The organism is Novosphingobium pentaromativorans US6-1 (genome assembly GCF_000767465.1).
GTDB classification, from domain to species: domain Bacteria; phylum Pseudomonadota; class Alphaproteobacteria; order Sphingomonadales; family Sphingomonadaceae; genus Novosphingobium; species Novosphingobium pentaromativorans.
On the sequence record NZ_CP009291.1, the window covers coordinates 1371971 to 1429641 of the forward strand.

Genomic DNA, 57671 nt, shown 5'->3' on the forward strand with positions numbered 1-57671 from the left:
AACGTGATCTACCTCTATCGCAAGGGAACGATGCAGCCCGATATCGGCTGGCGCCAGCTGCTGAAGAACATCTCGGCCAACCTGGTGCACAGCATCTCTCCCGAACCGCACATCGACCGGCGCGGCCGGTTGGCCGGCAACCTGCTGGCGATTGCCGATTTCCTGCGCGGAAAGCTGGATCCGCGCAAGATCGTCTCACTTTGAAGACTCGCGTGATCGCGGCGGGACCCGCACCACTTTCACGCCGGGCACGCGCAACCCGGCAGTCGGGATAGGACCATGAACCTCAGGCTCGGCATGATGCACGGGGTTATCTCGCTCGGCAGCGCGCGCCTGACCGGCAACCTGCTGGGCGCGGTCGCCCTTGTCGTGCTGGCGCATCTGCTGACGCCCGAAGACTTCGGCATCGTCGCCATCGCCAGCTCGGTGCTCAGCGTCGTCCAGTCATGCACCGAACTCTCCTTGTCGAATGCCCTGATCCGCAAGGACAAGATCGATGCGAGCCATGTCGACACGGCATGGACGATGGCGCTGCTGCGATCGCTTGCCCTTTGCGTCTTCTTCGTGCTGCTCGCCTGGCCGTTGTCGCTCGTCTATTCGGTTCCGGGCCTGATCCCGGTCCTGCTGGTCTCCGGACTGACCGGCGCCCTGATGGGCCTCCAGAACCCGATGGTGACCGTCGTCACCAAGGAAATGCGTTTCTGGCCCCTCGCCATTTCGCAGCTCAGTCTCAAGCTGATGAGCCTGGGCGTGGCCATTGTCCTCGCCATCCTGCTCCAGTCCTATTGGGCGATCATCGCGGGCAATGCTATCGGCGCCCTCGTCGCCACTGTCCTCACTTACGCGCTGGTGCCCTATCGCCCTCGATTCTCGCTGGTTCACCTTCGGGAGATCTGGTCCTTCTCGGGCTGGATGTTCTTCAAGCAGCTTTGCGAAACGCTCAACTGGCGGGTCGACCAGCTGATCATCGGCGCGCTGGTCCCGAGGGCGCAATTGGGCATCTATGCCATGGCGGACAGTCTTGCCGTCGTGCCCGCGCGCGAGATGGTCCAGCCGATCCGCATGGCGCTGTTTCCGGGCCTCGCCAACCTCAACGGAGACCTCAACCGGCTGCGCAATGCCTGCCTGCGCGCACAGTCCACCCTGGCCATGATCACCGCACCGCTCGGCATCGGCCTCGCACTCGTGGCGGAACCGGCAGTAAAAGTGGCACTGGGGCCGCAATGGATCGCGGCAGTACCGTTCGTGCAGATCAGTGCGGTCTTCTACACAATCAGCCTGTTCAGCACCGGTCTGCAGCCGGTGGCCATGGCGCTCGGCAGGACGAAGATCCTGTTCGTGCAGCAGGCCCTCGTCCTGGTGCTAAAGGTTCCCCTGGTGGTGATCGGCTTCCTGCTTGGCGGCATGATCGGCGCGGCGCTCGGCCGATGCGTGTGCGAGTTCATCTCGATGGTCTTCGAACTGATCGTCGCCCGGATGCTGACCGGCGTGACCGTCGCCGCGCAGGCCGCATCCCATTCGGTCACTCTCGTGGGGCTCGGGGCCATGGCTGTCGGCACATACTTCGTGCATGGCGCGCTTTCGCCGCTGCAGGCCAGCAACCTCGTCCAGCTGGCCATCGAGGTCTGCGCCGGCGGCGCAGTCTATGTCGTCGCGGTGGCAGCCAGCTGGCTGGTGATGGGCCGCCCGGACGGCCCCGTGCGCGAAATCGTTCAGCTCGTCCGGCGCCCGGGCGCGGCCGTCTGGCAGATGCCCACCGCGCAACCGAATTCCGGGCCGGTCGTCCCCTGAGGACGGGGACGCGCCGATGTACATGACGAATTCAGGTACGGTGCGCCAATGCGCGCGAACCGTGGATGATTGAGGCAACCTTGCGACGTCTGACCCGAGCCAACTATTTCTGCCTGCTGCTCGCTTCCTCGTTCGGCTTTCTGATCGCGGGCATGTTCACGCGCCTGCACCTGCGACACATCGAGAGCCGGTTGCAGATCGCCGCCTTCTGGATCATCGCCATCACCTTTCAGATCATCGTCCACAGGACGCTGAAAGTGCGCTCGGGCAAGTTCGCAATTCTTGTGAGCGGCGTTTCCGCAACCATTGGCATCGTCGCCATCAAGTGGCTGATCGAAGGCCCGCCCCCGCTGTCACGTTGGGCCGAGATTCTCCTCTAGGCGCGCTTGGCCGGATTACCGGGAATAAGCAGCACCGGAAGGCGATGGCGTATTGGGCCGTGCATGGAAGCCGTTCAGACCGATCGGCGAACCGCTGCCGTATCCATCGAGAACCGCTTCGGGCGGACGGATCTCTCCACGCTCGCCCCGCGCTTCGGCGACGAGAGCCATCGCCATGTCCTCAACGTCCTTGCTGTTGCGCGGCGCCCAGGGCAGTTCCTCTTCGTCGGTCCGCTGGCGCGGCACGTGCAGCGCATCGAGGACGAAAGGCGCATGGACCGCAAGGGCATCGCGGATCTTCGGATTGTAGCGGAACTTGAGAAAGTCGATCCGGGCATTGAGCCTGTCGACGCTCGACTGTTCGGGAATGAAATCGGCCCAGACCGTGTCCGCCAGCTCGCTGCGGTACCAGCGCGCCGCATCCTGCCAGCGCGCGGGCCGCCGCTTCGACCACGGCTTGGTCGAGGTGTAGTGTTCCAGATTGGGTGTCAGCGCACCGCCGAACTCCAGATAGGTCTCGTGCAGGTTCCAGCGCGGATCGAGGGGCAGCCACTGCCCCTCCAGCGCAAAGTTGAGCGCATCCTGGTCCGGGGCTTCCTGGCAGCTTTCCGGGTGATCGACGAGGAACTGGCGGGCCCGGTCAAGCACCCCTTCCGACAGCATGCGCGGCCAGTCGAAGACCATGACGCCGGACTGCAGGTAAGGCGCATCGTCGGCAAGGAACAGGTCCTTGCGCCGACGGCGAATATTGCCGGTCAGGTAATAGACGAAATCGTGCACAGCGCCGGCGATCCTGCCCTTGAGATCGAGCGACAGCAGCGGAGCGAGCGAAGTCATGATCCGCGTGTCCGCATCGAAATAGATCAGTCGTTCGATGTCCGAACCGAAGATCCGGTCGAAATACAGGCGCAAATAGGCGGCACGCGGCCAACGGGTATTGATCGGCCGGATCGCCTGCTCGACCTCTTTCGATGCGAAGATCCGCACCATCATCTGTCTCGCCGCGAAGAACTTGCGCGCGGCCTCGAGTTCCGCCTCGTCGACGTCGCAGCACACCAGATTGAGCTCGACGTCACACCCCGGCGGAAGATGGTCCACTACCGACTTCAATTGGCAACAAGCCGCGGGCAGATACCCGCGATCGGAGGCCGTTGTAATTGAAGTCTTCATAATGCCAATTTCCACGACTTGAACCTGAGACGCACGAACCGGCGCGCCGAATACGGATTTTCAGAGGAAAGTCACCTCGCACGATATGCCGAGGCTGCTGACGTAGTCCTCGATTTCGTCCTTGTAGATCCTGTTCATGATCACGATCAGGCCCGGCTTGATCTCGGCCAGTTCCTCCGGCGCGACGATCGGATGACCGGTGCCGGGCATGAAGTGACCGTGACGGTTGGGATTGATGTCCGTGACGCAGGTCACTTCCTCATCGAGATCGAGCGAGGTCAGGAACGACACCGCCTTGGAGCCCGACCCCCACAGCACCACCGACTTGCCTTCCGCCGCGGCGGCCTTGACCCTGTCGCGCCAGTGCGCCTTGTGGGCCGCCACCCGCTCGGGGAAGCTGGCGACAAGTTGCGCGAGGTCCGCCAGCGAGGATCCGTCATCGCCTTCCTGCTTGCCCGAAGCCGTGGCCTCGATCGTCAGGTACTGGTCGTCGTATTCGATGGCAGTACGCGAAACCGCGAAGTCGCAGTCCTCGAACAGGCGGCGCAGCGAAGTCTCGGTGAAGTACGAGCAATGCTCGTGATAAATGTCCTCGAACGCGCAATGCTCCAGGATGCGGTAGGTCTCGGGCACCTGGAAGAAGACGACGGTGCCCTTGTCCTCGGTCAGTCCGGCCCGGATCGTCGAAATGAAGCTCGCCGTGTCCGGGATGTGCTCCAGGGTCATCTTGCAGCACAGGAAGTCCGGCTCGCTGGCGCAGTGATCGGGTCGGAAGTATTCCGGGATCAAGGTCACCCGCTCGGCGCCCTCGACGCCTTCAAGCCGTTCCGGCAGCGCGCCGGGATCGACTCCGACGCCGGTATTTTCCCCCAGTTGCGAGAGCAGGACGAGGAATTCGCCCTTGCCGCAGCCGATCTCCATGACCTCGCGCCCACGCAAGCCGTGCCGCTCGATCAGTTCCGCCGCAAGATTGCGGTGGAAGCGCGAAAACGTCGGAGAGAACCCTTGCGTCTCCTCGTAGCGTCCCGAGTATTCGGTTAGGAACTGGTCGAAGCTCGCATTGAATATGAAGCCGCAGTCGCTGCAGAAATGCAGCGCAACTTCACCGCGCAGACACCCAAGCGCTTCCTCGCGCGTTGCGAACAGGATGCAGGAGTTCGTCGGGACGTTCTCCACCTTGTAAAACAGCTGCGTCTGAGCCGCTGCGCAACTGGGGCAGGCCACCGGCGTCCCTTCACGCGTGAGCGCGTCTTGGGTCCGCGCCGAAAGGGCTGGATCGACCAGGTTCATTCGACAATCCTCGGTTCGGGGACGGGGACAATGAAGCGGCCGCCGGCATTGCGGTATTCCTGCTGCTGGGCCAGGATCTCGTCCGCGAAATTCCAGGCCAGCATGAGCACGAAATCGGGCTTGCGGGCGACCAGTTCCTCGGGCGCCAGAATGGGCAGGTGCGCGCCGGGCATCAGCATGCCCTGCTTGTTCACGTTGCGGTCCACCACGAAATCGAGCTGACGGGTGTCGAGGCCGCAGTAATTGAGCATCGTCGCGCCCTTGGCCGCCGCGCCGTAGGCGGCGATCGAGCGGCCTTCACCTTTCAACTTGTAGACGAGGCCGAGCAGCTTTTCCTTGAGGGTATCCACCCGCGCCGAAAACTCGGCGAAAAAGTCCAGCGTATCGAGCCCGATGGCCTTTTCGTGGGCCATGAGCTTTTCGACGCTCTCGCCGGTAGCCTCGAAGGGTTCGACGAAGATGCGCAGCGAGCCGCCGTGGATCGCCAGTTCCTCGACCCGGTTGAGGAACAGCCCGTGCCGCCGGAACAGGTTGTCCAGCGCCGTGACCGAGAAATAGCACAAGTGTTCGTGATAGATCGTGTCGAATTCGACATGCTCGATCAGTCGCAGCAGATAGGGCATCTCGATCACGGCCACGCCATTGGGCTTGAGCAGGTTGCGGATGCCGGCGACAAAGCCGTTGGTATCCGCCACGTGGGCCAGCACGTTGTTGGCGTGGACGATGTCGGCCTTGCCGTGCTCGCCCACGAACTTGCTTGCGAATTCCTCGGTGAAGAAGTCGCAGAGCGTTGGAACGCCCACCTTGCGGGCGGCGGCGGCGGGACCGTCGGCCGGATCGATGCCGCAGACCGGCACGCCGTGCTCGACATAGTTCTTGAGCAGGTAGCCGTCATTGCTGGCCAGTTCCACGACCAGGCTCGATGGACCGAGTTCCCTCTCGTCCAGCCGCTGCAGGACGTTCGCGCGCGAGTGCTCGAGCAGCGCCGGCGAGAAGGACGAGTAGTAGGGATAGGCGTCTGCGAAAAGGATTTCGGGCGCGACCGTCTCCAGGATCTGGACCAGCGCACAATCGGGGCAGAACGCGACCACGAGCGGGAAGGTCAGCTCGGGCGTATCGCCATCCTCGGGCCGGATCAGCCGGTCGGCCAGCGGCGTGAAGCCGAGGTCGAGAAACGGATGGAGCGACTGGCCGCCGCAGCAGCGGCAGGCGGTTTCGGTCTGCGATGCAACGCCGGGTTGATGCAGGAGAATCTGGTTCATGTAGTCCCCCTCAGGCTACGGCAAACTGTTGGACCGGGAAGAGGTCTTCGTTGAGCGACCCTTCACGGATACGCTGCTGGATGTGCGCGATGCGCTTGAAGCGCGGCCCTTCGAACTGCTCGACGTTCAGCCCGCTGGACGTGAAGGCCGCGAACAGCTGCTCGACGCCGCGCCGGCAGGTCCATTGCGGCTTGAAGGCGTGGAGCCGGCGCGCGATGTAGTTACAGTCCACGCGGTAATTGCGCAGGTCCGGGCTGGCATCGTCGGCAAAGGCGATTTTCGATCCCGGCACGACATCGCGCACAATCTCGGCAATCTCGCGGATCTGGTAGTTCTCGCTCGTCTGCCCGACGTTGAACACCTCGCAGTGGACGTCTTCGCGCGGGGCTTCGACCGAGGCGATGTAGGCGAGAGCAATGTCCTCTACATGGACGATGGGCCGCCACGGCGATCCGTCGCTCTTGAGATGGACGTCGCCGGTCGTCGTCGCCCACGCCGTCAGGTTGTTGACCACGAGGTCGAAACGCAACCTGGGCGAGAGCCCATAGGCCGTCGAAGCGCGCAGGAAGGTGGGGCTGAAGGTTTCGTCGGCAAGAGCGAGGATCCCCTTCTCCGATTCCACCTTCGACACGCCATAGGGCGTTACCGGATTTAGCGCGCCGTCCTCGGTGATGAAATTGTCGTCCGAGGCCCCGTAATTGGAACAGGACGAGGCATAGACGAAGCGCGAAACTCCTGCCGCCTTGGCAAGGCGTGCGAGGTCCACCGAGGCCCCGGTATTGATTTCCTGCGTCAGTCCGGGGCGATAGTCGCCAAGCGGATCGTTCGACAATCCGGCCAGGTGAATGACCGCGTCGAAACCGCGCAGCCGGTCGATGGCATCGGGTTCGAGAACGAAGCTGCGAACGTCCTGACCGATCGAGGCGATGTTCGGAATCGCACCTGAAAAGGTGCACTCGGCGAAGAGATCGCTGTCGAGACCGACTACTTCATGCGCTCGCTCTAGCAAGCGGGGAGCCAGCACTGTCCCGATGTACCCCAGATGCCCAGTCAGCAGGACTTTCATGAACCGTATCCCTCCAGAGTTTCCAGGGCGCCTGGCCCGACATCCAGTAATCGTTGAGAATCTGCTTTTCACGCATGGTATCCATGCACTGCCAGAACGAGGTGTGGCGGTAGGCCATGAGCTGGCCGTCCTGCGCCAGACGGGAGAGCGGGTTCTGCTCGAACATCTCCTCCTCGCTGTCGATGTAATCCATCACGCCCGGCTCCAGCACGAAGAACGCGCCGTTGATCCAGCCTTCGCCAAGCTGCGGCTTCTCGGCAAAGCAGGTGATCCTGTCGCCGTCGAATTCGAGGTGGCCGTAGCGTGCCGGCGGGCGGACCGCGGTCAGCGTGGCGAGCTTGCCGTGCGACTTGTGGAACGCCAGCAGCTTGGGAATATCGATGTCCGCCACGCCGTCGCCCCAGGTGACCATCATCGTGTTGTCGCCCAGCCAGGGCGCCAGCTTCTTGATGCGTCCGCCGGTGCCGGCCTTCATGCCGGTTTCAACGAGGTCGACGTTCCAGTTGGGTGCGCAGTCGGGCGAATGGCGCACCAGTTCACCAGTCCGCGTGCTCAACGAGACCGATCCGGAGACCGAGAAATGCTCGTGGAACCAGCGCTTGATGAATTCGCCCTTGTAGCCCAGCGCAACGCTGAAGTCGTTGAAGCCATAGTGGCTGTAGATCATCATGATGTGCCAGAGCATCGGCATGCCGCCGATCTCGACCATCGGCTTGGGCCGGGTTTCGGTCTCTTCCGACAGTCGCGAACCCAAGCCGCCGGCCAGGATGCCTACTCTCACCTTGGAGAAATCATGCATAGTCATTTGAACACCACCTGTTTGAGCTGGCGGGGGCCGATCTGCCCGGCGAAATTGCGCTTGAGGAATGCGGCCATCTTCGGCGAGATCATGCCGGCCAGTTCCAGCGAATAACGGCCCAGTTCCACCGGCGTCAGGCTGCGGCGAATCAGGCCCGCCCAGAGCCGGTAGGGCGCCACGACATCGCCGTGCCGCGATGCGATCCGGAACAGATGGGACGCCAGCTGGATGTGCTCGGCCGCGGCGCTGCGGCTCTTGCGCCCTGTCTGCCAGAGACTGCGCTGCAGCTTGTCGTCGATGTTGATCGAGCGTTCTTCGTGTTCGCGGTTGTAGAACACCGCATCCTCGACCAGCAGGAACTTGCCCAGGATTGCCATTTCGGCCAGCAGCGCGCGGTCCGACCCGTAATAGGAGCGATGAAGCATCGAACGCTCCAGCAGCTCGGGCCGAAACACCCCGAAGATCGGGAAGCAGGTCTTCGACAGGGCTATCGTCTGCCTGAAACGCTGCGCCGGATCGTCATTGTCGATCGAGGGCGTCTCGTATTCCGGAATCTCGAAAATCTCGTCCTTGGGGCTGATCTGCAGGGTCCTGCCGTAAGCCAGACCTACGTCGGGGCGCGCTTCCAGTGCATCCACGCAGGCTTCGAGATAGTTGGGGCTGAGGCGATCGTCGTGCGCGCACCACTTGAAGTACTTCCCGGCCCGGTAGGTGAAACCCAAGTTGTAGTTCGCGGCAGCGCCGATGTTTTCCTTATTGCTCACCAGAACGACGCGGCTGTCCTTGCGGGCGTAGGACGAGACAATCTCCGGTGTGTCGTCGTGGGAGGCGTTGTCTGTAACGTACAACCTGAAATCGGTGAGCGTCTGACCGAGAATAGATTCTATAGCGTCGGCTATGTAATCTGAACCATTAAATACTGGCAGAGATAATGTTACTTTTTCAGCTCTATCAGTCATGCTTTCACCAAACCGGAATAAAATAAAACGGACACGACGCCCTCAAGCAAAGTTGAACTTCAGGACCGGAAATCGCATCCAATTCACGACTCATATTGGCATGTTCGGTCTGGGGCAGGAATCACGCACTGTGGTTAGACCGAAGGAGCAGAACCCTAGCCCAAAGGGGCAAAGGGATCGGAAAATCGTTGCGATTGCGTGATTTACCTGGAGACGTGCGGCAGCCCAGAAATCCAAGCGCAGCGCTTTGCAAGCTGCGGAAACGCCCCGCGAGGAGCGCCCTGCGGCAGATCGTACGATCACGCAAAGGATTGCCGCAGGGCCGGTTCGCGCACGCGCCCTGACTGTTGCAGCTTTTCCTCGAAGATATCGATGAACGCGCCGATCCAGCTGTCGGGCGTGTGACAGAGCGAATGGGCATCTGCAAAGCCCGCCCGGCTCATGCTTTCGACCAGTTCGTCGTCGGTCGCCAGCCCTCCCATCAGGTTCGCCAGCTTGTCGAAGCGATCGATGTTGAAGGTCCTGGCAAAGCCCAGCCGGACCGCATCGTCGGCAAGGTAGGCATGCGATGCCAGAATGACCGGAAGCCCGCTCATCGCCGCTTCGAGAATCACGAGCCCGAAAGGTTCGGTGACCCTGCTCGGTACGATGATCGCGCGGCATTGCCTGGCTATTTCGGCGATGCCTTCCCGGTCCTGCCAGCCGATGACGCGCGCGTACTTGCTCCTGCGCGCTTCTGTGGTCCCGAGTTGGCCGCTGCCGATCAGGGTGATCTTCTGTCCGGCAGCAACCGCCGCCTTGATCGCAAGGTCGGCGCCCTTGTCGTGGCCAAGCCGGCCGACGAAGAGAAAGCCCTCGTTGCGCTCCGCCGCCACCCGCTCCTCGGTCCAGGCCTGCGCGGGATTGGGGATCGCGATCCTGTTCGGGGCCCGAAATCCACTGCTGGCGAATTTCTCCAGCATCCGGTCATGCAGGAAAGTGAAGGTCGCGCGATTTTCGGCAAAACGCGCGACACTGTTCAAACGCATGTGCCGCAATGCGCGCCAATACTTGCGCGCGCTGCTGATCCGGTCGCACTGGCTCGCGAGGCATTGCGCCGAGAGCGAGCGGTGCTGGCATGGCGTTGCGCTCGGGAAATGCGTGAAACCGCCGTTGGGGCAGATGTTGAAGAAGTCGTGGCAGGTCACGATCAGCCGGTCTTCCACCCCGCGCAATGCACGGAAGATGGAAGGGGACAGGATCTGCGACCAGTTGTTCAGGTGATAGACCGTGCCATGGGTATCGTTGTCGCGGATCCAGTCGGCAACCATGCGCTCGGCAGCGGGATTGTGCAGTCCCTGCATCAGCGCATGGCGCGCCGGGAGGTCGAGCAATGCGTCCGATCCCAAGGTCACCTGCGCCACGCCCATGTCGCTCAGCCGCGATGTCGGCGCATCGCCGCAGATATAGGTTACCGGGTATCCCAGCCGGCGATAGAGCCTGACCGCCTCCAACGCGATAACGGTTGCGCCTCCGCGCGATGCAGAGGCAAAGTCGTTGATGACGACCACTTGATCGATCGAAGTCATCGAGTCATTCGCTCCCCCTGAGATATTGCGAGCGGGCCGACCGCATGCCGAGCGCCGCAGACACCTTGCCCTCGGCCGTGCCCACGCGCGGTACGGCGCCTGTCGCGGATCGTGAGTCCGGACGGCCGCGCGCAAGGCCAGCAAAGCCGCCGACGCGCCTGCGCACGTCCATCACTACCCGCCCGGCCCGCACGTCGAAGTGATGGCAGCCGGTTATGCCGGGCTCGAAATCCGGCTCGATCGCATAGGCGAGGCTTTCCCGGTAATTGTCGAGGGACAGGTCCTCTATTTCCATAAGCCGCACGCCATAGCCGTACGTGCCGTGCGAATTGTCCTGCGCGGGGCGATAGAGCCTGCCGTCCAGATCCAGGATACGCCCGGCATTGCGGGCCTCACGCGCGTCGACGACGACGGGATTGAGGGCGTGGGGTTCCAGCTTCGCAAGATCGGGCCCGTCGGCGCGGAAGATGTGCAACTGCGTGTTCATGTCGAGAAAAGCGTCGTCGGAGATATTGGTGAAAAGCCACCAGTTGCCGTCGATCAGGTTCAGCGTCGAATCGGCCGCCACAACGCCCTCCAGCGCAGTGGCGTGCAGTTCCCAGTCATGCGGAAACGCGCGGCACTTCCAAACTTCGAGCCGCCGAACCTCGCAGCATTCGGGCATCATGTAGAGCTCGCCCTCGTGCTCGAAGAGATGGGGAAACGACAGGTGGTAATCCCGGCGCAGCGCGACCTGAATGTCGGTGAGCTGTCCGTCCTCGAAGCGCCCCACGCTGATGTGCCCGCGCCCGGTGCGGTAGTCGAACTCCTCGAAGAAGCAGTACAGCGCCCCCGCCCGCTCCCACAGGAAGGGATCCGCGAAATAGCTGTTCCTCGCCGAGACATGCGGCGTTGCCCTCGCGGGATCGAACTCGGACCACGCTGCGGCGTATGACTTGAGAAAGAACATGCCCGGGCGTGCGCCCAGATTCTCACCGACTTTCTCAACCACTTTGGCCGCCCCGTCACCCCCAAGACGAGCCAGATAGGTACAAAGACCAGATCCTCCCGGCTGCAGCGGCTCTGCGGACCTGGGCAAGGAAGGCAGTTCGGATGCTTGCGACTGATGCGCCCGCTTCAAGGCGTTGACGATCAGCGGCACCGCCTTTTCGAGCATGAAGTCCTCGTTGCGCGTGGCCAAGAACTTGGTGTTGAGCCGCCCCGTCGCGATCGTGATCTCCTCCTTGTCCGCAGCGCCGCGCAGTAGCGAAATCGCTATGACCGGATCACGCGCGAGAATCGCGGCCATCGCCGTAATCCCGGCAGGGCGCCGCAGGAAATCGGGGTACCAGATCCCCAGCCGTGCAGCCTCTGACGGAAAGATCCCGACGGCACGGCCGGACAGATCGACGATCACGTCGAGGTCCATGCCCACAATCGCAAGGTGATCGTCACTGGCAACGATCGGGAATTTGCCAGGCCGGTCAGCCCCATCGAGAGGGTCTGAGCCCTGCAGCTTGCCCACGACCCTGCGCTCGAACGCGTACCATGTGCGGATCAGGCCGTTACCCGATGATAGCTCCATGCCCGAAGGACAGGCGATGAGGGCCCGCAGGTCGAAACGCGGCTCGGCCTCGATCTGCTCCACCAGACGCGTGCACCATCCGGCGGGCCGATCGGGCGTTGGCAGAACGATCGCAATGCGCAGAGCTTGCATCCTCATCAACCGGCTGCGTGTGGGGGCGCGTCGAAAGGCAATCGGGGCCCACCCCGACAGCGCCTGATACCTAACGATAGGTCGCGACCGCGATGCTTCCCATGCCCTATTAGGCGGTAGCTACAATGGGCTGCGCGCACGAAACGGGCAGCAGCGCTAATCCATTCGGATTGTTCGGAATCCCTCGCCCGAGACTGGACCGGTCAGTTCGCGACCGGCGCTGCGGGCATCTGCGCCGGGTCCAGCGACGGCAGCACGAAGTTCCTGCCGCCGATCAGGTCACGGCCCAGCCAGTAAAGCGTCTTCGGGCTCTTGATCGCGCGCTTGAGCGAATAGGGCAGCCAGGCTTCGCCATAGGGAATGTACAGCCGTGCCCCGGCCCCGTAAGGCGCGCCTTCGCGCAGGGCAGCCTCGATAGGCAGCGGATAGACGAACTCCTGCTCGAACGGCGTTCCCGCCTCGGCAAGGATGCGCATGGCCTCTCGCGCAAGCGGCGCATCGTGGGTGGCGACGCCCACGAAGGCGGCCTTTCCGGCAAGACGCCTGATGATGCCGAGGTACCCTTCGCGCAAGTCGATACCGGGATGGTCGGGATCGATCCACTCGCCCTTGACCACCCGCACGCGCACGCCCAGCTCGATAGCGCGGTCGGCATCGCGCAGGCTGCGCTTCCAGCGACCGGGGATGGCAAGGCCGACACCCTCGCGCGGATAGCGCTCGAGAGCCTTGAGCGTGTCGTCCGTCTGCGGCGGCGCGTGGGCATCGAATATGACCGGAGCACCGACCTCGCGGGCCTGCGCGACGACTTGTTCGACCAAGTCCTCCCGCTCCTTGAGCGCGGGCAGTTTGGCGGCGAGCGCGCCATTGATGCGGCCCTCGCCGACCAGCGAGAGGATCCTCGAATATTCGCGCACGACAATTTCGGGGTCTTCGGTTCCGTCGTTCCAGTAACACAAGGTGCAGCGCAGGTTCTGCTGGCCGGCACGCAAGGCCAGCTCGGCAGCATCTTCCAGAGTTTCGCCGGCCACGTACTTGCTGGTTGCCCGCTTCAGAACCGGACCGAGAATGGACTTGAGAGCTTCGCGCATCGTTCCCCGCAAATACATTTTCTCAATCGTTTCACGACGACCCTTTCAGGATTTCGGCGTGACTTCGCGAGACTTCCCCTATGCCCTGACAATAGTCGGACATGCGCGGGTGCAGGTATCGTCCATTGGCATTTAACCCGGAAGAGTAGTTCGCAGGGGCCCGGTCTATACTCTTGCGCGGCTGCTTGCCTTGCAGTCGCCGGTGCGGCGTGCAAACTGCAGGCAGTGGCCCGCCTGGTCTTCAGGCGCCTCCATCCCTTTCCTGTCGGCGACGCTGCGATGAAACCGTTCGGATACACGATCCTGTCACTGGTGGCGGTGATTGCCTGCCACGGCCCGGCGCTTGAAGGCGCAAGCCACAAGCAGGCCGACGTGACCGAAGGCGCAATCACCGAAGCGCAATTCGTCGACTCCATGGGGGTCAATGTCCACCTCAACTTCACCGACGGCGCCTATGCCCAGCTCGACCGGGTTCGCGACGACATGCGCTATCTGGGACTGGTCCACGTGCGGACCCACGACGGCGGCGACACCGTACCGCTCTCCGACTATGCCCGCCTCGCCTCCGAAGGCCTGCGCTTCAACCTGATCGCGACGGCGGACCAGATGGACCGGAACGTCAATTTCGCGGCAAACCTCATGGCCCAGGCCCCCGGGGCGGTCGTGAGTATCGAGGGCTTCAACGAGATCAACAACTGGCCCGTCAGCTATCGCGGCCTACACAAGGACGAAGCGGGGCGCGCCGCGCAGCGCGATCTCTATGCCAAGGTCAAGGCGCATGCCGACCTTTCGCACCTGCCCGTGCTCTATTTCACGGGCGGAGAAGCGGTTTCGGACCTGTCGGGAATGGCGGACTGGGCGAATGTCCATGCCTATAGCAACAATGCACAGCAGCCCGGACCGGCGATTCGAAGCGCGTTCGACAAATACACCGGCAAGGCAGCAAAGGCACCGCGCGCCAATACCGAATTCGGCAATTTCACGCTTCCCGAAGGCTGGCCCGAGGGCAAGCCGTACTGGGCCAACTACACGCAGCTCGGCATCGATGAAGTCGCCCAGGCCAAGCTGGTCCTCACCGCCTATTTCGAGGGCGCCGAGAGCGGCATCAGGCGTAGCTACATCTATGAACTGCTGGACGAGAAGCGCGATCCCAAGGGAACGGAGCCGGAATTTCACTTCGGCCTCTTCACTTTCGAACATCGGCCCAAGGCGGCGGCAAAGGCGCTTCACCGCCTGACCGGGTTCCTGGTCAAGACCCGCTCCGACAGGAACGACGGCCCGATCGGGGCCAGGCTGAAGACGGCGGACGGATCGATCGGCATACTTCCGCTCCAGCGCGAAGATGGCAGCCTGATCGTTGCGCTGTGGAGCCGGGCTCCGTTCTGGCGCTGGGACCAGACTTACGCGGGTCCGGCCCAGATGCCTACGAAGCAGGTGGATCTGGTTACATGGTTCGGCAGCGGGAAGATCAAGGCCGTGGCTTTCGACCCGCTGGAGGATACGACCGTAAAGATCAAGGTTCGGGGTGGACGCAACATCAGCGTTGCGGTGCCGAACTACCCGATCCTCATCTATCTCCAGAAGGGGTAGCAGGCTCCTTGCAGAATCGGGCGGCCCAGCGCCCCGCGGTCTGATTGACCTTCGGGACGCTGGGCCGCGGGACCTGAAAGAGCGGGGGGACGGGTTTCAGGCCCGTTTCGGTTCAGGCGCCGTCGGTCGTGCTGACGTTCACGCCCAAGCTGGCCGAACCGCTGGCGCCTTCCTTCGAGGCCGAGCCACTGCCCGAACCCGATGCGCTGGAGCTGGCATTACCGGCCGAAGCATTGGCCGAACCGCTGCCGTTACCGCTTGCCTGGGTGCTGGCAGCCGTGCTGGCGGCGTTGCCGGCCGCGTCACGAACCTGCGATCCCAGTGCGGTGGCCCGATCGCGCACGGCGCCGACCGCACTACCGGCGGCATCTGTCAGCTGCGAAGCCGATGGCGCCGAGCCGACCGGCAGGTCCGTAGAACCGGTCAGGGCCGAGTTCGCCGAACCGGAAGCCGAGCCGCTCGTGCCCGAGCCATTGGCGGAACCCGAAGCCGCCCCGGTCGCCGACCCCATGGCGTTGCCGCTGGCCGAACCGAGCGCACCCTTGGCGCCGCCCACCGCGTTGCCGGCGGTATCACGCGCGGTACCGACAAGGCCGGTGGCGCGGTCGCGGGCATTGGCGGCGGCACTAGTGGCCTTGCCGGTCAATGCGGAAGCGTCCGGCGCGGAAACATCGGGAGCCGTGACCGACTTGGAGGCCGACGCCTCGCCCGAGCCGTTGACGGTGGACGTCACGGTGCGGCCGGCGCGCGAAACCCCGATGTCGCCCATGGCGCTACCGGCGCCGCCAATGGTGCTGCCGACGCTCCCGACGCTCCCGCCAAGGGTTCCGCCGATCGAGCCGCCGAGGCCGCCCCCAAGGCTGCCCCCGCCAAGCAACTGGGCATTGGCTGCGCCCGGCAGGGCGACGAGTGCCAGGGTAGCGATTGCAGTTGCGAATGTGAGCTTCTTCATGATCTTGCTCCTTCCTTTGCTTTCCTTCCCTTCGGCGTGAACCTTGCCTCGGGGGTCTCTGGTGGAAGGAACGGATGGCACTTTGCCTTTCATCCGCGCGGGGGCCGATTTTTTTGAAAGTTTTTTGACTTTGTCGGTCAGGCGCCCTTACGGCAGGCCCCGCAGAGCACCCCGCGCCCGGTCCGGCCCGATCCATCGACCGCCTCTGAATCGACCGCTTTGAGCGCCGCTACGGAGCTGCCGAGGCGCGGATACCGGGCCGCAATGCGGGCCGCGGCAAGCGGCGCGGCAAAGGAGGTCCCGCGCAAGGGTATGCGCCCCCGGCCGGGCACCAGCGCAGACATGTCCGCTCCCGGAGCCGCGTAATCGAGATGCAGCGCCTTGCCGGCCTCGATCAGGACGCGGCCCTTGCCATCGACCCCGGTCACGGCAACGACGCCCGGGTAACTGGCCGGGTAGGCCGGGGGCGCCGCGGCGCCGTCATTGCCCACGGCCGCGACCACGACCATGCCGTGCGCACGCGCTGCGGCAATGGCTTTGGCGAGCAGCAGGTTTTTCGGGCCGACCAGGCTGATCGAGACCACCGGCACGGCGTTCTGACGCATCCAGCCGATTGCCTTGGCAATCGCCAGCGCATTGCCGCCAGCCGGGTCGTCTCCATAGACGTCCGCGCCATAGAGCCTTGCCGTTCCGGCACCGGCAAGGAGCGAGGCGATCGCCGAAGCATGTTCGCTGGCCTTGGGCGCCCCTTCGGCAAACCCGCGCTGGCTGGCCAACCGGTCGGACCCGGCGATCCCGCCGTCGATCACGCCAACGGTCCCGCCCAGTGGCAGGTCTGCCCTCGCGGCGGACGATGCGGCCACGCTCAACGCGCTGCCGGACGGAAAATGTATCTGGTCAGCCGTGATTTCGCGCTCGGGAAGCAGCTTGCGCAGGGACCGGATCGCCTTGCCCAGCGAGCGGCCGCCCGGCACCGACAACCGTGCATAGGCAAGGCCGAGACCTTCGATAGTTCCCTGTTCGATCACTCCATAACCCGCGCCTTCGGCCCGGGCGACGTCCTCGCCGGCCGGATCGATCAGGAGCACTTCCCCGCGCCGCGCGGGCGCGCCGGTGTCGTCGAGTTCCACCGTCTCCCGGTTGCTGCGGGCAAAGCGGGTCAGGCGCTGCACCCGTTCTCGCGCGAGGCTGCGGGCACTTCGCGCCACATCGCGCACCGGCTCCAGCGCGTCGCGGGCGATATCGCCCAGATCCTGCGTCACCTGCCCCAGGGTGCCCAGCGGATTGCCGGGCAACGGCAGGCCCAGCTGCGCGCGCGCCGGACCTGCGATCAGCAGGAGCACGGCCGATACAAGGGCGCATCGCTTGAGGTTCCGGGTCTTCATGGTCTTGTCCGATAACAAAAAAGATAGCACTCAGGGATGAAACGTTCCCGTCCATCCGTTTCATCCCCAGGCAAGGCAATTCGATGAGCACGACACGCTTCTGCGAGGAACTGACAGCGCTGCTGCCGCGATTGCGGCGGTTTGCGCGCGGATTGACACAGGACAGTGCCGATGCCGACGACTTGTGCCAACAGACGATCGAACGGGCGCTGAAGGCCCGCCAGCAGTGGCAGGAAGGCACGCGGCTCGATGCTTGGGTATACAGGATCATGCGGAACCAGTGGATAGACGAAGTCAGGGCAAGAACGCGCCGGTCGCAGACTTTCGTCCATGAGGACGAAGGCGCGAACGTGGGCGTGGCCGGCGACAGGGACGCGGAGAACCGTGTGGAACTCGGCAATGTCGACCGGGCCCTGCAGCGCCTGCCCGAAGAACAGCGCGAGGCGGTCGTTCTCGTGATGGTCGAAGGCTTCGGCTACAAGGAAGCTGCGCAGATTCTCGGCATTCCGCAAGGAACGCTGACCTCGCGGCTGGGACGCGGGCGCGAAGCCCTTTTGCGCGAACTGGGAGAAGCGGCATGAAGGTGACCGACGAAGAGCTGATGGCCTATGCCGACGGCGAGCTTTCGCCGGTCGACGCTGCGCGGATCGAAGCCGCGATCGCTTCCGATCCCGACCTCGCCTTGCGACTCGATGCCGAACGCAAGCTGCGGGCGGCCTTGCGCGGCCATCTCGATCCCGTTGCCGAGGAGCCCGTTCCGGACGCCTGGAAGGAAATGATCGCCGCCGCGGCCGAAGAGGACGCGCAGGCCGAGGAACGCAAGGTCGTGAGCCTTGCCGCCGCGAGGGCCGAAAAGGCGAAGAAAGCCGCGCAGGAAGCCAGGGGGACGGCCCGGGCGCGCCCGTTCATGCAGCGCTGGGGCACCGGCGTCGCCATTGCCGCTTCGCTGGCCCTGGGGGTGTTCATGGGCACCCAGCTTACGCTCAAGGGCCCGGTAACCGACCGCGATGGCACGCTTGTGGCCTCGGGCGCGCTGGAACGCGGGCTGGACACCCAACTGGCCGCTGCGAGCGACAAGGGATCGCTCCAGATCCTGACGAGCTTTCAGCGCGGCGACGGCGACTACTGTCGCGTCTTCGCTTCCGGCGGCACCTCCGGTATCGCCTGCAAGGACGATCACGGCTGGGTGCTCGAACGCACGATCAACGGCGGGGCGCGGCAGGGGACCGAATACCGGCAGGCGGGCTCGGCCAATTCCGAACTCATGGCCGCCGCGCAGGACATGGCCAAGGGCGCCCCGCTCGACGCGGAGCAGGAGAAGGCTGCGAAAGCGAATGGGTGGAAGGACTAGAGCCCGCGGGCTGCGCGTGCCCCTTCGGCAGGCTCAGGATGATCGGGCTTATCTCGTCACCCCCGCGCAGGCTGGGATGACGGTGTCTGAGAAAATGACGCTCTCTGGGTAAACCTTCAGATTGCCGTTCCGGCCTCCAGCACTGCCACCGCGGCGTCTTCGGGTCGGGCCATGGCCCGACCGATCAGCAGCAGCGCGGGCCCGTCTCCCAGCGCGGTGCGGGCGGCAAGAGGGAGCAGGTCGAGGCGGGTATGGAAATGGCGTTCCTGCGGCAGGCTGGCGCTTTCGACCAGGGCAACCGGTGTATCGGCGGGAAGACCGGCCTCGATCAGTCTGGCCGAGACTTGCGGGGCCGCCGCCTTGCCCATGTAGACAGCGAGCGTGCCTTCCGGATCGGCAAGTCGCGACCAGTCGAGCTGCAGCTCCTCTCCGGCGCGCGCATGAGCGGTCACGAAAGTCAGCTTGCGGGCAAGACCGCGCAAGGTCAGCGAGGCGCCAAGGCTGGCCGCCGCTGCGCTGGCGGCGGTCACGCCCGGGCAAATTCGCACGATAACGCCCGCTTCGCGGCAGGCGTCGAGTTCCTCGGTGGCGCGGCCGAAGATTGCCGGGTCTCCGCCTTTGAGACGCACGACTTTCTCTCCCTGCAGCGCGGCTTCGACAATCAGCCTGTCGATCGTGCCCTGGTCTTTCGAGTGGCGACCGGATCGCTTGCCGACATGGACGAGGCGTGCCGAGCGCGCGGCCATCTCGAGAATCTCGGGACCGACCAGGGCGTCATAGAAGACCACGCTGGCCTCGCCGATCAGGCGTTCGGCCTTGCGCGTCAGCAATTCGGCATCGCCCGGACCGGCACCGACCAGCCATACCGATCCGGCCGGGAAGTCCCCTTTGAACACATCGGTCATTCTGCAGCTTCCCTTTCAAGCGTCGAACAGACTTCCAGCAACCGGGCAATCGCCGGCCGGCACGATCCGCAGTTGGTGCCTGCGCGGGTGCAACCGCCCACTTCGGCCACTGTCGCCGCGCCCTCGTTGACCGCCAGTTCGATGTCCTTCTCGCCCACGCCGTGGCAGACGCAGACGATCGGACCGCGATCCGGCAAGGGCGTGCTGGGGCGTCCGGCAAGCAGTTCTGCCGTGCTAGCTTCGTCAAGGCCGAGCTGGTCGGCCACCCAGCCGCGCGAGGGAAGTTCGCCCGAGCGGGTGAGATAGGCTGCGGCAACGAGCGAGCCCCCTTCCCCGCGCACCGCGATGCGGCGCATGCCGCGCGCAATGTCGGCGACTTCCAGCCGTTCGCCGTCGGGCAGCAACGCGCTGATGTCGATCGCCCCTTCGCCCGCGAGTTCATAGAGCCAGCCCGCCTTGATGCGCGAACGGGTCCAGTACAGCAGTCCCTCGGGCGCGATGACGTCACCGCGCACGACGAAGGCCCGCCACGCGGGCGAAAGGGCGACGACACGCGCGGCGCCGTTCTTGAATCCGGGTTGGCCGGAAACGGGATCCACCGCCTGTGAGGGCAAACGGTTGGAGCGCCCTTCCCCGGCCATGGCGTCGGTCCAGTGCATCGGCACGCAGACTTCGCCGCGGCGTTGCCCCGTGGACACCTGAACCCGATAGACTGCCGATCCGCTTGCCGTCTCGACCCTGCCGAGGCCGCCATCGACAAGGCCGAAGGTTTCGGCATCGGCGGGATGCACTTCCAGCAGCGGCTCGGGACGGTGCTGCGAAAGCGTGGCCGACAGACCGGTGCGCGTCATCGTGTGCCATTGGTCGCGATAGCGCGCGGTGTTTAGACGCAGCGGGAAATCGGCGCTCGTCACCGGCGCCGGTGGCCGCACCGACACGAGCCGGGCCTTGCCGCTCTCCGTAGGGAAGCGCCAGGCCAGCGGCCGCTCGCCGCCCCACTGGAACGGCTCCATCGCTTCGTAATCATCGTCGCTCAGCCGGGCATGATGCGTCAGGTCGAGGACCTTTCCGCGCGCCTTGGAAAGCGACGTCATGAGCGCGTATTCACGGAAGATCTGCGCAGGCTTGTCCCAGGCGAAACTCTCCGCCCAGCCCATCCGCGCCGCGACGTCGGCCATGATCTTCCAGTCGGCGCGGGTCTGCCCCGGCGCAGCGAATAGGGCACGCTGGCGGCTGACGCAGCGTTCGGAATTGGTGACGGTGCCGTCCTTCTCTCCCCAGCCATGCGCAGGCAGGCGGACGTGGGCGAACCTGGCCGTGTCGGTATCGGCAATGATGTCGGAGACGACCACGGTCGGGCAACGCGAAAGTGCTTCGCGCACGAATTGGCTATCGGGCAGCGAGACGGCCGGATTGGTGGCCATGACCCAGAGGAACCTGATCTTGCCCTGATGAATGGCGCGGAACATGTCGACCGCCTTGAGGCCGGGCCCGGCGCATATGTTGGGCGCGGCCCAGAAGGCCGAGACATCGGCGCGTTCCTGCTCGGAAAATCCGAGATGGCACGCGAGCGTGTTGGCCAGTCCCCCCACCTCGCGACCACCCATTGCATTGGGCTGGCCGGTGATGCTGAACGGCCCCGCGCCAATCCGGTTGATCCGGCCTGTCGCGAGGTGGAAGTTGATGATCGCATTGCCCTTGTCGGTGCCGCCTACCGACTGGTTCGCCCCCTGGCTGAACAGGGTGACCATGCGCGGATGCTCGGCAACGATATTGCACAGCTTGGCAAAGAGTCCCGGGGTTACGCCGGGATCGCAGTCAAGCCCATCCCAGAAGCCGGCGTCGGCTTCGACCCGATCGCGCAGGAATGCAGGGTCCAGCTTGCCGCGCCGGTTCATCTCGGCCAGCAGGGCGTTGAACAGCGCGGTATCGCCATCGGGGGCGATCGGCACGTGCAGGTCGGCCTGTTCGGCTGTCTCGGTACGGCGCGGATCGATGACCACGATCTTGGTGCCGCGCCGCTCGCGCGTCTTCTCGATGCGCTGCCAGACGACCGGGTGGCACCAGGCGGTGTTCGAGCCGACCAGCAGGACAAGGTCGGTGGCGTCCAGATCCTCGTAAGAGCACGGCACGACATCCTCGCCGAAGGCGCGGTTATGGGCGGCCACTGCGCTCGCCATGCAAAGCCGCGAATTGGTGTCGATATTGCCGCTGCCGACGAAGCCCTTCATCAGCTTGTTGGCGACGTAATAGTCTTCGGTGAGCAATTGTCCCGAGACATAGAAGGCGACGCTTTCGGGCCCGTGCCGGGCGATGCAGTCGCTCATCCGGTCGGCGACGAGATCGAGCGCGTCGTCCCAGCTCGCCTCGCCCTGGCCGATCATCGGCCTGAGCAGGCGGCCCTCCAGCCCTACCGTCTCGGCAAGGTGGGTGCCCTTAGAGCATAGCCGGCCGCTGTTCGCCGGATGCTGCCGATCCCCGACGATGGCGACCCCCCGATCACCATCGCCGGAAACCTCGGCAGTGATGCCGCAGCCTACTCCGCAATAGGCGCAAGTCGTGCGGATCACCTTCATGGCGATCAGGCCGCCGCCCGGGTCTGGGCGGTATCCGTCTCGCCTGTGCCGATAACGGCGGAACGCAGCAGGTAGATGCGCCCGGCATCGACCTTGAGCGGAATGGTCGGGACGCAGCCCTCGTCATCGCCCAGCGCCTTGCCGCTGCGCAGCGAGATGTTCCAGTTGTGCAGCGGGCAGGTCACGACGTCACCGTGGACGATGCCCTGGCTGAGCGGCCCCTGCTTGTGCGGGCACTTGTTGCGCAGCGCGAAGAATTCGTTGCGCATCGTGTGGAACACCGCGATTTCCTCGCCCCCTTCCACCGGAAGGGTGCGCGCGGTGCCGGCTTCGATCTGCGAGATCGGTCCGATATCAAGCCAGTCGCCGATCATTATGCCTTCTCCAGTTCCAGGGCCATGTCCAGCGGACGCACGGTGGCGATGTGGGCGTGCAGGTCCTTTCGGTCTCCCGCGGCCCGCTTGGCCCAGGGATCGTCCTGCATGAATTGCTGCGAATAGAGGAACCGGGCGGCGTAGGTCCGGACGGCGCCATCCTCGGCCAGCTTGTCCTTCACGTATTCGAGCCCGACCCGTTCGACCCAGGGAGCTGTGCGCTCGAGATAATGTGCTTCCTCCCGGTAGAGCTGAATGAAGGCAGCGCACATCTCGAGCGCATCTTCCTCGCTATCGACCTTGCAGAGCAGGTCGGTCGCGCGGACCTTGATGCCGCCATTACCGGCGATGTGCAGTTCGTAGCCGGAGTCGACGCAGACGACCCCGAAGTCCTTGATCGTCGCCTCGGCGCAATTGCGCGGGCAACCGCTGACGGCGATCTTGAACTTGTGGGGCATCCACGAGCCCCAGGTCATCCTCTCGATCTTGACGCCAAGCCCGGTCGAATCCTGCGTACCGAAGCGGCACCATTCGGAACCGACGCAGGTTTTCACCGTGCGCAGCGACTTGCCGTAGGCGTGGCCCGAGACCATGCCGGCGGCATTGAGGTCGGCCCAGACGGCAGGCAGGTCTTCCTTCTTGATGCCGAAAATGTCGAGGCGTTGTCCGCCGGTCACCTTGACCATCGGCGCGTTGTACTTCTCGACGACATCGGCAATCGCACGCAGTTCGGTGGGGTTGGTAAGCCCGCCCCACATGCGCGGGACGACCGAGTAAGTGCCGTCCTTCTGGATATTGGCATGAAGGCGTTCATTGACGAAGCGGCTCTTCTGGTCGTCTTCGTATTCGCCCGGCCACGCGCAGAGCAGATAATAGTTGAGCGCGGGGCGGCACGAGGCGCAGCCATCCGGCGTCGTCCAGTGCAGTTCCTGCATGACCTCGGGAATGACCTTGAGCTGCTTCTCCACGATCAGCTTGCGTACGTCGTCATGGGTAAAACTGGTGCACTTGCACATCGTCTTCGGGCCGCTCTCGACTTCGCCGCCCAGCGTCACCGCCAGCAGGCTTTCGACGAGGCCCGTGCACGAACCGCAGGAGGCCGAGGCCTTGCAGCCGCTGCGCACGGCATCGAGCGAGTGTGCCCCGCCGGTGATGCACTGGACGACGGCGCCCTTGGAAACGCCGTTGCAGCCGCAGATCTCGGCATCGTCCGAGAGGGCAGCAACGGCGGCGTTAGGGTCCGCGAGCGCACCCCCGGACGCGAAGGCCTGGCCGAAGATCAGGGCCTCACGGATTTCGGAAACATCCTCGCCCTTCTTCATCAGGTCGAAGTACCAGGAGCCGTCGGCAGTATCGCCGTAAAGCACTGCGCCCAGGACCTTGTTGTCCTTGACGATGACGCGCTTGTACACCCCGCGCGAAGCATCGCGCATGACGATGTCCTCGCAGTCCTCGCCGCCGGAGAAATCCCCGGCCGAGAACAGGTCGATCCCCGAGACTTTCAGCTTGGTCGACGTGACCGAGCCTTCATAGCCGGTCGGGCTCTCGGTAACGAAGTCGGCCAGGGCACGGCACATGTCCCAGAGCGGCGCGACGAGGCCGTAGCACATGCCGCGGTGCTGGACGCATTCGCCCACGGAGAGGATCGCCGGATCGGACGTGACCATGTGGTCGTCGACCATGATGCCGCGCTCGACCTCGAGGCCGGCGGCGCGGGCAAGGCCGGTGGCCGGGCGGATGCCGACGGCCATGACGACGATGTCGGCCGGGATCTCGGTGCCGTCATCCAGCATGACCCCGGCGACCTTGCCGTCCTTGCCGAGGATTTCCCTGGTATTCGCGCCGGTCAGGATGGTCTGGCCACGGCGTTCCAGCTCGGTCTTGAGCAGCCAGCCGGCTGCCTCGTCGAGCTGGCGTTCCATCAGCGTGGGCATGAGGTGGATGACCGTGACCTTCATCCCGCGCAGCGAGAGGCCGTGGGCCGCTTCGAGGCCGAGCAGGCCGCCGCCGATGACGACGGCATTGCCGCCGCCCCTGGCGTTGCCGGCTTCGGCCGCACCGAGCATCTTGTCGACGTCATCGAGGTCGCGGAAAGTAACGACGCCATCGAGGTCCTTGCCCGGCACGGGAATGATGAAGGGATCGGAGCCGGTGGCGATCAGCAGCCGGTCGTAGGGTTCGGCGCGGCCGGACGCGGAAATCACCGTCATCGCCTCGCGGTCGATGTGATCGACCTTGTCGCCCGAGATCAGCGTGATGCCGTTATCATCGTACCATTGCTGGGTATTGATGACGATTTCGTCGAAGGTCTTCTCACCGGCCAGAACCGGAGAAAGCATGATGCGATTGTAGTTCACCCGCGGCTCGGCGCCGAAAATGGTGATGTCGAAGCGCTTCGGATCGCGCGCCAGGATTTCCTCGACGGCGCGGCAACCCGCCATGCCGTTGCCGATTACCACGAGCCTTTCCCGGCCCTGGCCGGGAAGGTCGCCCTTCTCGAAGTTCATCGGTGCATTCACGTCACGTCTCCGTTCGCAACGCGCACACAAAAAAACCGCCTCGTGCCTGTTCCCGATCGGGAAAGGTACGGGCGGCGTCGTTGCCACGCGTCTGTAAATCTGAAGGCGAGGCGCTCAATTCGTCCAACGGTGGACGGACGCTTTCTCGCTTGGGCTTGTTTAACCGATTCGCCGTGCGCGGCGCAAGACGGTTTTTTGCAGTGCAGCAGGAAAAGGTTGATTATACATATAAATCAGATGTTTATGATTACAGATCGGCCTTGCCCCGGATGGAATGGCGGTGGAAAGGCGAACAGTCTGAACCTGGCGACCGTCACCCTGAAACGAATTCAGCATGACGGCCGACCTGTGGTAGTTCCCCTTACCAGCTCTTGTAGGGAAGGAACTTGCCCGACATCTTCACTTCGATGCGATCGCCCTTCTCGTTGGGGATCTTCTCGACGGTCATGTCGAAGTCGATGGCGCTCATGATGCCATCGCCACCCTTTTCCTGAATCAGTTCCTTCAGCGTTTCGCCATAGACGCCGACAATCTCGTAGAAGCGGTAGATGCACGGATCGGTGGGGACGGTCGCCTCGAACATCTTCTTGGGATATTCGGCCAGCACGACCGCTGCCTCCTGCGGCAGGCCCAGGCCTTTAGCAACCTTGTCGGCGCTCTCGCGCGGAAGCGAATTCATGCCGAGGCATGCCGACGTCACGAAGACTTCCTGCATCCCGGCCATCTCGGCGATCTGCGCCCAGGTCACGCCGCCAGCGCGCTTCTTTTCATAGATCATGTCGGTGACATCGGCCTTGGTCATCATTCCGGGATCTCCTCGGTTCTGGGGGTGGAAACTCTATTGGCGCTGCCATGACTAGCGCCAGGCTCGCGCTCGTTGCCGCGTGTCGCGATGGACAGGGCAAGGGCCAGCGCCAGGGCGGCGCTGATCGCCTGCCACAAGCGTTCCGGTCGCCGAGCCAGCCAGGGACGCGGCGGCGGCGCGGCAAGCGCGGTATTGGGATGGGCAAAGTCGTACGTGAATTCGGACAGTTCTTCGTAGCGATCCGCCGGATCGAGCGCGAGTGCCCGTGCCAGTGCGGCATCCATCCAGTCGGGCACTTCGGGGTTGATCTCGCTCGCCGGGATATAGGCCAGCTTCCTCTGCGCCGCCCGTGTACGCGCGGCGCTGAGACGCACACCGTAGGGAAGGCTGCGGGTCAGCATGAAATAGGCGATTGCGCCAAGCGACCACAGATCGGACTTCCGGCTTGCGCCAGCGCCCAGCCATATTTCCGGCGCAGTGAACTGCATGGTCCCGGCGAACATCGCGTCCTCCGCCCGCGGCGCCAGCTCGTCGAGCCCGGCCACGAGTGCGGAGCCGAAGTCGATGATCCGGGCCGTCCCCTCACTGTCGACGATGACGTTGGCGGGTCGCAGGTCGCGATGGAGGATCTCTAGCCGATGAAGCGCCTGCAGGCCGGAGGCGACCTGCTTCACGATCGAACGTATGGCCACAAGGTCGGTGGTCCCGGACTGGAACCCGACCCAGTCTTCCAGGGTCGCGCCTTCGAGAAATTCGGTAACCGCATAGGCATGTCGGCGAGACGCTCGCGCAGCGGGCGCGCCCAGAACGTGCGTATTCCTGACGCGCCGCGCGATCCATTCCTCCAGCATCAGGCGGCGCAGCTCTGCCGGATCCGCACCATTTTCGGTGGAGGGCACCTTGATCGCCACCCGCTGCCAGGTCTCATCATCGCGCGCGAGATAGACGTGGCTGCGATGCCCGGCATGCAGCTCGCGCAGGACCGTGAAGCCTTCGAAATCCTGCCCGGCAATCAGATGCGGCGCAGGCGGCAGCGCCGCCTCTTCCCCCGCAAGATCGTCCAGGTCGCTTTGCGGCAAGTCCTCCACGCGAAGGATCTGGACCGTGAGATTGTCCTCGCTGCCTGCCGCCAGCGCGGCATCGGCGAGGAAGCGCGCCGCCGCGTCGAGGTCCTCTCCCCTCGCCGCCTCGAGGAAGGCAGTGTCGGGCAGCACGTCGTGGACGCCGTCGCTCGTCAGGATGAAGATGTCGCCCCTCGCCACCGGCACCTTGCGGCGGTCGATCTCGACGCGCCTGTCGATCCCGAGCGCGCGGGCAAGATAACTCTCCCCCCCGCCCAGATAGACGCGGTGCGGTTCGGTCAGCGGCTCGAGGACCGAGCCGGCGACCCGCGCCACGCGCGCATCGCCGACATGAAAGACGTAGGCCGAGCGCGACTTGAGAACCAGCGCCGAGAGCGTGCAGACCATGCCCCGCTCGCGCTCCCCGTCGGACAGGTTCGTGCCGCGCCCCTTGAGGTTCTGCGCGTGCATCCAGGAATTCGTCGCAGAGATCACGCGGGCCGCGCTGGTCTGGACCGACCAGGCTTCGGAGGTCGCGAAATAGTCTGTAAGGAAGGACTTTACCGCGGTCTCCGCCGCTGCCGCGCCCAGCGCGCTCGTGCTGATCCCGTCCGCCAGGGCAAGGGCCACGCCCTTGGTCCACAGTTCCTCGCCATCGGGAACCAAGGCGCCATGGAAGTCCTGGTTCGCCTCCTTGGTTCCGGCCGTCGAATACTGGCCGATGGTTACGGCAAGCTGGTTTCGCAAGGATCCGTCCTCGCCTGCGGCAGGCTCAGGTAATCGGGAAAGGGATCGGGAGGGTTTGCTGGGCCCCTCCCGATCGAATGCAGCCAGCAGGATAGCTCAGGCTGCCATCTTGACCACGCGCTTCGCGCCGGTACGAGCATGCGTGGTGTAGAGCATGAGACCGGTAAAGGTCAGGCCGCCGACCAGGTTGCCCAGGACGGTCGGGATCTCGTTCCACCAGAAGTAATCGCCTATGGTGAAGTTACCGCCGAGCATCAGCGCGGTCGGGAACAGGAACATGTTCACGATCGAGTGCTCGAAGACCATGTAGAAGAACAGCATGATCGGCATCCACATCGCGATCACCTTGCCCGATACGGTGGTCGAGATCTGGGCACCCACGACGCCGGTCGAGACCATCCAGTTGCACAGCATGCCGCGCACGAAGATCGTCAGCCAGCCGGCCATGCCGTATTCGGCATAGCCCACCGTGCGGGCGACACCGGTGCCCGCGAGTTTAACACCCACTTCGCTTGGCTCGGCGGCAAAACCATATGTGAAGTAGATGGCCATAAGCACGGCTGTCGTCAGGGCCCCGGCGAAGTTGCCGGTGAAAACGAGCCCCCAGTTGCGCAGGACACCGGACCAGTTGCAGCCCGGCCGCTTGTCCCATACCGCAAGCGGGGCCAGCACGAATACACCGGTCAGGAGGTCGTAGCCGAGCAGGTAGAGCATGCAGAAGCCGACCGGGAACAGGACGGCGCCCGCCAGCGGCTGACCGGTCTGGACGTTGATGGTAACGGCAAAAGCCGCAGCAAGGGCCAGCGTGGCACCGGCCATGTAGGCGCGAACCAGCGTGTCCTTGGTCGACATCATGATCTTCGATTCACCAGCATCGATCAGCTTGGTGACAAATTCTGAAGGCGCAAGATATGCCATCTACGAATACTCCCCGTTGCCAGATAAAAGGTTCAATGCGTACGCTAGACTTTTCCTTCGTTTGAAATCGTTCGGTTCCGGCTGCAGCCCGGGCATTGCTTCGGCATTTGCTCGGCCATGCCTGAACTGCAGCCAGTTCCCCTCCTCAAGTCGGTCAGTACTTGAATGCCAGTTGCAGCCAGAACTTCTCGGTATCGGTACCGAAGTTCTTGGCATCGTAATTCGCGTATTTGAGCAGAACGGCGTAGTTCCTGATCGAGAAGCCCAGGCTGGCATCCCATTCCTGGCCATAGTTCACGCTGCCGAAATCGCTTTCGAACTTGTGATAGACGACCGCGCCGTTCAGGCCCTTGAGCGGACCGGCGTCGCCGATCTTCTTGGTGAAGCCGCCGTAATAGTCACGCAGACCTGCCGCCGGCGTGGTCAGGAACAGGTCGGCCCAGCCGTTGAAGGCATGGGCGGTGGCCAGCGGGGTCTGGAAGGCGGCTACGCCGTCATCGCTGCCCAGTTCCTCATATCCGGCCTTGAGCCCGAAGCCCATGACCGATGCGCCCAGTTCGGCATTGATGTAATCCGCGGCATAGTTGACCGGATTGAGCTTGTAATCGCTCTGGCGTGCATAAGTCACCGAGAAGTTCAGCTTGAACGCATCGCCGAGCGGAATGGCGCCATTGGCGAGCACGCCGTAAGTCTGGCTCGAGTAGGCGAGACGGCTGTCGTAGTCGAGCAGGTAGGCGAAGCCCTTCACCTTGGCGACTTTCAGGTCCAGCCCGCCCTGGACGAGGAACATGTCTCCATCGAAGTATTCGTTCGGGCTGTCCGCACCGAAGATCGTGCGCTGGGAAATGGCGTAAGTGCCATCGAACATCACCGGACCGATCTTGGTCTCGGCGCGAATTGCATCGAAAGTCTGCTCGTTCTGGCGCCAGCCGACATTGCCGACGAAACGGGCATTGTCGAGAATTATGCGCTGGCGGCCGATGGTCACCTTGCTGCCCTTGGCCGCATAAGCCACCTGCAGACGGTTGAGTTCGACGTTCTGCGGATCGGCCACGACCGAATAGGGCTCTGCGCCCAGATATCCGTTATTGCCGGGAATAGTGTCGTTGTAATGGTCGACGATCGCCAGGGTGCCCTCGCCTTCGGCCAGCAGCGACAGGCCGTGGGTGGACACTTCGGCGCCCGCGCGCAGGCGCACGGTCACGGCATCTGCATCGAGATTGATATCGTCCTGGTCGACGTGTTCATAACGCAGGACACCGTCGATGATGGGGTCGATGGTTACATCGTCACTGACCTTGACCGGGTCCCCGACCTTGGCCTGTGCTGGCGCAGACAGGCCAAGCGTGGCGACAGTGGCGGCCAGAGCGGCAAGCGAGAGAGTCATTTTCATATGCGTAAGCCTCCACGGGCGCCATCCCCCGGCGCCCCTTCCGAACAGGAACGAAGGCAGACACCGTTGCCCGCCGCTATGACCCTCTCCCGGTGCGGACCGTGCGATCCGCTTGTGCGCGTCGGACGAACGGACTCCATTGCCCGTCGCCGCCCCTCATGAGCGCGCGCGTTCGCGGCCGCCGCGCTTTGCGCGCGTGCGGCCATCTTTGTATCAGGCGGCCTTGGCCGCCGGTCCGTGATCGTATTCGGCCAGGAAGTGCAGCACTTCCTGCCGGTATTGGTAGAACTTGGGATGATCGAGCAGCGCCTTGCGATCGCGCGGGCGCGGCAGGTCGACCTTCAGAACCTTGCCGATGGTGGCCTGCGGGCCATTGGTCATCATCACCACGCGGTCGGCCAGCAGGATCGCCTCGTCGACGTCGTGGGTGACCATGATCGCGGTGACCTTGGTGCGGTTCCAGGTCTCGACCAGCACGTCCTGCAGGTCCCAGCGCGTCAGGCTGTCGAGCATGCCGAAGGGCTCGTCGAGCAGCAGCAAGCGCGGCGAAAGCGCGAAGGCGCGGGCAATGCCGACACGCTGGCGCATGCCGTTGGACATCTCCGCCGCCATCTTCTCCTTGGCATCGGCGAGGCCCACGCGGTCGAGGTAATAGTCGACGATGTCGCGGCGCTCGGCCTTGGACGCATGCGGATAGACCCGCTCGACCCCCAGCGCGACGTTCTGGCGCGCGGTAAGCCAGGGCATCAGGCTCGGCGCCTGGAAAACCACCGCCTTGTCCGGCCCCGCAACGTCCACCTCGCGGTTATCGAGGATGATGCCGCCCTTGCTGATCTCGTTGAGGCCGGCCGCCATCGTCAGCACGGTCGACTTGCCGCAGCCCGAGTGTCCGATGAGCGAGATGAATTCGCCCTTGTCCATCAGGAGATTGAAGTCTTCGACGACGGTCAGCGGCCCCTTGGGCGTCGGGTAGACCTTGTGGAGCTTGTAGAACTCCATGTAGCGCCGCTCCACCGCGGTCTTCGCGGCTTCGGTATAGGCTGCGGGAAGCTCGGCTTCCTTGCCCGCGAACAGGTCCAGCGGCACCACTTCGGGCAGTTCGACAGAGCTTTCGCCCACGCTTGACCCCTGCTCGTTGAGCATGCCGAGGTAGGCGACGATCTGCTTGCGCAGCGACTGGAAGTGGTGATCGTCGTTCACCGCTTCGCGGTCGCGCGGGCGCGGCACGTCGACTTCGAAGATCCGCCCGATCGTGGCGGCAGGCGCAGGCGTCAGGATCGCGACCCGATCGGCCAGCAGGAGTGCCTCGTCGACATCGTTGGTGACGAGGATAATGGTGCGCTTTTCTTCCTTGCGGATACGCTCGATCTCATCCTGGAGCTTGGAGCGGGTCAGTGCGTCGAGCGCGGAAAGCGGTTCGTCGAGAAGCAGGATCTCCGGCTCCATCGCCAGTGCGCGGGCCACCGAGACGCGCTGGCGCATGCCGCCGGAAAGCTGGGCGGGCTTGCGGTCCATCGCGTGGCCCAGACCGACCAGTTCGATCTTCTGCTTCACCAGTGCCGCACGGTCCTGCTTGCTGCGGTCCTTGTGGACGGCATCGACGGCCAGCGCGACATTCTTTTCGACCGTCAGCCAGGGGAACAGCGAATAGGACTGGAAAACGAGGCCACGGTCCTTGTCGGGCCCCTCGATCTGCTTGCCGTGCAGCAGGATCTCGCCCGCGTCGGGCTCGATCAGTCCGGCGATCGAGGAGATCAGCGTCGTCTTGCCCGCGCCCGAGAAGCCGAGGATGGCGATAAATTCGCCCTCCTCGACATCGAGGTCGATACCCTCGAGCACTTGCGTGACGCCGCCATTCTGTCCGCCCTTCGCCTTGGACGAGTAGGACTTGGAGACACCCTTGAGCGAAAGGATCGTGGCCATTGTCTGTTTCCTTCGGCTGGTGGGGTTGACGATCAGATCGTGTGGTTACGGTTGGCGAGCGACTGGAGCATCATCATGATCCGGTCGAGCAGGAAGCCGATCAGGCCGATCACGATCACCGCGAACATGATCCGGGCAAGCGACTGGCTGGAACCGTTCTGGAACTCATCCCACACGAACTTGCCGAGGCCAGGGTTCTGGGCGAGCATTTCCGCGGCGATCAGCACCATCCAGCCCACGCCCAACGAGAGGCGCATGCCGGTGAAGATGTAGGGAAGCGAGCTGGGCAGGACGAGGCGGGTCAGCTTCGCGAACCAGCCGAGCTTGAGCACGCGGCCGACGTTAAGCAGGTCCTTGTCGATCGAGGCGGTGCCGATGGCGGTATTGATCAGCGTCGGCCACAGCGAGCAGAGCATAACGACGATGGCCGAGATGACGAAGCTCTTGGCCAGCATCGGGTCGGCGCTGGAAACCGTCGCCGAGACGACCATGGTCACGATCGGCAGCCAGGCGAGCGGGCTGACCGGCTTCATGATCTGCACCAGCGGATTGATCGCGGCGTTGAACATCGGCGAAAGGCCCGCGGCAAGGCCGATGGGCACGGCGAACACCGTGGCCAGGATGAACCCGAGCGCGACCGTCTTGAGCGAGGTCAGCACCTGGTCGAGAAAGGTCGGCGGACCGGCATAGTTAAAGGCCACCGCCTGGGTTCCCGCCGCGATGCGGCCGTCCTGCGCCTCGTAGAACTCGGCCTTGGCGACATTCGCTGCCTGCCATTCATCGTACAGGGCAACACCCTGCTCGGCGACTTCCAAGGGGCCAGGAAGCGCGCCGAGCGAGGTGTCGACCTGCGGGGCGAGAGCCGCCCAGATGGCAAGGAATGCCGCGATTCCGAGGATCGGGGCAATCAGCCCCTTGCCGAATTTCGCAATGACGTCCTGCACCTTGGCCAGGACTGCCGGCGGCGCGGCCTTTTCGGCCTTGCTTTCGGACGCAGCCGGCTCGGTTGCAGCTTGGGTCACGGGGTTCTCCGACTGGGCCTGAGCCATTCCCTTCGGCTCTACATCGGCAAAGGCGGTTGCCATCGAAATTCTCCTCGGATTAGCTTGGGTGTCAGCCGCCGGTCACGCCGGAAGCCGTCACCTTCTGGCCCTTCTTCAGACCGATCTTGAGCGACTGGATATAGGCATTCGGCTTGTGGCCATCGTAGGGGATGTGATCCATGAAGCCGTTGTCGACCGGCTTGAAACCGTCGGTTTCGGGGATCGCATCGGCAGGGATCACGCCCTTTTCGGCAAGGCCCTTGGCAGCTGCCAGATAGAGGTCGGGACGATAGACGGCCTTGGCCTGGTCGATGTACCACTGGTCATCGTGATCCTCGGGGATCTGGCCCCAGCGGCGCATCTGCGTCAGATACCAGATCGCGTCCGAATAGAACGGATAGCCGGCGTTCTTGTCGAAGAAGATGTTGAAGCCGGGCGCATCGCGGGTATCGCCCGGCTCGAACGTGAACTTGCCGGTCATCGATGCGGCAATCACCTTCTCGTCAGCGCCCACATAGTTGGGCTGCGAGAGGATCTTCACCGCCTCGGCGCGGTTCTTGCCGCCATCGGCATCGAGCCACTGCTGCGCCTTGATGATCGCACGCAGCATGGCTGCGGTCGTGCCCGGATACTTCTCGGCGAAGTCCTTGCGCAGGCCGAAGACCTTCTCGGGGTTGTCATGCCAGACTTCGTTGTCGGTGATGATCGGCACGCCGATCTTCTTCTGCACCGCCGCCTGGTTCCACGGCTCGCCCACGCAATAGCCTTCGATGGTGCCGGCCTCGAGCGTGGCAGGCATCTGCGGCGGCGGGGTAACCGAGAGCTGGACGTCCGCGTCGACCGTGCCGCCGACATCGCCGGGCGTGTAAAAACCCGGGTTCAGGCCGCCGGCGGCAAGCCAGTAGCGCAGCTCGTAGTTGTGGGTCGAAACCGGGAAGACCATGCCCATGTTGAAGGGCTTGCCCTGCTGCTTGAAGCTGGCGACGACCGGCTGGAGGACCGAAGCCGAAATCGGGTGCTTTGGCTTGCCGCCTTCCATCGGAAGGCTCGGCTTGACCATGTCCCAGACCTTGTTGGAAACCGTAATGGCATTGCCGTTGAGATCGAGGCTGAGGGGGGCGATCAGGTCGGCCTTGGTGCCGTATCCGATGGTGGCGGCGATAGGCTGACCGGCCAGCATGTGGGCGCCGTCAAGCTGTCCGCCGATCACACCGTCGAGCAGAACCTTCCAGTTCGCCTGCGGCTCGAGCGTGACGTTGAGGCCTTCCTCGGCGAAGAAGCCCTTCTCCTTGGCGATGGCGAGCGGGGCCATGTCGGTGAGCTTGATGAAGCCGAGCTTGAGCACCGGCTTCTCGATGCCGCCCGGTGCCGCTGCAGCCTTCACCGCATCGCCCGACGGAGCCTCGCTCTTGCTGCCGCAACCGGCCAGCGCGACGCTGGCCATCAGCGCGACAACTGCAGCGCGACGTGTAAACCCGAACCCCCGCTTCATGCTCATTCGAACAAATCCCCAAGTTCATCAGGCAAACGCAAAAAAAACCGCCTCGACGCGAACCCAAGCAGGGTTACATCGGGCGGCTGCGTTGCCACTGATTTCTGATACCCGCAGTCCGATCTTGCGTTGCTCCCGTCCTTGGGAGCCGACCGTTCTGCGTGACTTGATGTTTAAGCGATTCGCCCCGCTCGCGTAAAGGCCTTTTTGCACCGCACAACGAATTTTCGCTCAGGGCAGCCGGGACAGATAGCCCTCGATGTCGCTGGGATCGAACACCTCTCCGTCGAAAAACGTGTTCGGTTCCAACTGGATAGCACCCTGCTGGGTGCTTACGACCATGGACGTCTCGATGCTGCCCTCGACCTTCGAACTGGCTCCCGGCAGCGGCTCGCCCGTGCCCAAGAGTGCACTGCGGTAAACGTCGGGGCGGAACACGCGGGCCGCCCTTTGCGCATCCTGCGCATCGAAAGGCACGTTATCCCAGCGAACCATCTGGGTGTAGAGCCACTCCGCCTGGCTGACCCAGGGGAAGTTCGCCGCCTCGCGGTACTGGAACATGAAATCGGGATAGTGGATCAGGGCGCCCCCGCGCGCGATCAGCAACTGGTCCGAGATCGCGCGGCGGATCAGTTCGGCCGATCCGTCGAGATATTCCGGACGCGCGAGAATCTCGGCATTGAGTTCCCAGTTGACCGGATCCACGAAGTGCGCTCCGGCCTTGCACAAGGCGCGGATCAGGCGCTGCACGCCCTCGCGCTTCTCGTCGAGAACCTGCTCGCGCAGGGCCAGCACCTTCTCCACGCCCCGCCGCCAGATCTGCGCGGTAGATAGCACGATCTCGCCGGCGCCCTGTTCGACCGCAACCGAATTCCACGGCTCGCCGACGCAAATTCCGTCGACTTCCCCCTGCTTGAGCGCATCGGCACAGAAGGGCGGCGGAACCGTTGTGATGTCGACGTCGATGTCGGGCCGGATACCGCAGCCCGCCAGCCAGTAACGCAGCATGTAGTTATGGCTCGAATAGCGATGGACGACACCGAAAGTCAGCGGCTTGCCGGCGGCCTTGCGTTCCTGGGCGATTGTCTTGAGCGCCGCGCCCACTTCGGCCGCATCGCCGATCTGCCCTTCAGGCCGGACCATCCGGGCGATCTCGGGCCGCAAGGTCACGGCATTGCCGTTGAGGCCGAGGACAAAGGGCACCGAAAGCGATTGCGCCGGACGCCCGCGGCCCAGCGTGGCGGCAATCGCCAGCGGAGCGACGAGATGCGCGGCATCGCTGTGGCCATAAAGCAGGCGGTCGAGCACGGTCGCCCAGCTCATGTCCTTCACCAGCGAGAGCGTGACGCCCTCTTCCTCGGCAAAGCCATGTTCCTTCGCCAGAATAGGCAGGCACGCATCCACCAGAGGCAAAAAGCCGACGGTCAGCTCGGTACTCACGTCAATGATCCCCCATCAGCCGGTCGGCCGTCACAATGGCCTCGGCGATATCGACTATGCGCTTGCCCTGGTTCATCGCCGCCTTGCGCAGTTCTGCATAGGCCTTCGGTTCGGGCAAGCCCTTGCTGTTCATCAGAATGCGCTTCGCCGCATCGATGGTTTCGCGTTCGGCCAGCTTGCCCTTGGCCGCGGCGAGGTCGTTCTGAAGGCGCGAAAAGGCATTGAAGCGCGTGATTGCCAGATCGAGGATCGGCCGAATACGGTTGGGCGCCAGGCCGTCGACGACGTAGGACGAGACGCCTGCCTCCACCGAAGCGGCAATGGATTCGTCGTCCGACTCGTCGACGAACATCGCGATCGGCCGGTCGAGCGCCCTGCTCACCGAGAAATACTCTTCCAGCACGTCGCGCGAGGGGTTGCCGAGGTCCATGAGGACGATGTCGGGATTGATCTCGCCGATCCGCGCCAGCAGGCCCCGGCGCTCCGTCAGGACAAAGATCTCGCAATCATCCAGGGCGACCAGCCCCTCCTGGATGATCGAGGCGCGCGCGGCGCTTTCGTCGATGACGGCAATTCGCATGATCACCCCATTGTGCAGCGCAGCAGCGCCGTTTGGCAAGTAGCCAGATGCTCGATGCCCCCCCGGGCGGATGCGGCTCATTGCGGCAAAGCGCCCGAATGGCAAGCGTAGAGTGCCGATCAGGCCGATTCAGATCGCGGCGAGGCGCACTTCGCGATCATGGCGGCGCACCTCCACGCGAATGCCGCCGTCCTGTTCGCGCGCTTCGTAGACGAACCCTTCGCTATGCGGGTTCTCCCAGTCGGCCACGGACTTGGGCTCGCCGTCGAGCCTGTGCCATGCGACGGTATCGGGAAAGCGCGCAAACCATGCGCGCCGCTTCGCCCGGACCAGCGAGAGCCGGGCGACATGGTCCTCCAGAGCGAGATCGCGGCTTTCCCAGTCGATCCAGCCGATTTCGTTGTCCTGGCAATAGGCGTTATTGTTGCCCTGCTGGGTGCGGCCGAATTCGTCGCCCGCCGTCAGCATGATCGTCCCGGTCGAGGCGAACAGCGTACCGAGAAGCGCGCGCAGGTCATGGGCGCGCCTTGCCAGCACGTGGGGATCGTCCGTCGGTCCTTCGGCGCCGTTGTTCCAGCTGTAGTTCTCGCCGTGCCCGTCCCGGTTCTCCTCGCCGTTGGCCTCATTGTGGCGGTGCGCGTAGGAAACCGTGTCCGCCAGCGTGAAGCCGTCGTGCGCGGCAAGAAAGTTGACCGAGCGGCAATCGGCATGGGGCCAGTGCGGCCCGAAGATGTCGGAAGACCCTGCCAGCCGGGTGGCCAGCTTGCCCACGCCCTCCTCCTCGCGCCAGAACCGGCGGACGTCGTCGCGAAAACGGTCGTTCCATTCCAGCCAATGCGCCGGAAAATTGGCGAGCTGGTAGCCGCCCGGGCCGATATCCCAGGGCTCGGCGATCAGCACCCGGCTCGACAGCAGCGGGTCGTCCTCGATCTCGGCGAAGATCGGCGCGGCGGGATCGAAGCCCGGCCCGCGCGCAAGGATGGGAGCGAGATCGAAGCGAAAACCGTCGACGCCGCACTGACTGACGAAATGGCGCATGGCATCGAGCGCGATCCGGCGCACGGCGGGATTGCCGCAGTCGAGCGTATTGCCGCAGCCGGAATCGTTGATCAGCGCGCCGTCCGGTGCGCGGCCATAGACCGCATCGTCGAGACCACGCAGCGAGATCACCCCGCCCTCGACATCGCTTTCGCCGGTATGGTTGAAGACCAGATCGAGCAGGACGCCGATCCCCTCGGCATGAAGCGCCGCGACTGTCTTACGCAGTTCGGCCACGCCGCCGGGACACAGGCCGGGATCGAGCGCCATCATGGCTACGGGGTTGTAGCCCCAGGCGTTCACGAGGCCGAGCGGCGGCAAGTGCCGCTCGTCGATCCACGCCACTACCGGCATCAGTTCGACAGCCGTGACATGGAGCTTTTTCAGGTGTGCCACTACCGCCGGATGCGCCAGCGCCGCCACGGTCCCGCGCAGGCGCCGGGGTACGTCGGGATGGCGCATCGTGAAGGCGCGCACATTGATTTCGTAAACCAGTCCGCCGGCGGCGAAGCGCGGCGCCTCGACCGGCACGGATGGCTGGCTCGCGGGAACGCGCGCCTTGGGAACGATGGCGGCGGTATCCTTGCCGAAAGCAGCCAGACGCGGATCCTGACGGAAGCGGCGATCCAGTTCCACGGCATAAGGATCGACCAGCAGCTTGGCAGGATCGAACCAGCAGCCCTGCTCCGGCGCCCACTTTCCTGCGGCACGGTAGCCATAACGCGCGCCGGACAGGTCTTCCGGCAATTCGAGCGTCCAGACTTCGCCATCGCGCGCCATTTCATGGCGGGTTTCCCTGCGGCCTGTGAACAGGCACAACCAGACACGTTCGGCCCTCGGAGAGCGCACCGCAAAACGCGTGGTGCCTTCCCGAACCCTCGCGCCGAGCGGGATCATGCGATCAGCGAACGATAGAGGTCGGCATAGGCCTTGCCGCTTGCCTTCCAGGAAAAGTCGCACTTCATCGCATTCTTCTGGATCTTCTGCCAGACCTCGGGCTGGCGATAGAGATCGACCGTTCGGGTCAGCGCGGCGGCCAGGGCATCGTAGGTCACGCCGTCATGCTGGATGCCGGTGGCGCAGCCCGCGGCAAGCGCGGCCGGGTTGGCATCGATCACCGTGTCGGCCAGACCGCCGGTGCGCGAGACAACCGGGATGCAGCCATAAGCCAGGCCATAAAGCTGCGTCAGCCCGCAAGGCTCGAAGCGCGAAGGCACAAGGATCGCATCGCCCCCGCCCTGCATCCGGTGCGACAGGTCCTCGTCGTAACCGATGCGAATGCCGATCCGGCCGGGGTGACGCGCGGCGCCTTCGAACAGCTGATGTTCGATATGGGGATCGGCCGAGCCGAGCAGCGCCAACCTGCCGCCGATGCCGACGAGATGGTCGAGCACTTCGGGCAGGACGTCCATGCCCTTTTGCCAGGTCAGGCGACTGACGACGATGAACAGCGGGCCATCGTCCTCGTCGAGATCGAAATCGGCTTCCAGCGCGCGCTTGTTCGCCATGCGCCGCTCCAGCGTGCGCGCCGTGAAGGAAGAGGCCAGCGCCTTGTCGGTGGCGGGATTCCACACATCGGTGTCGATGCCGTTGAGGATGCCCGAAACCGCATTGCCGCGCGCGATGATCAGGCCCTCCAGCCCCATGCCGAACGTCCCGGAGCGGATCTCACGCGCGTAAGTGGGGCTGACCGTGGTCACTGCATCGGCCGAGGCGAGCCCCGCCTTCAACATGCCGACGCCGCCGTGATACTCCACGCCGTCCATCGTCCAGGCCCTGGGCGGCAGGCCGAGCTGCGCGAAGATCTCCCGGCCGAACCAGCCTTGGAAGGCCATGTTGTGGATTGTCACCACCGATGGGATGCGCGCACCGCCATAGGGCGCGAAACGAAGGTAGGCGCAGGCCATCGCAGCCTGCCAGTCGTGCGCATGGACGAGGTCAAAGCCTTGCGGCTTGCCGCGCCTTACCATGGCGCCCCCGGCAATATCGGCTGCAGCGCGGCCAAGCGCTGCAAAACGCCGCCAGTTGTCGTTCCAGTCCTTGCCCGAAACGTCGCTGTACGGTGTCCCGTCCCGCGTGAAGAGTTCGGGCGCATCGAGCACCAGCAGCGGATGCTCTGCGCCCTTGGCGCCGATCTTGCCCGACAACAGCCGCGCCGGCGAACCGAGCAGCGAATCCCACTGGTGCACCGCCCTGGCCCGGGCCATGGCCTTGAGCACGGAAGGGTAACCGGGAAGCAGGGTCGTCATCGCCACATCGTGATCGGCCACGGCACCCGGCAGCGCCCCGGCTACGTCGGCCAGACCGCCCGTCTTGATCAACGGAACCGCTTCGGAAGCGACGCTCAGGACTTTCAACGTCACGCCTTTACTGCCCCAGTCGATCGATCATCGGCTTGGTGATGAGGCACACCCCGTTCTCGGTCCGGCGGAAGCGTCGGCCATCGAGAACCGGGTCCTCGCCCACGACGAGACCCTCAGGGATACGCACGCCGGAATCAATGATGACCCGGCTTAGCCGCGCCTTGCGGCCGATATTGCAGTACGGCAGGATCACCGCTTCATCGACGCTGGAAAAGCTGCCCATCTTGACCCCGGTGAACAACAGAGACCGGCGCGCGGTCGAGCCCGAGACGATGCAGTCGTTGGAGATCAGCGAGGAGATCGCCATGCCGCGCCGCCCTTCCTCGTCATGGACGAACTTGGCCGGCGCGGCGACCACCGCATCCGACCAGATCGGCCAGTCGCGATCGTACATGTCGAGCTTTGGCACAGTATCGGTAAGGTCGAGGTTGGCCTCGAAATAGGCATCCACCGTACCGACGTCGCGCCAGTACTCCTCGATCTCTTCGGCCGCGCGAATGCACGAATTCGTGAAACGGTGGGCCTGCGCCTTCCCGTGCTTGACGATGTAGGGAATGATGTCCCCGCCGAAATCGCGCTTGGAATTGGGATCGTCGGCATCGCGGCGCAGCTGTTCGAAGAGGAATTCGGTCTCGAAGACGTAGATGCCCATCGAAGCGAGCGCCATGTCCTCCTGCCCGGGAATGCCCGGCGGGTCGGCTGGTTTCTCGACGAAGGCGGTGATGCGATCGTCCTTGTCCACGTGCATGACGCCGAAACCGGTCGCCTCCATGCGCGGCACGACAAGACAGCCGACGGTGACGTCCGCGCCCGAGTTGACGTGCTGCTGCAGCATCAGCTCGTAGTCCATCTTGTAGACGTGGTCCCCGGCGAGGATGACCATGTACTTCGGACCGTGGACGGCAATGATGTCGATGTTCTGGAACACCGCATCGGCCGTGCCTTCATACCACAGCATTTCGGAAATGCGCTGGCTGGCGGGCAGGATGTCGAAACTCTCGTTGCGTTCGGGGCGCATGAAGTTCCACGCCCGCTGCATGTGGCGGATCAGGCTGTGCGCCTTGTACTGCGTGGCGACGCCGATGCGGCGAATGCCCGAATTGATCGCATTGGAAAGGGCGAAGTCGATAATCCGCGTCTTCCCGCCGAAATAGACCGCAGGCTTGGCGCGATTGTCTGTCAGTTCCGCCAGACGGCTGCCCCGCCCACCGGCAAGGACATAGGCCATGGCATCGCGCGCAAGCGGCTGACCGATCGGACTTCTCATCACCCCTCTCCTGCTTCAGCCCGCATATTCGAGCATGATAGTACCCAGCGGCGGCAAGGTCACCGTCGCCGCGCCGCCTTCAGACTTCACCTGACCCAGGTTCCCCTTGCCCGATCCGCCGTAATGCGCGGAATCGCTGTTGAGGATCTCGTTCCACTTGCCCTCGTGCGGCAGGGGCACGCGGTATCCGCTGCGCAGCGCCGGGGTCATGTTGCATATCACCGCAACCGGCTTCGCGCCCCGCGCCTTGCGCAGCCACGCGAAGACCGAATTCTGGGCATCGTCGACAATGAGCCATTCAAAGCAGCCCGCGTCGCAATCGCCGGCATGAAGCGCGGGCTTCTGGCGGTAGAGGCGATTGAGATCCTTCACCAGATTGCGGATGCCTTCATGGGCGGGAGCATCGCACAAGTCCCAGTCGAGCGCGCGCTCCTCGCTCCATTCGCGGCGCTGGGCGAACTCCTGCCCCATGAACAGCAGTTTCTTGCCGGGATATCCCCACATGAGCGCATAATAAGCGCGCAAGTTGGCGAACTTCTGCCAGTCGTCGCCGCTCATCTTGGTCAGCAGCGACCCCTTGCCGTGGACCACCTCGTCATGGCTTAGCGGCAGCACGAAGTTCTCGCTGAAGGCGTACATCAGGCCGAAGGTGATATCATGGTGGTGATAGCGCCGGTGGACGGGATCACGGCTCATGTACTGCAACGTGTCGTGCATGAAGCCCATGTTCCACTTGAAGCCGAAGCCCAGCGCGGTCGGCCGTTCCCCGCCCTCGGCGTCATAGGCGGGTTGGGTAACGCCGGGCCACGCGGTGGATTCCTCGGCGAATGTCATGAAGCCGGGATGCGTTCCGTAAAGCGCACGGTTGGTGGCGCGCAGGAAGTCCACCGCTTCCCAGTTCTCGCGCCCGCCCTGCTGGTTCGGTATCCATTCGCCCGCCTTGCGCGAATAGTCGCGGTAGAGCATCGAGGCGACGGCATCCACGCGCAGCCCGTCGACATGGTAGTGCTCGGCCCAGAACAGCGCATTGTTGACAAGGAAGCTCGACACCTCGCGCCGGCCGAAGTTGTAGATCAGCGTGTTCCAGTCCGGATGATAGCCGAGCCTGGGGTCCTCGTGCTCGTAAAGCGCGGTGCCGTCGAAGCGGACCAGTCCGTGTTCGTCGGTGGGAAAGTGCGCCGGAACCCAGTCGAGAAGCACGCCGATCCCGGCGCGGTGCGCCCCGTCGACGAACCGCGCGAAGCCTGCCGGTTCGCCGAAGCGGGCGGTCGGCGCAAACAGGCCGGTCGTCTGGTAGCCCCACGAGGGATCGTAGGGATGCTCGCTGATCGGCAGGAATTCGATATGGGTAAAGCCCATGTCGACAACATAGGGGATGAGACGGTCGGCCAGTTCATCCCAGTTGAGAAACCAGTTCCACTGGTCGCGCTGCCAGGATCCGGCGTGAACTTCGTAGATCGAGATCGGCACCTTGCGCGGATCGACCGTGGCCCAGTGCGCACGATGCGCCTCGTCGCCCCAGTCCAGCTTGGCCGGGTGCGCCGTCATCGAGGCGCTCTTGGGGCGGATCTCGGCCATGAAGGCGAAGGGATCGGCCTTGAGCGGCTGCACCGCGCCGTCGGCCCCGACGATGCGGTATTTATAGGCGCGGTAGTCGCCGATGTCGGGAATGAAGATCTCCCAGACGCCGATGTCCTTGCGATGGCGCATGACATGGCGCGCACGGTCCCAATCGTTGAAATCGCCTACCACGCTGACGAGGCGGGCATTGGGCGCCCAGACCGCAAAGTGGACGCCGCTCGCCCCCTGGTGATCGATGATGTGAGCGCCCAGCTTGTCGAACAGGCGCTGGTGCGTTCCTTCCGCGATCAGCAGGTCATCGAGCGGGCCGAGCACAGGCCCGAAGCTGTAGGGGTCTGTGACGAGCCAGTCGTGCTCGCCGGCGCTGCAGCGGTAGCGCACCGGCTGCGGTTTGCCTGCCAGTTCCCCTTCGAACAGGCAGCGGTCATCGACCTTGTCGAGCGTGCCGAGAGCCTTGCCGTCGAGACTGAAGGCCTCGACCGTATCGGCCCCGGGCAGGATCGCCCGCGCGAAACTGCCAGTGGGACCGGAATACAGACCAAGCAACGAAAATGGATCGGCGTGAGAACCTAGAAGAAGGGATTCAAGGGCGCTCTTCGTTGGCTTCACATCACCTTCCAGATGTCTTTGGCATATTCCGAGATGGTCCGGTCAGAGGAAAACCAGCCGACATTGGCGATGTTGCGGATCGCCGCCGCACGCCAGCCGGCCTTGTCCTCCCAGCGCGCGTCGACCGAACGCTGGGCCGCAGCATAACTATCGAAGTCGGCCGCGCACATAAACCAGTCGTGGTCGTAGATGCCGCCGACAAGGCCTGTGTAGCGGTTCGGATCGTCGGGCGAAAACACGCCCGAGGCGATGGCGGAAAGCGCCTGCCCCAGTTCGCGCGACCCTTCGATGACTTCGCGCGGATTGTACCCATCGGCACGCTTTTCCGCCACATCTTCGGCAGTGAGACCGAAGATCACGATGTTTTCGTCGCCGACGTGGTCCCTGATCTCGACATTGGCGCCGTCGAGCGTGCCGATGGTCAGCGCGCCGTTGAGCGCGAACTTCATGTTGCCGGTGCCTGAGGCTTCCATGCCCGCAGTCGAGATCTGTTCCGACAGGTCGGCCGCGGGGATGATCCGTTCGGCCAGGCTGACGTTGTAGTTGGGCACGAACACAACCTTGAGCAGCCCGCCTACGGACGGGTCGGCGTTGACCCTGCGCGCGATGTCGTTGGCCAGTTTGATGACAAGCTTGGCGTTGTGATAGCTCGGCGCGGCCTTACCGCCGAAGATCTTCACGCGCGGAATCCAGTCGCGCTCGGGATGGCTGCGGATCTGGTCGTAGAGCGCCACCGTCTCGATCAGGTTCAGGAGCTGGCGCTTGTATTCGTGGATGCGCTTGATCTGGACGTCGAACAGGGCATCGGGATCGAGGCGGATACCCATGGTGCGCTTGATGTAGTCGGACAGCGCAACCTTGTTCGAGCGCTTCACTTCGGCGATCCGCTCACCCAGCGCGGCATCGCCGGCCAGGGCATTGAGGGCCGTCAGCTTCGCGGCATCGTCGAGGAATTCGTCGCCGATCGCGTCGCGGATGACCTTGGTCAGCCCGGGATTGCACTGCTGCAACCAGCGCCGCGGAGTGACGCCGTTGGTCTTGTTGTTGATCCGATCCGGATAAAGGCGGTGCAAGTCGGCAAAGACCGTCTCCTTCATCAGTTCGGTATGCAGTGCGGCCACGCCGTTGATCGAATGGGCCCCGGCAAAGGCGAGGTTGGCCATGCGCACGCGCCGCTCTCCGCCTTCGTCGATAAGCGAGATCGCCGCGATCTGCGCGTCGTCGCAGCCCGCCTTGCGCGCCTCGCGCAGGACCCGGCTGTTGATCGCATAAATGATCTGCATGTGGCGCGGCAGCAGCCGTTCGAACAGCGGCAGCGGCCAGGATTCCAGCGCTTCGGGCAGCAGGGTGTGATTGGTGTAGGAAACGGTCTTCTGGCACAGCGCCCAGGCCTCGTTGAACTCCAGCCCGTGTTCGTCGACGAACAGGCGCATCAGTTCGGCCACCGCGACCGAAGGGTGCGTATCGTTGAGCTGAATCGCGGCTTTTTCCGGCAGGGTCCGGATGTCGTTCTCGTATTGCATGTGCCGGCGCACGATGTCCTGCACCGATGCCGCAGTGAAGAAGTACTCCTGCCGCAGCCGCAGTTCCTGCCCGGCCGGGGTCTGGTCAGCCGGATAGAGCACGCGCACGAGGCTGTCGGCCCGCACCTGCTCTTCCAGCGCGCCGAAGTGGTCGCCCGCATTGAAGGCATCGAGCCGGATCGGATCGAGCGGGCTCGCGGTCCACAGGCGCAGGGTGTTCACCCGCTTGCCGCGCCAGCCGACGACCGGAGTATCGACGGCCGTCGCCTCGACCGCCTCGGCCGGATTCCAGGTCACGTGGTCGCCCTTGGCCACGACCTCGCCGCCGAAGCCGATCCGGTAGGAACATTCCATCCGGTCGAATTCCCAGGGGTTGCCGTGGGCCAGCCAGGTCTCGGGCAATTCGACCTGCCAGCCGTCGCTGATGCGCTGGCGGAACATGCCGTTCACGTAACGGATGCCATACCCGTAAGCGGGAATGTCCAGCGTCGCGAGGCTTTCCATGAAGCAGGCGGCAAGGCGCCCGAGCCCTCCGTTGCCGAGCGCCGCGTCGGGTTCCAGCTCTTCCAGCTCGGCAAGGTCGAGCCCATGGGCCCGCAGTGCCTGCTCCATCTGGCGGGTCATGCCCATGTTGGACAGCGCATCGCGCAGCAGCCGCCCGATCAGGAACTCCATCGAGAGATAGTACACCCGCTTGTCGCCGGCATCGTAAGTGCGGCGCGTCGATTCGATCCAGCGGTCGATAATGGCGTCGCGCAGGGCATAGATCGACGCATTGTACCAGTCGTGCTTCTTGGCCGCCTTCTCGTCCTTGCCGATGCGGTGACGCAGGACCCGGACGATATGTTCGTCGAATTCCGACTGGAAGGCGTTCTTGGAATCGAGCACAGGATCAGTAGCCACGGGCGCACTCCTGAACATGCCGTCCGGGCCGCCCGTTCAGGCGCCAGGATGCGGCACCGATTATCGCCGATACGGGGGCGACACCCTCCTCTCGATCCCAATCTTCCGATACATGGCTAGCACAGCCCCACCGCTCTACAAGAGCCATTGTGCAGTGCCGCAAAAAATTTGCGCGCAGCGTCAATCGGTGATCTATGTTCGCGCTGAGCCCCCAGCCGCGAAAGGTGCGCATGAGCCTGCCCGAGACCGCCCATTCGACGCCCTGGTGGAAGGGCGCCGTGATCTACCAGATCTACCCGCGCAGCTTTCAGGATTCGAATGGCGACGGCATCGGCGACCTGCCGGGAATCACCCGGCGGCTTGACCATGTCGCTGCGCTGGGCGTCGATGCCATCTGGATCTCGCCCTTCTTCACCTCGCCAATGCGCGATTTCGGCTACGACGTGGCCGACTATTGCGATGTCGACCCGATCTTCGGCACCCTCGCCGACTTCGACGCACTGGTCGCACGCGCGCACGAACTGGGCCTCAAGGTCATCATCGACCAGGTCTATGCCCATACCTCGGACCTGCACCCGTGGTTCACCGAGAGCCGCACCTCGCGCGAAGGCGACAAGGCCGACTGGTACGTCTGGCACGATCCCCGGCCCGACGGGGGACCGCCGAGCAACTGGCAATCCGTGTTCGGCGGCCCGGCATGGACCTGGGACGCCCGCCGCCGCCAGTACTACATGCACACGTTCCTCAAGGAGCAGCCGCAGCTCAACATGCATGAACCGGCGGTGCAGCAGGCCGTGCTGGACGTTGCGCGGTTCTGGCTGGACCGCGGAGTCGACGGTTTCCGCCTCGATGCGCTGAACCACGCGATGCACGACCCGCTGCTGCGCGACAATCCGCCTGCGCCAGAGGATGGCCGCGTCCGGACCCGGCCCTTCGATTTCCAGCTCAAGACCTACAGCCAGTCGCACCCAGACATGGTCCATTTCGTGCACAGGCTGCGCGCGCTTTGCGACGAATATGGCGCGGGCGCGATCCATACCGTGGCCGAGATCGGCGGCGACGAACCGCAGGCCGACCGGCGCGCCTATACCGCGGGCGAGAACCGCCTCAACAGCGCCTACGGCTTCGACTTCCTATATGCCCCGCTGCTGAGCGCCGATGTCGTTGCCGCGACGCTCGAGCGCTGGGCCGAAGGACCGGACGAAGCGGGCGGCTGGCCGAGCTGGGCTTTCGAGAACCACGACGCACCGCGCGCCGTCTCGCGCTGGTGCGCCGGAGGCGACATGGCCCGTTTCGCCCGTACCAAGCTGGCCCTGCTACTCGCCCTGCGCGGCAATGCAATCATCTACGAAGGCGAGGAACTGGGCCTCGAACAGGACACCATCCCCTACGATCTGCTGCAGGACCCGGAGGCAATCGCCAACTGGCCGCTGACACTGTCACGCGACGGGGCCCGCACGCCGATGCCCTGGGACGAAAGCGCGCAAGGCGGGTTCACCACCGGCACGCCCTGGCTGCCCCTCTCGCCGCAGAACCTCTCACGCGCGGTCTCGCGGCAGGAAGACGATGCGCAATCGCTCCTGCAATTCACGCGCAGGCTCCTGGCGCTGCGCAAGGCCCATCCCGCGCTGCGGCTTGGCGATCTCACCGATTGCCGGGCGCAAGGCAACCTGCTGTCGTTCAAGCGCACGCTGGGCGAAACGCGCATCCTGTGCCTCTTCAACCTTGGCGAAGAGCCGGTCGCACTGCCCGAAGCGGCGCAGGGCGAAGTGCTGCTGCTGGTGAACGGGGGCGGCGACGGCGCCCTTCCCGGCTTCGGCTCGATCTGGCTGGAACTGGGCTGACGCGGCGGCGCGTGAACGCTGGTGCCCGCCGTTTCTGTCCGGGCGAGCTAGGAAATCGTTGCAGGTCAGGCTAATGTCCCACCCATGCATGACCTGACCGCGTTCGACGCCGCCGCGATACTCATCGTCCTTGCTGCCGGGCTCGGTTACTTCAACTACCGCGTTCTCAAGCTCCCTTCGACCGTCGGACTGACGGTCATGGGCACGCTCGCCTCGCTGCTGATCGTCGCCTACGACAAGCTGGTGCCCAGCAGCAGCATGGCCGAGAAATTCGGGCGCTTCCTCAGCGATATCGACTTTAGCACCACCCTGATGGAAGGGATGCTCTCGTTCCTGCTGTTCGCCGGCGCGATGCACGTGAGCTGGTCGAACATGCGCAAGGGGCGCTGGCCGATCCTGGTGTTCAGCACCGTTGGCGTGGTCCTGTCGACGGCAATCGTCGGCTTTGCCTTCCACTACCTTACCATGCTGCTCGGCCTCACCGTGCCCCTGATGTGGAGCCTCGTCTTCGGCGCACTGATATCGCCGACCGACCCGGTTTCGGTCATGGCGGTGATGAAGCGCGCGGCGATGCCCGAAACCCTGCAGGCGACGGTTGCGGGCGAGAGCCTGTTCAACGACGGCATCGGCGTCGTCGTCTTCACCATCCTCGTCTCGCTGGCGACCGGCGCCGAGACCTTCAGCTGGTCCTTTGCCATCGGACATTTCGTGCAGGAGGCGCTGGGCGGCGCAGTGCTGGGCCTCGTGGTCGGCTGGATCGGTTACGTCGCGATGAAATCCATCGACGAGTACAACATCGAGGCAATGATCAGCCTTGCCGTCGTGATGGGCGGCTACAGTCTTGCCATGGCGCTCCATGTCAGCGGACCGGTAGCGATGGCGGTCGCCGGCCTGATCATCGGCAATGCCGGTGTCGCCCATGCCATGAGCGACGTGACGCGCGACTACATCATCAAGTTCTGGGCGCTGATCGACGAGATTCTCAACGCCGTCCTGTTCCTGCTGATCGGCCTCGAAGTCATCGCCCTCGAATTCGAAAACACGTATATCCTCGCCGGGCTCGGCGCGATCGTGATCGTGCTCATCGCCCGGATGATTGCGGTCGGCGTGCCGCTGGCAGCCATGAAGAGGATGATCGACATGGGCCCGCTCGCCTTTCCCACGCTGGTCTGGGGCGGACTGCGCGGCGGCATTTCGGTGGCGCTCGCGCTGGCCCTGCCCGCCTCGGTCATTCGTGACGAACTGCTGGTCGTCACCTACATCGTCGTCCTCTTCGCGGTCGTCGCGCAGGGCAGCACCATCTCCGGCCTGATCGCTCGCATCAGGAGCCGCCAGGCAACGGCCCCGGCACAGAAAGCCTGACCATGAACGACACCCCGACGGCCATGCCCGACGACCCATTGCCGGGTCAGTCGAACCCATCCGGCGCTGGCCGGTCTTCCCCGCACGACGCACGCGAACCCAACGCCGCATTCGCCAGCCGGGTCGAAGCCGCCTGGAAGAAGCGGCCCATGTGGATACGCCGCGCCGAGGCATTCGTGCACCTCATGCGCCTGCGCCTGGCCCACGCGGTGCTGTTGCCGCAATTGACGCCGGATCAGGCCTACGACTTGCGCCAGCACGTGCGCAAGGACGGGGAACTGACCAACGGCTATATCCTGATGTCCGCCCTCGCCGCAGGCATTGCCACGCTCGGCCTGCTGCAATCCTCGACTGCTGTCGTGATCGGCGCGATGCTCGTCTCGCCGCTGATGGCGCCGATCGCCTCGATGGGCTTCGGCTTCGCCTCGCTCGACGGCCATCGCATCCGCGACGCGGCCAAGGTGGTGGCGGTGGGCGCGGCCATTGGCATCCTTACCGGAATGCTGCTGACATGGCTTTCGCCGATCCGCAACGCCACGCCCGAGATCCTCGCGCGCACCGAACCCAACCTGCTCGACCTCGCCATCGCGCTGTTTTCGGGGATTGCCGGCGGCTACTCGACGGTGATCGGCAAGGGGGGTACTGCCATCGGCGTTGCCATCGCCACCGCGTTGATGCCGCCGCTGACCGTCATCGGCTACGGCATCGGCGTGTTCCAGCCGATGTTCGCGATGGGCGCGCTGCTCCTGTTCCTGACCAACCTTGCCGCGATCACTTTCGCATTCGCGCTCATCGCGCGGCTATCCGGGGCTGCCCGTCCCTTCGGCAAAGTCGAATGGACGCCGCGTTACGTGACCATCCTCGTCGCGGCCTTCCTCGCCCTCGGCACGCCGCTGTCGATGACGCTGATGAAGCTGTCGACCGAGGCCAAGATCCGCACCGCCGCGCGGGCCGCGATCCTGCAGGCTTGCGGCACCAAGGGCGTCACCATTGCCCAGCTCGACGTCAAATCCGGCGTGTTCAGCGCGCCCTCGGTCGACGCCCTCGTGATCGCCCGCAGCTATACGACCAATGCCGAAGCCTCCGCCGAGGAGCTGATCCGCAAGGCCCTGGGCGACGAGGTGACTATCAACCTGCAGCAGGTTCTGGCCGCCGACGTGCAGGCCCAGACCCGAGCCATGGTCGATGCGGCGATGGAGCGCACGGCGGCCGGCATCGCGGCAGACGTCCCGCCGTTCAATGCCATCCGCCAGAGCGTGGGCCTGCCCACGCGCTCGGTATGGAGCGACCGCGCCCAGCGGATGGTCTATGTCGAACCGATCCCCGCGCCCGGCTGGACCCTGGCGGACTATCGCACGACCGAACAGGCTGCGAGCAAGGAGACGCAGGGCTGGACAGTCCGGATCGTGCCGCCGGCACAGGCCGTCATGGACGTTGCCCTGTCAGGCGAGAACGGCAGGAAGCACCCGGAAGGCGCGATTTCCGCCGATCTGGCGCTATGGGCGCTCCAGCGCTGGGGCATGGCCAGGGTTTCGGTTTCAAGCGAAGATGAGGAACACCTAGGCGCCCTGGTGAAGTTCTTCTCGGACGCCGGGATCGAAGTGCAGGTCCAGCATCTCGTCCCGGCCCTCGCAGCCTCCGCAATGCCGAAGGAAACGGCGATGCCGAAGCAGGCAAAGGACAAGGAAGGCGAAGCACAGGTGCCCACGGCCACAGTCAGGGTCTATGGGCAAAGCCCTTCTCAGCAGGCCGCCGAAGCCGCGCGCGCTGCGGCGCAAAAGGCGGCGGAAGAAGCCGCGGCTGAGCAGGCCGCCGCCCAGCAGGCTCCGGCGCGATAGGCCGCCTTCAGGCAATCATCCGCAGCGGCGGCGATGCCGAATTGCGGACCGATGTCAGGAATGTTCGGTGATTGCGATGCAAGTGCTCGACGACCGGGGCGTAGAGCGGCTGGACAAAACGGATCCCGGCTTCCCGGCCATTGACCCAGCGCACTTCGCCGCCCAGCCCTTCGAGCATTTCCGGCCGAACGACGACGATGTCTCCCACGCGCAAGTTCACTGCGCAGCTCTTGATCCGGCAACCGCCGATGGAGATGTCATAGACCATCACATGGTCGCGGAACCCGTTGCGCAGGCGGCAGACGGCCGGGACCATGATGGACAACCGTTCTGCCTGACGCGATGCGCGGTGACTCTCTTGCATTCGTGAAACTCCGACGCGATTCTCTCGGCCGGTACGATGCAACCCCTCGTCCGGCTCATGCTCGACTAGGACGGCACCGGCGAAACAAGGTTAATAAGGGCAGCCCCTGAGTTCACCCTCAGGATTGCACGAATGTGGCAGACCTCCGGCGGACATTCCGGCCGTTCCGGTCAGCTTATGGCAAAAAGCGCGATCGCCAGGACAAGGCCGATCGTCGGCACCACAACGGTGAGCAGGCCCACGGCGGGATAGGCGTCGCGGTGGGTCTCGCCGCAGATCGCCCGGATCGTCGTTACCACGTAGCCGTTGTGCGGCAGACTATCGAGCGCGCCGCTGGCAATGGCGACGGTACGGTGAAGCTGCGAGGGATCCGCGCCCATGGCCAGATAGCCGGGTGCCAGCAAGGGCAGCGCGATCGACTGGCCGCCCGAAGCGGAGCCGGTAAGCCCCGCAATCACCGTCACCGCGATGGCTGCGCCGATAAGCGGATCGCCCGGCATGTGCTGGACGGCATCGAGCGCCGCCTGAAATGCGGGCGACAGCGATGCCACGGCCCCGAAGCCGACGACCGCGCAGGTATTGGTGATCGCGACGACCGCGCCGGTCGCCCCGCGCGAAAATGCGGCGGGCATCGCCCCGCGCGAGCGCAGCCCGATCAGGACCGCGATAGCCGTACCTGCGCCCAGCGCGACGATCAGCGCCCACTTGCCCAGCGACTCCCGGGGCAGAAGCGCCGCGAGGCCGGCGATGGCCTGCGGATACTGGAAGAGCATGAACACGCCGAGCACGGCGACAAGCGGCAGGATGCACAGCAGCGGATGCGGCAAGTGGCGGTCTGCCGAGCTGACATCGTCACCTGGCCTGCTTTCGAAGCGTTCGCCGCGCGCCACGGCCCGCTTCACCATGCGATCGAGCAGAAAATAGCCCAGCCCAGCCATCATGACTGCGACGACGAGGCTGACCTGCCAGCCGGCATAGGCGTCGGTGCCCAGGTACTGCATCGGGATCAGGTTCTGAATCTCGGGAGAACCCGCGCTCGTCATCGTGAAGGTCACCGAACCGAAGCACAGCGCACCGGGGATGAAGCGGCGCGGCATGTCTGCCTCGCGGAACAGGTGGACGGCCAGGGGATAGACCGCGAAGCCGACGATAAAGACCGACACGCCTCCATATGTGAGGATGGCACAGGCCGCGACGACCGCGAGCACGGCGTGGCAGATGCCGATTTTCCTGACGACCCAGTGCGCCACGCTGGCCGCCGCACCGCTGGCGCTCATGACTTCGCCGAAGATCGCGCCCAGCAGGAACATCAGGAACCAGTCGCCGAAAAAGCCAGTGAAGCCCTTCATGTAGGCGGTCGCAAAGTCCGGCGCGCCTTCGGTAGCGAGCGGGGGCAACCACGCCAGCCCGCTCGTCCACGCGACGATTGCGGCGGCAACGGGCCCGGCAAGGAGGATGTTCACGCCCCGTACTGTCATCCAGATCAGCAGAATCAGGGCTCCTGCAAGACCGATGGCACTGATCAAGACCTCATCCTCCCCCAAGCATTGCGCATCTTCGGCAAACACGCGCATCCCTTGCGGATTTATCGTGTGATGTCGTCATGTTGCAGGGCCTGGCGAGGCTTGTCCATGCAGCAATGTGTCGGTTGGTTAAACGACTGTTACCCAAAGAAACCGCAACCTCTTTTAACGCTATGACCCGTAACCTGCGGCTACTGACAAAACTTGGCGGTCGCATGGCGTTAAAGAAAATTTCCACCTCCCAGGTCGAACTGGGAATGTTCATTCACGGTTTTCAGGGCAACTGGCTGAGCCATCCCTTCTGGAAAGCCAGGTTCGTCGTGGCCGACGAGGACAGGCTGGAGACCCTGCGCGCGAGCAAGCTGGACGCCATCATCATCGACACCGATCGCGGAATCGACGTGCCTGCGAACGAGGACCAGGCCGCAGCGACCATCACCTCCGCGCCGCGCCCGAACGGCACCATGCAGGCCCGGCAGTTCGAACGGCGCACCATGCCGCGCCCGGCTCCGGCCCTTGCGCAGGCGGCAGGCGGCAATTCCGCGGCCTTCCGATCCGGCCCGGTCCCTGTGGCGCGCGAATTCGGCAAGGCACGCCAGACTGCAGGCAAGGCCCGCAAGGTCATTTCCAAGGTCTTCCTCGAGGCACGGCTCGGCAAGGCGCCGAGGGTCGCCGAAGTGGCTCCCGTCGTGGAGGACATCTACGCCTCTATCCAACGCAATCCCTACGCCTTTTCCGGGCTCATGCGGTGCAAGGCTGAAAGCGAGACGATCTACCAGCACATGCTTTCGGTCAGTGCGCTGATGATCTCGCTGGCCCGGCAGATGAAGCTTTCACCCAACGATACGCGCAATGCCGGGATGGCCGGGCTGCTGCTCGACGTCGGCGTGAGCCGGCTCTACGTCAACATCGATCCCCACGCGGGCGGCATCAGCGCGATCCCCAGCGACGTCTGGCATCGCCATCCCTACATCGGCAAGGACCTGCTCGAAGCGGCAGGAGAAGTTCCAGAGGACGTGCTGAACGCGGTGATGCGCCATCATGAACGGCTGGATGGAACCGGCTTTCCGCAAAACCTCTCCGGCTCGCAGGTCGACCTTCTCTCACGCATGGCTGCGGTCTGCGACACGTACGACCACATCGTCTCGGGCATGCTCAACGGGCATGCGGCGGACCCTGCCAATGCCATGCAGGAACTGATCGAGATGCGCGACGTGTTCGACGGTGAAGTGCTGGACCGCTTCGTCGAGGCGCTGGGCGTCTATCCGGTCGGCTCGTTCGTGCTGCTGCGCTCTGAACGGATCGCCATGGTCATCGACCAGAACCCGGAAGAGCCCGCCGCGCCGACGGTGCGCACTTTCTACTCGCTGGCGAACCGCAAGCGCATTGTGCCCAAGACGATCGTGCTGTCCAACTGCTTCGGCGAGGACGCGATCATCGGCGTGGAATCGCTGGACGGTCTGGGCCTGCCCCCGGTGGAGGAACTGCGCGAGCAGATCCTGACCGGAAAGGCCCCTCAGGGCTAGGACGCAGGCGCCGCGATTGCGCAACTGCCCGTCGCCCCGGCCCCGTCCGGGATAACAGGTAGCTCCGGGATGACAGGCAGTCAGGCGGTGTCTGGCGCCTAGATTCCGTACCAGTAAACCAGCGTCGTCGAGAGCGCGGCGACCATGATCAGCACCAGCGGGATGCCCGAGCGCAAGTAGTCCGCGAAACGGTAGTCGCCCTCGGTCAGGATCATCATGTTGGTCTGGTAGGCGACCGGGGTCGCGTAGCACAGGTTGCAGCCGAACAGCACCGCCAGCACCAGCGGCTCGGGCGGCAGGTTGAGCTGGCTGGCGATGTTGAAGGCGATTGGGGTGCCCACCGCCGCTGCCGCGGTGTTCGAGGCGAAGTTGGTGAGCATGGTGACGAAGACCATGATCGCGGCCAGAACGCCTGCGGGAGGCAAGTACTGCAGGCCGCTTGCCAGCAGTCCGCCCATCCATGCCGCGGCGCCCGAGACGAGGATGAACTTGCCGAGCGCAATCGAGGCGGCGACAAGGACGATGACCTGCGCCGACAGCGCCCGCCCCACCCTCTCGAAGCGTACGCACCCCGTCACGAACATCAGGATCGCACCGGCCAACGAGGAAATCGCGATGGGCACGAGACCGACGCTGGCAAGGCCGACAGCACCGGCCATGATCGCCAGCGCAACCGGTGCCTTGGTGGAACGGGTCACTTCCTGCCCGCCTTCCAGCTGCAGCAGGCCGTCGCTCTCCGCAAAGCGGCGCAGATCGCCGGCCATTCCCATGACGAGAAGAACGTCGCCTTCCATCATGGGTGCGTCGGGCGAATGCAGGCGGGTATCGCGGAACGGCTGGCGGGCATGGTGGATGCCCAGCAGCGCCACGCCGACGAAGCCTGCCGTCTTGGGCGTCAGGCCGATCAGGCGGCTGTCGGGCGCAATGATCATCTCGGCGACCATCAGATCGTCGCCGGTGCGGCTGGAATTGGCACGAATGCGCTCCAGCAGCCAGGTCGGCGCCAGCTTGGCGGAGAGCTTGCGGGCGGCTTCCTGCAAGTCTTCCAGCGTGCCCGAGGCCATGACCCGGCGGTCGACCGAGCCGTTCGCGCCGACCGGCAGCCAGACGCTCACCCCGGCAGGTACGTTGCCGCGCACTTCCTCGATGGTCTTGCCGCGCATCGGCGAATCGCCCTCGACCCGCAACTTGGCAAGAAACGTGCGGCTCTCGACCGCGACGGCCTTGGTGTTGTCGGGCAGCAACCGCGGCATCACCAGCCAGATGTAGGGCAGCGCGAAGACCATTGCGCACAGGACAATCGGGGTGAAGTGGAACACCGTAAGCGTCCTGAGCCCAAGGTCCTGCGCGATCGAGACGACCAGCAGGTTCGTCGAGGTGCCGATGGTCGTCGCCATGCCGCCGATCAGGATCGCGGCATTGACCGGGATCAGCGTCTTGGAGGCCGGCATTCCCCCGCGTCCCGCCATCTGGGCCAGGATCGGGATCATCAGCACCAGCACCGGAGTGTCGTTGATGATCATCGAGAGGAACATGCACATGACCACGGTCAGCAGCAGCCCCAGCGACTTGTTGTACTGCCAGATCCGGGCCAGTGCCCGCGCCGCGGGATCGAGAGAGCCGGTTACCACCAGCCCCCGCCCAAGGATCATCAGCGAACAGATCGTCACCAGCGCGTAGTGCCCGAACCCCTCGAAGGCGAGCGCCAGTCCTGCATACTTGTCCTGCCCCGGCATCGGCAGGACGTAGAGCAGGAGCGCGATCGAACCGATCGTCAGCAGCGAAACGATTTCCACGCGCAAGGTGCCGTTGGCAAAGCCGTAGAACATCCCCAGCGCGATGAACATCGCGCCGAAGGCGTGGAGGTCTGGCAAGGCCATTGCGGGTCCCCCGCCCTCAGGCCTGCTGCTGCGTCCACTCGACCCGGTAAAGGTCGAAGCGGCGGTCGCGCAGGTTCTGGACGGTTCCCGACTGACGCGCGGTCAGCAGGGAATCGAGCGATAGATCGGCAATTGCGATTGTCTCAGTGTTGGCGGGAGCATGGGCCGCCACGCCATCGCGCGAGAACGGAAAGTCCGAAGGTGTCAGGATCGCGCTCTCGGCATAGTGGACGTCCATGTTCTCGACGTTCGGCAGGTTGCCGACGACGCCCGAGGTCACGACGTAAACCTGGTTCTCGACCGCGCGGGCCTGGCAGCAGTAGTGCGCGCGCAGGAAGCCGCGCCGCTCGTCGGTGCAGAACGGCACGAAGAGCATGAGCGCGCCCTGATTGACGAGATGCCGCGCCAGTTCCGGGAACTCGCTGTCATAACAGATCATGACCCCGATCGGGCCGCAGTCGGTGGGAATGACATTGGCGCCGTAGCCGCCCTGGATGTTCCACCACCTGCGCTCCGAGGGCGTGGGATGGAGCTTTTCCGATTCGTGCACTGCACCGTCGCGCAGGAAGGTATAGCCGATATTGCGGATCTCGCTGCCACCGCCTGCGCGCTTCACCTTGGTCGGGTGCGAGCCGCCGACAATGTTGACGTTGTAGCTTACCGCCATGCGCGACATGAACTCGACGAAACGGTCCGTATAAGTAGCGACTTTCTCGATCGCCTGGGCCGGCTGCAGCTTCTTCTCCTCAATGGAGAGAAGTTCGAGCGTGAACAGCTCGGGGAAGACCACGAAGTCGGACTCGTAATCCGAAGCGACGTCGACCCAGTACTCGACCTGTTCCTCGAACTGGTCGATCGTCTCGATCTTGCGCATCATGAACTGGACGGTGGCAACCCGCACCGAACTGGGCACGCGCTCCTTCAGGCCAGGCAAGGCCTTGCCGGTATCGCGCGGTGCCAGCGGGTTGGTCCAGTACATCAGGACCGCGAAGCCACCCGATTCCTTGTCGTTGGGAATGTAGTCCGGCATGATTCCGCGCGGCTCGTACCCTTCGTTCATCTGGAACAGGATGACCTGGTCGCGGACCTTCTTCTCCCGCACGGCCTGCACGTAATCGGCCGGGTTGGGATACTGGCGGCGGCGGCGCGCGTAGCCGGGCATGCGCCCGGCAAAGGCGATGCCCTTCAGCTCGAAATGCTGACACAGTTCCTTGCGCTTGCGGTACAGGCGCTGGCCGATGCGCAGGCGGCGGAAGTCGGGATCGACGCAGACCTCGAAACCGTAGAGGACATCACCGTCCACGGCCGGCGGGCGGCCATAGCCGCCGTTGCTGATCTCTTCCCAGGTATGCGGCTTGAACGCGAGATCGGCACTGACGATCATCGTCGCGCAGTGGCCGACGATCTTGCCTTCGTACTCGGCGACGAACTGGCCTTCGGGAAAGTTGATGAGCTGGCCGCGGATTTCGGCGCGGGTGAAGGAGTCGGCCTTGCCATAGACCTTGATGGACAACCGCGCGATGGCCGGAGCATCGGCAACCGTCGCTGGGCGAATGATGAGTCTTGCTTTGGTATGATCCATGTGCCGCCTTCTTACGCGCAGCCGCGCGCCGGGTTCCAGTGTCTATTGCATCGAAAGGAAAAAATCCGCGGACCGCGCCATCGAGGCTCCCGCGGCAAGATGCAGTTGCGAGGTGTGGCATTTCTCACGCGCGACCATGGGGCATTGCCCACATCGCGGCCCGCAGTTCCCGCCTACAGATAGGATGCGCGTTGCAAGTTGCAATGCGCCCCCGGAACCAACGCCCTCAACGGCAATGTTTTTTCGGGGATCGCAATTTTCTTGCCCGGATCGGGATACTTTTACGCATCCGCTCCGTTATTTCTGATGAAAGGAGACATAGGCATGAGTGCTACACTGATCGCC

Annotated in this window: 44 protein-coding genes (2 of these 44 running past the window's edge); 11 read left to right on the forward strand and 33 right to left on the reverse strand. The window is 64.3% G+C overall.

Annotation, left to right across the window (positions count from 1 at the left end; translation table 11 throughout):
• The 3 genes from JI59_RS06400 to JI59_RS06410 form a co-directional block, all read left to right on the forward strand.
• A protein-coding gene (locus JI59_RS06400) for a glycosyltransferase family 2 protein (protein ID WP_007013599.1) crosses the window boundary here: on the forward strand, positions 1-204 show its 3' end. It extends 714 nt beyond the left edge of the window; the window shows 204 of its 918 coding nt (coding positions 715-918); its start codon lies off the left edge, out of view; it ends in the stop codon at positions 202-204.
• 75 nt (positions 205-279) lie between these two features.
• Positions 280-1791 (forward strand): lipopolysaccharide biosynthesis protein, encoded by a 1512-nt coding sequence (locus JI59_RS06405; RefSeq protein ID WP_007013598.1) that lies wholly within the window; start codon positions 280-282, stop codon positions 1789-1791.
• Positions 1792-1871: 80 nt separating this feature from the next.
• Complete coding sequence (locus tag JI59_RS06410; protein WP_239000595.1) at positions 1872-2171, forward strand: hypothetical protein; 300 nt, start codon at positions 1872-1874, stop codon at positions 2169-2171.
• A 15-nt stretch (positions 2172-2186) separates the two neighbouring features.
• On the opposite strand, the gene JI59_RS06415 is transcribed toward JI59_RS06410, so the two are convergent.
• The 9 genes from JI59_RS06415 to JI59_RS06455 all read right to left on the reverse strand — a co-directional run bounded on the left by JI59_RS06415 (position 2187) and on the right by JI59_RS06455 (position 13069).
• Positions 2187-3341: a glycosyltransferase family 8 protein gene (locus tag JI59_RS06415; protein ID WP_038575665.1), complete on the reverse strand. Its 1155-nt coding sequence runs from the start codon at positions 3339-3341 to the stop codon at positions 2187-2189.
• 60 nt (positions 3342-3401) lie between these two features.
• Positions 3402-4631, reverse strand: a complete 1230-nt coding sequence (locus JI59_RS06420) for a class I SAM-dependent methyltransferase (protein WP_007013595.1) — start codon at positions 4629-4631, stop codon at positions 3402-3404.
• Positions 4628-5893, reverse strand: coding sequence for a class I SAM-dependent methyltransferase (locus tag JI59_RS06425; protein WP_007013594.1), 1266 nt, complete (start codon positions 5891-5893; stop codon positions 4628-4630). The genes JI59_RS06420 and JI59_RS06425 overlap by 4 nt, the downstream gene beginning before the upstream one ends.
• A 10-nt stretch (positions 5894-5903) precedes the next feature.
• Positions 5904-6959 carry an NAD-dependent epimerase/dehydratase family protein gene (locus JI59_RS06430; protein ID WP_038575668.1) on the reverse strand — a complete coding sequence of 352 codons (1056 nt, stop codon included), beginning with the start codon at positions 6957-6959 and terminating at the stop codon, positions 5904-5906.
• Positions 6883-7764, reverse strand: coding sequence for a glucose-1-phosphate cytidylyltransferase (rfbF, locus tag JI59_RS06435; protein ID WP_274378217.1), 882 nt, complete (start codon positions 7762-7764; stop codon positions 6883-6885). The genes JI59_RS06430 and rfbF overlap by 77 nt, the downstream gene beginning before the upstream one ends.
• Complete coding sequence (locus tag JI59_RS06440) at positions 7761-8717, reverse strand: glycosyltransferase family 2 protein (protein WP_038575670.1); 957 nt, start codon at positions 8715-8717, stop codon at positions 7761-7763. The genes rfbF and JI59_RS06440 overlap by 4 nt, the downstream gene beginning before the upstream one ends.
• 299 nt (positions 8718-9016) lie before the next feature.
• A complete protein-coding gene (locus tag JI59_RS06445; protein ID WP_007013590.1) occupies positions 9017-10285 on the reverse strand; it encodes a glycosyltransferase family 4 protein in 1269 nt (422 codons plus the stop codon).
• A gap of 4 nt (positions 10286-10289) precedes the next feature.
• Entirely contained in the window at positions 10290-11987 is a 1698-nt protein-coding gene (locus JI59_RS06450; RefSeq protein ID WP_238532554.1) for a glucosamine inositolphosphorylceramide transferase family protein, read from the reverse strand.
• Between the two features lie 197 nt (positions 11988-12184).
• Positions 12185-13069, reverse strand: coding sequence for a proline dehydrogenase family protein (locus JI59_RS06455; RefSeq protein WP_138921397.1), 885 nt, complete (start codon positions 13067-13069; stop codon positions 12185-12187).
• Between the two features lie 225 nt (positions 13070-13294).
• Here JI59_RS06455 and JI59_RS06460 point away from each other — a divergent pair, with 225 nt between their 5' ends.
• Positions 13295-14659, forward strand: coding sequence for a hypothetical protein (locus JI59_RS06460; RefSeq protein WP_007013588.1), 1365 nt, complete (start codon positions 13295-13297; stop codon positions 14657-14659).
• Positions 14660-14771: 112 nt separating this feature from the next.
• On the opposite strand, the gene JI59_RS06465 is transcribed toward JI59_RS06460, so the two are convergent.
• The gene (locus JI59_RS06465) at positions 14772-15611 is read right to left on the reverse strand and encodes a hypothetical protein (protein WP_007013586.1); all 840 of its coding nucleotides are present in this window, start codon (positions 15609-15611) and stop codon (positions 14772-14774) included.
• Between the two features lie 137 nt (positions 15612-15748).
• Positions 15749-16996 (reverse strand): S8 family serine peptidase, encoded by a 1248-nt coding sequence (locus tag JI59_RS06470; protein ID WP_007013585.1) that lies wholly within the window; start codon positions 16994-16996, stop codon positions 15749-15751.
• A gap of 83 nt (positions 16997-17079) precedes the next feature.
• On the opposite strand from JI59_RS06470, the gene JI59_RS06475 reads away from it, so the two are divergent.
• Together JI59_RS06475 and JI59_RS06480 are read left to right on the forward strand one after the other, a co-directional pair.
• Entirely contained in the window at positions 17080-17577 is a 498-nt protein-coding gene (locus tag JI59_RS06475; RefSeq protein ID WP_007013584.1) for an RNA polymerase sigma factor, read from the forward strand.
• Entirely contained in the window at positions 17574-18347 is a 774-nt protein-coding gene (locus tag JI59_RS06480; protein ID WP_007013583.1) for an anti-sigma factor family protein, read from the forward strand. The genes JI59_RS06475 and JI59_RS06480 overlap by 4 nt, the downstream gene beginning before the upstream one ends.
• 116 nt (positions 18348-18463) lie before the next feature.
• Here JI59_RS06480 and cobA read toward each other — a convergent pair whose 3' ends face one another.
• The 18 genes from cobA to JI59_RS06570 all read right to left on the reverse strand — a co-directional run bounded on the left by cobA (position 18464) and on the right by JI59_RS06570 (position 45425).
• Positions 18464-19252, reverse strand: coding sequence for a uroporphyrinogen-III C-methyltransferase (cobA, locus tag JI59_RS06485; protein WP_007013582.1), 789 nt, complete (start codon positions 19250-19252; stop codon positions 18464-18466).
• Positions 19249-21828: a nitrate reductase gene (locus JI59_RS06490; RefSeq protein WP_007013581.1), complete on the reverse strand. Its 2580-nt coding sequence runs from the start codon at positions 21826-21828 to the stop codon at positions 19249-19251. The genes cobA and JI59_RS06490 overlap by 4 nt, the downstream gene beginning before the upstream one ends.
• A gap of 5 nt (positions 21829-21833) precedes the next feature.
• Positions 21834-22202, reverse strand: coding sequence for a nitrite reductase small subunit NirD (gene nirD / locus JI59_RS06495; RefSeq protein WP_007013580.1), 369 nt, complete (start codon positions 22200-22202; stop codon positions 21834-21836).
• On the reverse strand, positions 22202-24709 hold the full coding sequence (gene nirB / locus JI59_RS06500; protein WP_038575673.1) for a nitrite reductase large subunit NirB: 2508 nt from the start codon (positions 24707-24709) through the stop codon (positions 22202-22204). The genes nirD and nirB overlap by 1 nt, the downstream gene beginning before the upstream one ends.
• Positions 24710-25082: 373 nt before the next feature.
• Entirely contained in the window at positions 25083-25523 is a 441-nt protein-coding gene (gene cynS / locus JI59_RS06505; protein WP_038577141.1) for a cyanase, read from the reverse strand.
• Positions 25523-27334 carry a bifunctional protein-serine/threonine kinase/phosphatase gene (locus JI59_RS06510; protein WP_007013577.1) on the reverse strand — a complete coding sequence of 604 codons (1812 nt, stop codon included), beginning with the start codon at positions 27332-27334 and terminating at the stop codon, positions 25523-25525. Before JI59_RS06510 ends, cynS begins: the two co-directional genes overlap by 1 nt.
• A 96-nt stretch (positions 27335-27430) precedes the next feature.
• Positions 27431-28252 (reverse strand): formate/nitrite transporter family protein, encoded by an 822-nt coding sequence (locus JI59_RS06515; protein WP_007013576.1) that lies wholly within the window; start codon positions 28250-28252, stop codon positions 27431-27433.
• A gap of 154 nt (positions 28253-28406) precedes the next feature.
• Complete coding sequence (locus tag JI59_RS06520; protein ID WP_007013574.1) at positions 28407-29645, reverse strand: alginate export family protein; 1239 nt, start codon at positions 29643-29645, stop codon at positions 28407-28409.
• Positions 29646-29858: 213 nt separating this feature from the next.
• Positions 29859-31568, reverse strand: a complete 1710-nt coding sequence (locus JI59_RS06525; protein WP_007013573.1) for an ABC transporter ATP-binding protein — start codon at positions 31566-31568, stop codon at positions 29859-29861.
• A 32-nt stretch (positions 31569-31600) separates the two neighbouring features.
• Positions 31601-32653 carry an ABC transporter permease gene (locus JI59_RS06530; RefSeq protein WP_007013572.1) on the reverse strand — a complete coding sequence of 351 codons (1053 nt, stop codon included), beginning with the start codon at positions 32651-32653 and terminating at the stop codon, positions 31601-31603.
• Positions 32654-32681: 28 nt separating this feature from the next.
• On the reverse strand, positions 32682-34109 hold the full coding sequence (locus tag JI59_RS06535) for a CmpA/NrtA family ABC transporter substrate-binding protein (protein WP_238532553.1): 1428 nt from the start codon (positions 34107-34109) through the stop codon (positions 32682-32684).
• A 225-nt stretch (positions 34110-34334) separates the two neighbouring features.
• On the reverse strand, positions 34335-35543 hold the full coding sequence (locus JI59_RS06540; RefSeq protein WP_007013570.1) for a CmpA/NrtA family ABC transporter substrate-binding protein: 1209 nt from the start codon (positions 35541-35543) through the stop codon (positions 34335-34337).
• A 1-nt stretch (position 35544) separates the two neighbouring features.
• Positions 35545-36123: an ANTAR domain-containing response regulator gene (locus JI59_RS06545; RefSeq protein WP_038577145.1), complete on the reverse strand. Its 579-nt coding sequence runs from the start codon at positions 36121-36123 to the stop codon at positions 35545-35547.
• 129 nt (positions 36124-36252) lie between these two features.
• Entirely contained in the window at positions 36253-38058 is a 1806-nt protein-coding gene (glgX, locus tag JI59_RS06550) for a glycogen debranching protein GlgX (protein WP_038575676.1), read from the reverse strand.
• Entirely contained in the window at positions 38055-39524 is a 1470-nt protein-coding gene (gene glgA / locus JI59_RS06555) for a glycogen synthase GlgA (protein ID WP_007013566.1), read from the reverse strand. Before glgA ends, glgX begins: the two co-directional genes overlap by 4 nt.
• A gap of 4 nt (positions 39525-39528) precedes the next feature.
• Entirely contained in the window at positions 39529-40791 is a 1263-nt protein-coding gene (glgC, locus tag JI59_RS06560; RefSeq protein WP_081473984.1) for a glucose-1-phosphate adenylyltransferase, read from the reverse strand.
• Between the two features lie 15 nt (positions 40792-40806).
• Complete coding sequence (gene glgB, locus JI59_RS06565) at positions 40807-42981, reverse strand: 1,4-alpha-glucan branching protein GlgB (protein ID WP_007013564.1); 2175 nt, start codon at positions 42979-42981, stop codon at positions 40807-40809.
• Positions 42978-45425, reverse strand: coding sequence for a glycogen/starch/alpha-glucan phosphorylase (locus JI59_RS06570; protein WP_420798900.1), 2448 nt, complete (start codon positions 45423-45425; stop codon positions 42978-42980). Before JI59_RS06570 ends, glgB begins: the two co-directional genes overlap by 4 nt.
• A 212-nt stretch (positions 45426-45637) precedes the next feature.
• On the opposite strand from JI59_RS06570, the gene JI59_RS06575 reads away from it, so the two are divergent.
• From JI59_RS06575 to JI59_RS06585, 3 genes are all read left to right on the forward strand, one after another.
• A complete protein-coding gene (locus JI59_RS06575) occupies positions 45638-47251 on the forward strand; it encodes an alpha-amylase family glycosyl hydrolase (protein ID WP_038577150.1) in 1614 nt (537 codons plus the stop codon).
• Between the two features lie 84 nt (positions 47252-47335).
• On the forward strand, positions 47336-48613 hold the full coding sequence (locus JI59_RS06580) for a cation:proton antiporter (RefSeq protein ID WP_007013561.1): 1278 nt from the start codon (positions 47336-47338) through the stop codon (positions 48611-48613).
• Positions 48614-48615: 2 nt separating this feature from the next.
• The gene (locus JI59_RS06585) at positions 48616-50451 is read left to right on the forward strand and encodes a DUF389 domain-containing protein (RefSeq protein ID WP_007013560.1); all 1836 of its coding nucleotides are present in this window, start codon (positions 48616-48618) and stop codon (positions 50449-50451) included.
• Between the two features lie 7 nt (positions 50452-50458).
• Here the strand turns inward: JI59_RS06585 and JI59_RS06590 are convergent, their stop codons facing one another.
• Complete coding sequence (locus JI59_RS06590; protein ID WP_052117851.1) at positions 50459-50815, reverse strand: PilZ domain-containing protein; 357 nt, start codon at positions 50813-50815, stop codon at positions 50459-50461.
• A 170-nt stretch (positions 50816-50985) separates the two neighbouring features.
• Complete coding sequence (locus JI59_RS06595) at positions 50986-52341, reverse strand: GntP family permease (RefSeq protein ID WP_038577153.1); 1356 nt, start codon at positions 52339-52341, stop codon at positions 50986-50988.
• Between the two features lie 212 nt (positions 52342-52553).
• Between JI59_RS06595 and JI59_RS06600 the strand changes: the two genes are divergently transcribed.
• The gene (locus JI59_RS06600) at positions 52554-53864 is read left to right on the forward strand and encodes a cyclic di-GMP phosphodiesterase (protein ID WP_038575678.1); all 1311 of its coding nucleotides are present in this window, start codon (positions 52554-52556) and stop codon (positions 53862-53864) included.
• 98 nt (positions 53865-53962) lie between these two features.
• Here JI59_RS06600 and JI59_RS06605 read toward each other — a convergent pair whose 3' ends face one another.
• Together JI59_RS06605 and JI59_RS06610 are read right to left on the reverse strand one after the other, a co-directional pair.
• Positions 53963-55744: an SLC13 family permease gene (locus JI59_RS06605; RefSeq protein WP_007013555.1), complete on the reverse strand. Its 1782-nt coding sequence runs from the start codon at positions 55742-55744 to the stop codon at positions 53963-53965.
• Between the two features lie 16 nt (positions 55745-55760).
• Positions 55761-57326, reverse strand: coding sequence for a carbon-nitrogen hydrolase family protein (locus JI59_RS06610; RefSeq protein WP_007013554.1), 1566 nt, complete (start codon positions 57324-57326; stop codon positions 55761-55763).
• A gap of 324 nt (positions 57327-57650) precedes the next feature.
• Between JI59_RS06610 and JI59_RS06615 the strand changes: the two genes are divergently transcribed.
• A protein-coding gene (locus JI59_RS06615) for a hypothetical protein (protein WP_238532552.1) crosses the window boundary here: on the forward strand, positions 57651-57671 show its start. It continues 252 nt past the right edge of the window; only the first 21 of its 273 coding nucleotides appear in the window; it begins with the start codon at positions 57651-57653; its stop codon lies beyond the right edge, outside the window.

Excerpts from the sequence above, each read along its gene's own strand:
- JI59_RS06490 (WP_007013581.1), bottom strand. The coding sequence starts at position 21,828 with ATGAAGGTGATCCGCACGACTTGCGCCTATTGCGGAGTAGGCTGCGGC.
- JI59_RS06600 (WP_038575678.1), top strand. The coding sequence starts at position 52,554 with ATGGCGTTAAAGAAAATTTCCACCTCCCAGGTCGAACTGGGAATGTTC.
- JI59_RS06515 (WP_007013576.1), bottom strand. The coding sequence starts at position 28,252 with ATGGCATATCTTGCGCCTTCAGAATTTGTCACCAAGCTGATCGATGCT.
- JI59_RS06445 (WP_007013590.1), bottom strand. The coding sequence starts at position 10,285 with ATGACTTCGATCGATCAAGTGGTCGTCATCAACGACTTTGCCTCTGCA.
- JI59_RS06420 (WP_007013595.1), bottom strand. The coding sequence starts at position 4,631 with ATGAACCTGGTCGATCCAGCCCTTTCGGCGCGGACCCAAGACGCGCTC.
- nirB (WP_038575673.1), bottom strand. The coding sequence starts at position 24,709 with ATGAACTTCGAGAAGGGCGACCTTCCCGGCCAGGGCCGGGAAAGGCTC.
- JI59_RS06475 (WP_007013584.1), top strand. The coding sequence starts at position 17,080 with ATGAGCACGACACGCTTCTGCGAGGAACTGACAGCGCTGCTGCCGCGA.
- JI59_RS06525 (WP_007013573.1), bottom strand. The coding sequence starts at position 31,568 with ATGGCCACGATCCTTTCGCTCAAGGGTGTCTCCAAGTCCTACTCGTCC.
- JI59_RS06530 (WP_007013572.1), bottom strand. The coding sequence starts at position 32,653 with ATGGCAACCGCCTTTGCCGATGTAGAGCCGAAGGGAATGGCTCAGGCC.
- JI59_RS06585 (WP_007013560.1), top strand. The coding sequence starts at position 48,616 with ATGAACGACACCCCGACGGCCATGCCCGACGACCCATTGCCGGGTCAG.
- JI59_RS06610 (WP_007013554.1), bottom strand. The coding sequence starts at position 57,326 with ATGGATCATACCAAAGCAAGACTCATCATTCGCCCAGCGACGGTTGCC.
- JI59_RS06605 (WP_007013555.1), bottom strand. The coding sequence starts at position 55,744 with ATGGCCTTGCCAGACCTCCACGCCTTCGGCGCGATGTTCATCGCGCTG.
- rfbF (WP_274378217.1), bottom strand. The coding sequence starts at position 7,764 with ATGACTATGCATGATTTCTCCAAGGTGAGAGTAGGCATCCTGGCCGGC.
- JI59_RS06470 (WP_007013585.1), bottom strand. The coding sequence starts at position 16,996 with ATGAAGACCCGGAACCTCAAGCGATGCGCCCTTGTATCGGCCGTGCTC.
- glgX (WP_038575676.1), bottom strand. The coding sequence starts at position 38,058 with ATGATCCCGCTCGGCGCGAGGGTTCGGGAAGGCACCACGCGTTTTGCG.
- JI59_RS06590 (WP_052117851.1), bottom strand. The coding sequence starts at position 50,815 with ATGCAAGAGAGTCACCGCGCATCGCGTCAGGCAGAACGGTTGTCCATC.
- JI59_RS06545 (WP_038577145.1), bottom strand. The coding sequence starts at position 36,123 with ATGCGAATTGCCGTCATCGACGAAAGCGCCGCGCGCGCCTCGATCATC.
- JI59_RS06535 (WP_238532553.1), bottom strand. The coding sequence starts at position 34,109 with ATGAGCATGAAGCGGGGGTTCGGGTTTACACGTCGCGCTGCAGTTGTC.
- JI59_RS06580 (WP_007013561.1), top strand. The coding sequence starts at position 47,336 with ATGCATGACCTGACCGCGTTCGACGCCGCCGCGATACTCATCGTCCTT.
- JI59_RS06575 (WP_038577150.1), top strand. The coding sequence starts at position 45,638 with ATGAGCCTGCCCGAGACCGCCCATTCGACGCCCTGGTGGAAGGGCGCC.
- JI59_RS06415 (WP_038575665.1), bottom strand. The coding sequence starts at position 3,341 with ATGAAGACTTCAATTACAACGGCCTCCGATCGCGGGTATCTGCCCGCG.
- JI59_RS06570 (WP_420798900.1), bottom strand. The coding sequence starts at position 45,425 with ATGTTCAGGAGTGCGCCCGTGGCTACTGATCCTGTGCTCGATTCCAAG.
- JI59_RS06450 (WP_238532554.1), bottom strand. The coding sequence starts at position 11,987 with ATGAGGATGCAAGCTCTGCGCATTGCGATCGTTCTGCCAACGCCCGAT.
- JI59_RS06520 (WP_007013574.1), bottom strand. The coding sequence starts at position 29,645 with ATGAAAATGACTCTCTCGCTTGCCGCTCTGGCCGCCACTGTCGCCACG.
- JI59_RS06440 (WP_038575670.1), bottom strand. The coding sequence starts at position 8,717 with ATGACTGATAGAGCTGAAAAAGTAACATTATCTCTGCCAGTATTTAAT.
- JI59_RS06425 (WP_007013594.1), bottom strand. The coding sequence starts at position 5,893 with ATGAACCAGATTCTCCTGCATCAACCCGGCGTTGCATCGCAGACCGAA.
- JI59_RS06480 (WP_007013583.1), top strand. The coding sequence starts at position 17,574 with ATGAAGGTGACCGACGAAGAGCTGATGGCCTATGCCGACGGCGAGCTT.
- nirD (WP_007013580.1), bottom strand. The coding sequence starts at position 22,202 with ATGATCGGCGACTGGCTTGATATCGGACCGATCTCGCAGATCGAAGCC.
- JI59_RS06455 (WP_138921397.1), bottom strand. The coding sequence starts at position 13,069 with ATGCGCGAAGCTCTCAAGTCCATTCTCGGTCCGGTTCTGAAGCGGGCA.
- cobA (WP_007013582.1), bottom strand. The coding sequence starts at position 19,252 with ATGACCGATGTGTTCAAAGGGGACTTCCCGGCCGGATCGGTATGGCTG.
- JI59_RS06405 (WP_007013598.1), top strand. The coding sequence starts at position 280 with ATGAACCTCAGGCTCGGCATGATGCACGGGGTTATCTCGCTCGGCAGC.
- JI59_RS06465 (WP_007013586.1), bottom strand. The coding sequence starts at position 15,611 with ATGAAGAAGCTCACATTCGCAACTGCAATCGCTACCCTGGCACTCGTC.
- JI59_RS06430 (WP_038575668.1), bottom strand. The coding sequence starts at position 6,959 with ATGAAAGTCCTGCTGACTGGGCATCTGGGGTACATCGGGACAGTGCTG.
- glgC (WP_081473984.1), bottom strand. The coding sequence starts at position 40,791 with ATGAGAAGTCCGATCGGTCAGCCGCTTGCGCGCGATGCCATGGCCTAT.
- cynS (WP_038577141.1), bottom strand. The coding sequence starts at position 25,523 with ATGACCAAGGCCGATGTCACCGACATGATCTATGAAAAGAAGCGCGCT.